The 57671-nt window shown below is 52.1% G+C and carries 53 protein-coding genes (1 of these 53 running past the window's edge); 23 read left to right on the forward strand and 30 right to left on the reverse strand.

What is annotated here, in order from left to right; translation table 11 throughout:
- Positions 1-291 precede the first annotated feature (291 nt).
- Both EA58_RS01690 and EA58_RS01695 read right to left on the reverse strand, forming a co-directional pair.
- On the reverse strand, positions 292-1215 hold the full coding sequence (locus EA58_RS01690; RefSeq protein ID WP_051641844.1) for a TraB/GumN family protein: 924 nt from the start codon (positions 1213-1215) through the stop codon (positions 292-294).
- A 177-nt stretch (positions 1216-1392) separates the two neighbouring features.
- Positions 1393-4179 carry a cation transporter gene (locus tag EA58_RS01695; protein ID WP_235199526.1) on the reverse strand — a complete coding sequence of 929 codons (2787 nt, stop codon included), beginning with the start codon at positions 4177-4179 and terminating at the stop codon, positions 1393-1395.
- 89 nt (positions 4180-4268) lie between these two features.
- Here EA58_RS01695 and cueR point away from each other — a divergent pair, with 89 nt between their 5' ends.
- Complete coding sequence (gene cueR, locus EA58_RS01700) at positions 4269-4670, forward strand: Cu(I)-responsive transcriptional regulator (RefSeq protein WP_036748251.1); 402 nt, start codon at positions 4269-4271, stop codon at positions 4668-4670.
- A gap of 92 nt (positions 4671-4762) precedes the next feature.
- On the opposite strand, the gene EA58_RS01705 is transcribed toward cueR, so the two are convergent.
- The 3 genes from EA58_RS01705 to tesA form a co-directional block, all read right to left on the reverse strand.
- Positions 4763-5617: a co-chaperone YbbN gene (locus tag EA58_RS01705; protein ID WP_036748253.1), complete on the reverse strand. Its 855-nt coding sequence runs from the start codon at positions 5615-5617 to the stop codon at positions 4763-4765.
- Between the two features lie 403 nt (positions 5618-6020).
- Positions 6021-6848, reverse strand: a complete 828-nt coding sequence (locus EA58_RS01710) for an SDR family oxidoreductase (protein ID WP_036748256.1) — start codon at positions 6846-6848, stop codon at positions 6021-6023.
- A 48-nt stretch (positions 6849-6896) separates the two neighbouring features.
- Entirely contained in the window at positions 6897-7496 is a 600-nt protein-coding gene (gene tesA, locus EA58_RS01715) for a multifunctional acyl-CoA thioesterase I/protease I/lysophospholipase L1 (protein ID WP_036748258.1), read from the reverse strand.
- Between tesA and EA58_RS01720 the strand changes: the two genes are divergently transcribed.
- Both EA58_RS01720 and EA58_RS01725 read left to right on the forward strand, forming a co-directional pair.
- Positions 7495-8169 (forward strand): ABC transporter ATP-binding protein, encoded by a 675-nt coding sequence (locus EA58_RS01720; RefSeq protein WP_036748261.1) that lies wholly within the window; start codon positions 7495-7497, stop codon positions 8167-8169. The two genes, tesA and EA58_RS01720, sit on opposite strands and share 2 nt — an antisense overlap.
- The gene (locus tag EA58_RS01725) at positions 8166-10643 is read left to right on the forward strand and encodes an ABC transporter permease (RefSeq protein ID WP_036748264.1); all 2478 of its coding nucleotides are present in this window, start codon (positions 8166-8168) and stop codon (positions 10641-10643) included. The genes EA58_RS01720 and EA58_RS01725 overlap by 4 nt, the downstream gene beginning before the upstream one ends.
- 114 nt (positions 10644-10757) lie before the next feature.
- Here the strand turns inward: EA58_RS01725 and EA58_RS01730 are convergent, their stop codons facing one another.
- The 5 genes from EA58_RS01730 to EA58_RS01750 form a co-directional block, all read right to left on the reverse strand.
- Positions 10758-11681 carry a TIGR01777 family oxidoreductase gene (locus tag EA58_RS01730; RefSeq protein ID WP_036748267.1) on the reverse strand — a complete coding sequence of 308 codons (924 nt, stop codon included), beginning with the start codon at positions 11679-11681 and terminating at the stop codon, positions 10758-10760.
- 135 nt (positions 11682-11816) lie between these two features.
- Positions 11817-12116, reverse strand: coding sequence for an Rdx family protein (locus EA58_RS01735; protein WP_036748270.1), 300 nt, complete (start codon positions 12114-12116; stop codon positions 11817-11819).
- An 11-nt stretch (positions 12117-12127) separates the two neighbouring features.
- Positions 12128-12889, reverse strand: coding sequence for a sulfite exporter TauE/SafE family protein (locus tag EA58_RS01740; RefSeq protein ID WP_036748273.1), 762 nt, complete (start codon positions 12887-12889; stop codon positions 12128-12130).
- 156 nt (positions 12890-13045) lie between these two features.
- Complete coding sequence (gene pta, locus EA58_RS01745; protein ID WP_081819527.1) at positions 13046-15199, reverse strand: phosphate acetyltransferase; 2154 nt, start codon at positions 15197-15199, stop codon at positions 13046-13048.
- Between the two features lie 120 nt (positions 15200-15319).
- Positions 15320-16519, reverse strand: a complete 1200-nt coding sequence (locus EA58_RS01750) for an acetate kinase (protein WP_036748279.1) — start codon at positions 16517-16519, stop codon at positions 15320-15322.
- A gap of 315 nt (positions 16520-16834) precedes the next feature.
- Here EA58_RS01750 and yfbV point away from each other — a divergent pair, with 315 nt between their 5' ends.
- A complete protein-coding gene (gene yfbV / locus EA58_RS01755; RefSeq protein ID WP_036748282.1) occupies positions 16835-17284 on the forward strand; it encodes a terminus macrodomain insulation protein YfbV in 450 nt (149 codons plus the stop codon).
- A 101-nt stretch (positions 17285-17385) separates the two neighbouring features.
- Here the strand turns inward: yfbV and dxs are convergent, their stop codons facing one another.
- From dxs to xseB, 3 genes are read right to left on the reverse strand one after another with little or no spacing between them, the layout of a single operon-like run.
- Positions 17386-19251: a 1-deoxy-D-xylulose-5-phosphate synthase gene (gene dxs / locus EA58_RS01760; RefSeq protein WP_036748285.1), complete on the reverse strand. Its 1866-nt coding sequence runs from the start codon at positions 19249-19251 to the stop codon at positions 17386-17388.
- A 24-nt stretch (positions 19252-19275) separates the two neighbouring features.
- Positions 19276-20172, reverse strand: coding sequence for a (2E,6E)-farnesyl diphosphate synthase (gene ispA, locus EA58_RS01765; RefSeq protein WP_036748286.1), 897 nt, complete (start codon positions 20170-20172; stop codon positions 19276-19278).
- Positions 20165-20407: an exodeoxyribonuclease VII small subunit gene (xseB, locus tag EA58_RS01770; protein WP_036748288.1), complete on the reverse strand. Its 243-nt coding sequence runs from the start codon at positions 20405-20407 to the stop codon at positions 20165-20167. Before xseB ends, ispA begins: the two co-directional genes overlap by 8 nt.
- A gap of 344 nt (positions 20408-20751) precedes the next feature.
- On the opposite strand from xseB, the gene pomA reads away from it, so the two are divergent.
- The 3 genes from pomA (at position 20752) to thiI (ending at position 24101) form a co-directional block, all read left to right on the forward strand.
- Positions 20752-21513, forward strand: coding sequence for a flagellar motor protein PomA (pomA, locus tag EA58_RS01775; protein WP_036748290.1), 762 nt, complete (start codon positions 20752-20754; stop codon positions 21511-21513).
- An 11-nt stretch (positions 21514-21524) separates the two neighbouring features.
- On the forward strand, positions 21525-22466 hold the full coding sequence (locus EA58_RS01780) for a flagellar motor protein MotB (protein WP_036748293.1): 942 nt from the start codon (positions 21525-21527) through the stop codon (positions 22464-22466).
- Between the two features lie 186 nt (positions 22467-22652).
- The gene (thiI, locus tag EA58_RS01785) at positions 22653-24101 is read left to right on the forward strand and encodes a tRNA uracil 4-sulfurtransferase ThiI (protein ID WP_036748295.1); all 1449 of its coding nucleotides are present in this window, start codon (positions 22653-22655) and stop codon (positions 24099-24101) included.
- A 107-nt stretch (positions 24102-24208) separates the two neighbouring features.
- Here thiI and EA58_RS01790 read toward each other — a convergent pair whose 3' ends face one another.
- From EA58_RS01790 to EA58_RS01830, 9 genes are all read right to left on the reverse strand, one after another.
- Entirely contained in the window at positions 24209-24841 is a 633-nt protein-coding gene (locus EA58_RS01790; protein ID WP_036748297.1) for a DJ-1 family glyoxalase III, read from the reverse strand.
- Positions 24834-25733: a 2-dehydropantoate 2-reductase gene (gene panE, locus EA58_RS01795; protein WP_036748299.1), complete on the reverse strand. Its 900-nt coding sequence runs from the start codon at positions 25731-25733 to the stop codon at positions 24834-24836. Before panE ends, EA58_RS01790 begins: the two co-directional genes overlap by 8 nt.
- A 109-nt stretch (positions 25734-25842) precedes the next feature.
- Entirely contained in the window at positions 25843-26655 is an 813-nt protein-coding gene (locus EA58_RS01800) for a nucleoside-specific channel-forming Tsx family protein (protein ID WP_036748302.1), read from the reverse strand.
- A gap of 305 nt (positions 26656-26960) precedes the next feature.
- A complete protein-coding gene (locus EA58_RS01805; protein ID WP_036748848.1) occupies positions 26961-27764 on the reverse strand; it encodes a nucleoside-specific channel-forming Tsx family protein in 804 nt (267 codons plus the stop codon).
- 399 nt (positions 27765-28163) lie between these two features.
- Positions 28164-29528: an AmpG family muropeptide MFS transporter gene (locus tag EA58_RS01810; protein ID WP_036748305.1), complete on the reverse strand. Its 1365-nt coding sequence runs from the start codon at positions 29526-29528 to the stop codon at positions 28164-28166.
- Positions 29529-29698: 170 nt separating this feature from the next.
- A complete protein-coding gene (locus EA58_RS01815; protein WP_036748309.1) occupies positions 29699-30061 on the reverse strand; it encodes a hypothetical protein in 363 nt (120 codons plus the stop codon).
- A 41-nt stretch (positions 30062-30102) separates the two neighbouring features.
- Positions 30103-30657, reverse strand: a complete 555-nt coding sequence (locus EA58_RS01820) for a peptidylprolyl isomerase (RefSeq protein WP_036748312.1) — start codon at positions 30655-30657, stop codon at positions 30103-30105.
- The gene (locus tag EA58_RS01825) at positions 30657-31226 is read right to left on the reverse strand and encodes a YajG family lipoprotein (protein ID WP_036748314.1); all 570 of its coding nucleotides are present in this window, start codon (positions 31224-31226) and stop codon (positions 30657-30659) included. The genes EA58_RS01820 and EA58_RS01825 overlap by 1 nt, the downstream gene beginning before the upstream one ends.
- Positions 31227-31281: 55 nt before the next feature.
- A complete protein-coding gene (locus tag EA58_RS01830) occupies positions 31282-32424 on the reverse strand; it encodes a methyltransferase (protein WP_036748316.1) in 1143 nt (380 codons plus the stop codon).
- 173 nt (positions 32425-32597) lie between these two features.
- Here EA58_RS01830 and bolA point away from each other — a divergent pair, with 173 nt between their 5' ends.
- The 10 genes from bolA to dinB all read left to right on the forward strand — a co-directional run bounded on the left by bolA (position 32598) and on the right by dinB (position 42088).
- Positions 32598-32909: a transcriptional regulator BolA gene (bolA, locus tag EA58_RS01835; RefSeq protein WP_036748318.1), complete on the forward strand. Its 312-nt coding sequence runs from the start codon at positions 32598-32600 to the stop codon at positions 32907-32909.
- A 671-nt stretch (positions 32910-33580) separates the two neighbouring features.
- On the forward strand, positions 33581-34921 hold the full coding sequence (locus tag EA58_RS01840) for a Na(+)-translocating NADH-quinone reductase subunit A (protein ID WP_036748321.1): 1341 nt from the start codon (positions 33581-33583) through the stop codon (positions 34919-34921).
- 3 nt (positions 34922-34924) lie between these two features.
- A complete protein-coding gene (locus tag EA58_RS01845; RefSeq protein WP_036748323.1) occupies positions 34925-36169 on the forward strand; it encodes an NADH:ubiquinone reductase (Na(+)-transporting) subunit B in 1245 nt (414 codons plus the stop codon).
- Positions 36159-36950, forward strand: a complete 792-nt coding sequence (locus EA58_RS01850; protein ID WP_036748325.1) for a Na(+)-translocating NADH-quinone reductase subunit C — start codon at positions 36159-36161, stop codon at positions 36948-36950. Before EA58_RS01845 ends, EA58_RS01850 begins: the two co-directional genes overlap by 11 nt.
- Positions 36943-37575 carry an NADH:ubiquinone reductase (Na(+)-transporting) subunit D gene (locus EA58_RS01855; RefSeq protein WP_036748327.1) on the forward strand — a complete coding sequence of 211 codons (633 nt, stop codon included), beginning with the start codon at positions 36943-36945 and terminating at the stop codon, positions 37573-37575. Before EA58_RS01850 ends, EA58_RS01855 begins: the two co-directional genes overlap by 8 nt.
- A gap of 7 nt (positions 37576-37582) precedes the next feature.
- A complete protein-coding gene (nqrE, locus tag EA58_RS01860; RefSeq protein WP_036748328.1) occupies positions 37583-38179 on the forward strand; it encodes an NADH:ubiquinone reductase (Na(+)-transporting) subunit E in 597 nt (198 codons plus the stop codon).
- Positions 38180-38201: 22 nt separating this feature from the next.
- Positions 38202-39428 (forward strand): NADH:ubiquinone reductase (Na(+)-transporting) subunit F, encoded by a 1227-nt coding sequence (gene nqrF / locus EA58_RS01865; protein WP_036748331.1) that lies wholly within the window; start codon positions 38202-38204, stop codon positions 39426-39428.
- Between the two features lie 186 nt (positions 39429-39614).
- Positions 39615-40637 carry an FAD:protein FMN transferase gene (locus EA58_RS01870; protein ID WP_036748333.1) on the forward strand — a complete coding sequence of 341 codons (1023 nt, stop codon included), beginning with the start codon at positions 39615-39617 and terminating at the stop codon, positions 40635-40637.
- Between the two features lie 14 nt (positions 40638-40651).
- Positions 40652-40873 carry a (Na+)-NQR maturation NqrM gene (gene nqrM, locus EA58_RS01875; RefSeq protein ID WP_036748335.1) on the forward strand — a complete coding sequence of 74 codons (222 nt, stop codon included), beginning with the start codon at positions 40652-40654 and terminating at the stop codon, positions 40871-40873.
- Positions 40874-41005: 132 nt separating this feature from the next.
- Positions 41006-42088 carry a DNA polymerase IV gene (gene dinB, locus EA58_RS01880; protein WP_036748336.1) on the forward strand — a complete coding sequence of 361 codons (1083 nt, stop codon included), beginning with the start codon at positions 41006-41008 and terminating at the stop codon, positions 42086-42088.
- Positions 42089-42173: 85 nt separating this feature from the next.
- Here the strand turns inward: dinB and EA58_RS01885 are convergent, their stop codons facing one another.
- Both EA58_RS01885 and EA58_RS01890 read right to left on the reverse strand, forming a co-directional pair.
- Positions 42174-43631, reverse strand: a complete 1458-nt coding sequence (locus tag EA58_RS01885; RefSeq protein ID WP_036748339.1) for an aminoacyl-histidine dipeptidase — start codon at positions 43629-43631, stop codon at positions 42174-42176.
- A gap of 116 nt (positions 43632-43747) precedes the next feature.
- Positions 43748-45391 carry a methyl-accepting chemotaxis protein gene (locus EA58_RS01890; RefSeq protein WP_036748341.1) on the reverse strand — a complete coding sequence of 548 codons (1644 nt, stop codon included), beginning with the start codon at positions 45389-45391 and terminating at the stop codon, positions 43748-43750.
- 1047 nt (positions 45392-46438) lie between these two features.
- Between EA58_RS01890 and EA58_RS01900 the strand changes: the two genes are divergently transcribed.
- The 6 genes from EA58_RS01900 (at position 46439) to EA58_RS01925 (ending at position 52766) form a co-directional block, all read left to right on the forward strand.
- Positions 46439-47728: an NCS2 family permease gene (locus EA58_RS01900; protein ID WP_036748346.1), complete on the forward strand. Its 1290-nt coding sequence runs from the start codon at positions 46439-46441 to the stop codon at positions 47726-47728.
- A gap of 52 nt (positions 47729-47780) precedes the next feature.
- Positions 47781-48239 carry a xanthine phosphoribosyltransferase gene (gpt, locus tag EA58_RS01905; RefSeq protein ID WP_036748349.1) on the forward strand — a complete coding sequence of 153 codons (459 nt, stop codon included), beginning with the start codon at positions 47781-47783 and terminating at the stop codon, positions 48237-48239.
- A 149-nt stretch (positions 48240-48388) separates the two neighbouring features.
- Entirely contained in the window at positions 48389-49645 is a 1257-nt protein-coding gene (gene frsA, locus EA58_RS01910; protein WP_036748352.1) for an esterase FrsA, read from the forward strand.
- A 142-nt stretch (positions 49646-49787) separates the two neighbouring features.
- On the forward strand, positions 49788-50192 hold the full coding sequence (crl, locus tag EA58_RS01915; protein WP_036748354.1) for a sigma factor-binding protein Crl: 405 nt from the start codon (positions 49788-49790) through the stop codon (positions 50190-50192).
- 91 nt (positions 50193-50283) lie between these two features.
- Positions 50284-51471 (forward strand): glutamate 5-kinase, encoded by a 1188-nt coding sequence (gene proB / locus EA58_RS01920; RefSeq protein WP_412177933.1) that lies wholly within the window; start codon positions 50284-50286, stop codon positions 51469-51471.
- Positions 51468-52766, forward strand: coding sequence for a glutamate-5-semialdehyde dehydrogenase (locus EA58_RS01925; protein ID WP_268748938.1), 1299 nt, complete (start codon positions 51468-51470; stop codon positions 52764-52766). The genes proB and EA58_RS01925 overlap by 4 nt, the downstream gene beginning before the upstream one ends.
- Positions 52767-52811: 45 nt before the next feature.
- Here the strand turns inward: EA58_RS01925 and EA58_RS01930 are convergent, their stop codons facing one another.
- The 6 genes from EA58_RS01930 to narQ form a co-directional block, all read right to left on the reverse strand.
- Positions 52812-53009 (reverse strand): DUF2897 family protein, encoded by a 198-nt coding sequence (locus EA58_RS01930; protein ID WP_036748363.1) that lies wholly within the window; start codon positions 53007-53009, stop codon positions 52812-52814.
- A gap of 1 nt (position 53010) precedes the next feature.
- The gene (locus EA58_RS01935) at positions 53011-53700 is read right to left on the reverse strand and encodes a M15 family metallopeptidase (RefSeq protein WP_036748364.1); all 690 of its coding nucleotides are present in this window, start codon (positions 53698-53700) and stop codon (positions 53011-53013) included.
- Complete coding sequence (dapE, locus tag EA58_RS01940) at positions 53697-54830, reverse strand: succinyl-diaminopimelate desuccinylase (RefSeq protein WP_036748366.1); 1134 nt, start codon at positions 54828-54830, stop codon at positions 53697-53699. The genes EA58_RS01935 and dapE overlap by 4 nt, the downstream gene beginning before the upstream one ends.
- A 50-nt stretch (positions 54831-54880) precedes the next feature.
- Positions 54881-55228 (reverse strand): ArsC family reductase, encoded by a 348-nt coding sequence (locus tag EA58_RS01945; protein ID WP_036748367.1) that lies wholly within the window; start codon positions 55226-55228, stop codon positions 54881-54883.
- 124 nt (positions 55229-55352) lie between these two features.
- Positions 55353-55991: a response regulator gene (locus EA58_RS01950; protein ID WP_235199527.1), complete on the reverse strand. Its 639-nt coding sequence runs from the start codon at positions 55989-55991 to the stop codon at positions 55353-55355.
- Positions 55988-57671: the 3' portion of a nitrate/nitrite two-component system sensor histidine kinase NarQ gene (narQ, locus tag EA58_RS01955; RefSeq protein ID WP_051641846.1), read on the reverse strand. 44 nt of this gene lie beyond the right edge of the window; only the last 1684 of its 1728 coding nucleotides appear in the window; its start codon lies off the right edge, out of view; it ends in the stop codon at positions 55988-55990. Before narQ ends, EA58_RS01950 begins: the two co-directional genes overlap by 4 nt.

Below are 57671 nucleotides of genomic sequence, written 5' to 3' on the forward strand. Positions count from 1 at the left end.
ACATAAACCCTTCGATAAAAACTGATGTTTTTTCATTTAAAATCAACTAATTATCGTCATTCCTGCGCAGGCGGGAATCCACAGAGCACGGGATGAAAGCAATCAACCGGATTCATTTTGTCCCCCATTTTCCGTGCAGTTCTATCTCTAAAGTCACTGGATCCCCGCCTGCGCGGGGATGACAGAAAGGAAGCGTGATGACAGAAGTAAGTGGGATGACAGAAGTGAACGGGAAGTGGTTATCCAACCTTCTCAAGTTTCTTGACCTCTAAGATGTGATCAAGAGACAGTTCATTGAACGGTTTTTTTTGTTCCTGAATTTTCTGAAGTGTTTGCTCGTTGCAGAGATGCTGGTTCACATTGTGCCGGCTGTGAGCCGTTGAGTTGCCGGACGTTGAAACCTTGCTGTTTCAGCAGTGCTGGCAGGCCATCCTCTCCGATCATGTGATAAGCGCCGACAACGACCAGAAATGTCCCCTTTTGATATTGTGGAGAACGGGTCAGCTGGCTGGCCCAGGCCTGATTTCTGCGGGTGAGCAGATGCTGCTCTGTGTCATCAGACAGGGCGATCTGATGGCTCAGCTCCGTCAGTACAGTTCCATTGCCTTGCTGCCACGCTTTCAGCAGGCAACGCAGTTCATCTTCCAGTAAAAGCCATTCATTCAGTGTTGTTTGCAGCAGGTTCAGGCCATGGTCTGGCAGATTGCTCAGTAGCCGGAACTGCGTTTCTATGCCTTCCAGTTCGTAAACAGGAACGTGCTTCTGTTGAGCCTGAGCAAAGACGACCTGATCGATACCTTTTTCCGGAGAAAGGCCGAATGCCAGTGACTGGGCCATTTGAAGTTGCATGGCGGTCAGCCAGGGCGGGTTTTCAAGGAGTGAATAGGGCGACAGCCGGTACTGGTCGGCCAGCGTTCTGAGCGTGCGGATATCTTTCGGGGGAAGCAGATGGCGTGTGGTATTGGCTGCATCAAAGGCAGGCATCTCAAATTTTTTCTGAATATTTGCTTCCAGAATCAGCCCATTTGCTTCCGGCCAGTAGCGAGTAAATGCTGTTGGTAGTGGATAGAGTGCATCATTGCCCAGATGAATCGAGCCCATCAGCACAAACTGCCGTTGGTGATCTGTGGCAAGCCAGACCTGAGGCTCGGCTGAGGCACTGGCACTGAAAAAAGTCAGAAGGATGCTTGCTTTGGTGAGCAGAGATTTGAACATGGTTATTCCATCGATCGGCAGTTGTAAACAGCCTATGGAATTCGTATGAGGCAGGCAAGTTTTACGCTTCAGAAAAAGCGGCTGGCGAGAATGTCCAGCCGCAGCAGGTTTACCGTTTCGGGTGAAGCCAGAACCACCAGATAATAAACCCAATGGCCAGGGCTGCCAGTAAGAGCATCATCTCAGGCCTCCTGATTTCGTTTGAGATGTTTGAACCTGTGAACTGCCCGGACGGAACAGCCGCAGTCGGTTAGCATTACTGACGACCGTGATGGACGACAGCGCCATGGCCGCACCGGCAATGACCGGACTGAGCAGGCTGCCGGTAAACGGATAAAGAATCCCAGCGGCCAGCGGAATCCCCAGCGTGTTATAGACAAATGCACCGAACAGATTCTGCTTCATGTTCCGCAGTGTGGCGGAAGATAGTTCCAGTGCATCTGCGACCCCGTGCAGCGAGTGTCGTACCAGTGTCAGTTGAGCACTTTCAATTGCGACATCACTGCCGCTGCCCATGGCAATCCCGATTTCGGCCTGCGCCAGCGCTGGCGCATCGTTAATGCCATCGCCTACCATGGCGACATGCTTGCCTGATTGTTGTAGTTGGCGGACTTCTTGTGATTTGCCATCCGGTAATACGCCGGCAATGACCTTGTTGATCCCAGCCTGACGGGCAATCGCACTGGCTGTCCGTTCGGTATCACCGGTTAACATGATGACCTCAATGCCTTTTGCCTGAAGTCTGGCCACAGCCGCGGCAGAGTCTGCACGCAGGGGATCACTGATGCCCAGAATGGCGGCAAGTTGTCCGTCAATGGCGACGAAGATGGCGGTGGCACCGTCATCAGACAGGGTGAGTGCATCAGCTTCCTGGCTGGCGGTGTTGATGCCTTCTTTTGTCATCAGGGCACGGTTGCCAAGCAGAATATTGTGTGTCTCAACCTGACCACTGACGCCATAGCCCGGCTGTGCGTGAAACTGGCTGAGCGGTTTCAGGGGCAGAGATTGCGCTTGTGCTGCGGCCACAATCGCCTTCGCAAGTGGGTGCTCAGCCCCTTGTTCCAGGCTGGCGGCCAGTGTCAGCACCTGATCTTCGGTAAAATCGCCATAGAAGTGACTGTGTGTCAGAACCGGTTTCCCTTCGGTCAGGGTTCCGGTTTTATCCAGTACGACGGTATCGATATTGGCTGCCAGCTGCATGGCATCGGCGTGGCGGATCAGGATGCCGTATTCTGCAGCACGGCCCAGCCCGACCGTCACTGACATCGGGGTTGCCAGTCCGAGGGCACAGGGACAGGCGATAATCAGCACGGTCGTCGCAGCCACCAGCATATAAATCGAGACCGGTTCCGGGCCGACGTAATACCAGATGGTGGCGGTGACAATCGCAATAATCATCACTGTCGGTACGAAAATAGCCGAGATACTATCAGCCATCCGGGCCAGTTTCGGTTTACTGCTCTGGGCCTGACGCACCAGCCCGATGATCCGTGCCAGCAGTGTCTGATTCCCAACCTGACGGGCGATAAACAGCAGGCTGCCGCTTTGGTTGATGGTGCCGGCATGGAGCGCATCGCCTGGTTTTTTATGGGCCGGCACCGGCTCACCGGTCAGCATCGACTCATCCAGATAGCTTTCACCGGTTTCAATCACACCATCGACTGGTACTTTTGCACCGGGGCGGAGCCTGAGCTTCATGCCGGGTTTGATTTCAGCGAGTGGTACTTCGCGCTCGCCTTGATCATCCACCAGAATGGCGGTTTGTGGCTGCAGGTCGATTAGTTTCTCAAGGGCTTTTGAAGTCCGTCCTCTGGCTCTGGTTTCCAACGCATGGCCTAAGGTGATCAGACCCAGAATCATCGCTGAGGCTTCAAAATAGACATGACGGGCCTGCGCCGGGAACCATTCGGGTTTCAGGACGACAAACATCGAATAAAACCATGCCGCCCCCGTGCCCAGTGCGACCAGAGTATCCATACTGGCTCTGTGGTGGCGGAAGGCTTTCCAGGCATCCCGGAAATAGTGTCCGCCACTGTACACCAGCAGGGCGAGTGTCAGCAGACCGATGATGCCCCAGCCCCATTGGCTGGTGGTGGAGTCGATCATCATGCTGCCGCCAAAGAGCCCCCAGGCCATCAGGGGGATACCCAGTGCCAGTGCCAGCCCGGCGTTGAGCAGGTGTTGACGGTAGACGGTTTTGTTCTGCGCCTGCTGACGCTCACGACGGGTACGCTCGTCTTCGCTCAATTCTGCCCCGTATCCGGCATCAGAAACGGCGTGGATCACGGACTCAGGATCGATGTCACCCTGAACCAGCGCGGTGCGTTCGGCCAAATTGACACTGACCGCAGTGACCGCATCAACCTGCTGAATGGCTTTTTCGACAGAAGACACACAGCTGGCACAGGTCATGCCGGAAATCAGAAAGTAGTGGCTGTCTGCGTCGGTTTCGAGCGGATTGTCGATTGGGGCGACGGTGGCCGTGTTCTCTGTAAGAGGTGCTGTGGCTGAGCTTGATGAGGATGCTGGAGATGCTTGCTCATCAGTCTGTTCTGACTGCGACGGCACCTGATATCCGGCAGACTGGATCAATGTAGTTAGTGCAGCTACGTCTAATGCGCCCCGCACGACAGCGCGGGTTTTACTGACGTCAAAGCGGGCAATTCGGGGATCCGCTGCGAAGACGGCTTCGAGCTTGGCAACACATTTACCGCAAGACAGCCCCGCCAAAGGCAGGTCATGCTGATAGCCAGCTTCGTATCCAAGACTTTCGATGGTCTCGATGACTTTCGCCAGATCCACCTGACCTGAAAGGCGAGCGTATTGCGTATCGACCGCGACGGTGTCTATGCCATCCAGTGCCTGTAAGGCCTGAGTAATTTTTCCGGCACAATTCATACAGCGGACTTTGCCAAGCGGCAGCGTCATATCCATACGGGCCGGTATGCTTGTTGAAATGGTCATGGGCTTCCTCAACGCCATTGATGTGGTATATGCTGATCATAAAGCTTCCAGTTAATGGAAGGTCAAGTGCGTTTTTTCAGGAGGAGCAGATGAACATCAGTGAAGTGGCTAAACAGACGGGATTAACCAATAAAACCATCCGCTTCTACGAGAGTAAGGGAATGATCAGCGAACCTTTGCGTGGCGAGAATGGTTACCGCCGCTACAGCCAGAAACAGGTGAATGAACTGCTGATGATTAAGCGATCACGGCTGGTGGGATTCAGTCTGGAAGAAAGTCGGGAATTATTGTCATTGTCGCGCGATCCGGAGCGAAAAAGTGCCGATGTAAAAGCAAAAGCCGAGCATAAACTGGCGGAGATTGATCACCAAATCCAGGAATTGCTGGCGATGAAGCAGAGTTTGCAGAGTTTGATCAGTCAGTGCCCGGGAAACAATCAGCCGGGTTGTCCAATCATTGATGCGCTGACCAAAGGGGGGACCGAAGCTTAAGTTCTGGAAGGCTAATGTTCGTCAACCTAAGCTCAGTCAATCATAACTTGTTGTGACCGCAGGCAGTTTGGTTTGCCTGCGGTGGGCATGTATCAGTACAACAGTGCGTAAAGCTGACGACGGTACTGGCTGGCCAGTGCGTTGCCCTGACCCAGCGCCGCCAGAATATCCATCATGGTTTTTTTGGCGTTGCCATCAGCAAAGTTTAGATCTTTGCGCAGCAGACCCATCAGGATCTCCAGGGCTTCCTGCTGACGATTTGCCTGACTGTACTGGATGGCCAGTTCATAGGCGAGTTGCCCATTGTCTGGATCTGCGGCCAGCTTCTCTTCCAGTTGGCGGATTTCCGGGGAATCACTGGCCTGACGATGCAGTTCCAGCTTGGCAACCAAGCGTTTGTAATCGCTATCCTGATCCTGCATCGGAATCTGACCCAGCAAGGTTTCTGCTTCATCAAACTGGGATGTTTCCAGCAGACATTCTGCGGCTGCCAGGAACACCTGACTATTGCCCGGCAGGCTGGTCATCAGTTCACGTAATACAGGCAGCGCTTCGTTATAGGCTTGCTGGTGAATCAGTTCAATGGCCTGGCTCAGTTTGATTTCATCTTCGTTCGGCAGGTGCTTGCTTAGCATCTGACGCAGGCTGTCTTCGTTTTGCGGACCGGCAGCGCCATCGACTGGCTGACCATTGCTGAACAGGGCAACCGTTGGCAGGCTGCGGACACCAAACTGTGCCGCGACCATTTGCTGCGTTTCACAGTTCAGCGTCGCCAGCAAAAATTGTCCCGGAAGCTGGGCAGCCAGCCGTTCCAGAACAGCGTTAACTTCTGCCGTTTCAGGCATGGACGGTGCCCAGAAACTGATCACCACCAGCTGTTGCATGGACTGCTCAATCACCTGATGCAGATTGGATTCGTTCAGTTCAATCGCTAATTTGTCGTTCATACCGGGCTTTCCGTGATCGTTGAATAAGTATGATTCAGATGTTGGGCTGATTGGCAGGAAAATCAAGGGAAAAGGGTGAATAAAGCGGCGTCGGGCGGGTTCAGATGAAAAAAACGGAGAGCCTGGCTCTCCGTTACAGTTGAAAGGTCAGAAGCAGAGCAATTGCGACACAGAGACAGAGCGCATTTATCTGGCGTAATGTCATGCCGATTCCTCCGAAATGTAGCACTGTTTGTTTAGGGGGATCGCTGGATTACCTATCACAACAGGTAAGGACCAACTTACCCAGAATCCTAGATGGCTCAGATGACACATTGATGACATCTGATGAAAAAACAGGCATTCCGGTGCGAGATTTCTCACATTCGGATCAGGATCAAACTTTCATCAGTCTGCGTAGATGTTAATCGCTTTTGATCAAAATCTTGTCCAGCCAGCGGACTGGCAGAAGACGGCGTAAAAATCCGAAAATGTAAGTCGGCTGGGTGACATAATAGCGCGCCGCCGGTGTGTCGCTGTCGAGGATCATTTGCATCGGTTTCAGGACAGCTTCCGGTGTCAGGGTAAACTTGTTGGACGGCGACGGTTTGCCAAGCCGATCCAGCGTATTCTGATAATTCTGGGCATGGCGGGAAGCGGCCATATCAATGTGAGCCTCAAACTGACGTTTGGCATTGGCCCGGAACTGGCTTTCAATCGGACCGGGTTCGATCAGGCTGACCTGTATCGGCGTATTGGCCAGTTCAAGCCGCAGGGTGTCAGTATAGCCCTCGAGTGCGAATTTACTGGCATTGTAGGCACCGCGGTATTTCATGGCGACCAGCCCCAGCACAGAGCTGTTCTGAACAATCTTTCCGTTGCCTTGTCTGAGCATCACCGGGATCACAGCCCGAGTCAGGGAGTGCCAGCCAAACAGGTTGGTTTCGAACTGTTCGCGCAGCGCATCCGTCGGTAAATCTTCCAGTGCGCCCGGCTGGCCGTAGGCCCCGTTATTGAACAGCACATCTAATCGCCCGCCGGTGATTGCCAGCGTTTCGGTGAGTCCCTGTTCGATAGAAGCGTTATCGGCAAGATCCAGTTGAACGCAGTGCAGTCCTTCATTGCGCAGACGGTCCACATCTGCTTGCTGCCGGCAGCTGGCAACGACCAGATAACCAGCTTGATGGAGCGATTGAGCACAGTGGTATCCGATACCGCTGCTGCAACCGGTAATAAGAATGGCGGTTGTCATTTGAGTCCTTATTTAGCATTCGTGAAAGTCAGGGATTGAAAAATCTGCTTACAAAAAAGGGGCAATGGCATTTGTCATGAATTGCGCAATCCAAGGCTGCGCTTCTGCTTTGGGATGCAGGCCATCTTCCATCATCCATCCATCACGCAGGATCACTTGTTCCAGGAAAAAGGGCAGCAACGGGAGATCGTAGTCCTGGCTGAGTTTCGGGTAGATGGCTTCAAATTGACGGGTATAGCGTTTGCCGTAATTCGGAGGAATGCGGATTTGCATCAGCAGCGGTTCAGCCCCGCTATTATAAATAAGATCAATGATTGCCATGAGGTTCTTTTCTACCGTCGCTGGGGGAAAACCTCGTAAGCCGTCATTCGCACCCAGTTCAATAATGACGTAATCTGGTGCATGTTGTTTCAGTAACTTTGGCAGTCGGGCCAGTCCATTTCCTGTGGTATCACCGGAAATACTGGCGTTGACCACTTTCATTTTCTGACCGCTGCCATTGAGCATCGGCTCCATCAGGTGTGGCCAGCTTTGCTCGGCACGCATCTGATACCCGGCGCTCAGGCTGTCTCCAAAGACCATCAGCGTTGCAGCAATACTGCTGACTGGGGTCATCACAAGTAATAAGAGTGCAAGGATCCGCATCATGTCTACATCCGTGATAAAAGCGCAATCAGTTTCCAAACAGGTGACCACAGCCACCACGACTTTGACTATTCTGCAGGATGTTTCGCTGGAGGTCGAGCGGGGCGAAAGTATTGCTTTGGTTGGGGTTTCCGGCGCGGGTAAATCGACCCTGATGACTTTGCTGGCCGGGTTGGATGTTCCCAGCTGTGGTGAGATTGAATTACTGGGGCAAATGTTGTCGGCCATGGATGATGAATCCCGTGCGGCATTGCGCAGTGAGGCCGTGGGATTTGTGTTTCAGAGCTTTCTGCTGATCCCGTCGCTGACGGCTTTGGAGAACGTGACCCTGCCTGCCATTATCAAGGGGGAAAGCGGCGATACGGCGCGTGCTGCCGAGTTGCTGCGTGAGGTTGGCTTACAGGGTCGGGAAACACATTTGCCTTCACAACTGTCTGGGGGCGAGCAACAGCGCGTGGCGTTGGCCCGAGCGTTTATGACTGCGCCTCAGGTGCTGTTTGCGGATGAGCCGACGGGCAATCTGGATCAGCACACAGCGGCCACTGTGATCGATTTACTCTTTGCGCTCAACCGGGATCACGGCACCACATTGGTGCTGGTGACGCATGATCCTCAACTGGCGGAACGCTGTGATCGTGTGGTTCGCATTCATGGCGGACGTGTGGAGGCGGCATGACAGAGATGAGTGAAAGTCAGATTCCGATCAGACAGAAAGGCCAGTCTCTGCTGCTTCGGTGGAGCTGGCGGGAATTATGGCAGGGACAGCTCTGGCCGGTGGCTGTCGCACTGACGTTGATCATCGCCTGTGTCTTTGCACTGGCATCGCTGGTGGTGCGGGTTGAGAAAATCATGATCAGCCAGGGACGCAGTATGATCGCGGCAGATCTGGTACTGCGTTCGGCCAACCCGGTCTCAGAGACGGTTTTGCAAGAAGCCAGGCAACTGGGTCTGACAGTGACGCAACAGACCAGCTTCGGCACCATGGCCTTCAGTGATCAGGCCATGCAGCTGGTCAGCGTGAAGTCGGTCGCCAGTGATTTTCCGCTGCGGGGGGAACTGGTGCTTCGGGGAGGCAGCCAGACTCAGCAACAAGTCAAGCCGGGTGAGCTGTGGCTGTCGGAACGTTTGTTTTCACTGCTTGAGGTGAAAACCGGGGATTCGGTGGCGATAGGGAATGCTGAGCTGACGGTCTCCGGCGCGATCGTTTCGGAACCGGAGCTGTCATTTAACCCCTTCAGTCAGATGCCGGCTGTGCTGATCCATGAATCGGATCTGGCTGCAACGGAAGCCATCCAGCCCGGCAGTCGGGTGCGTTACCGGGCATATTTCAATGGTGATGACGCGCTGCTGAAGCAACTTCAGGCGGATGTGGTTCTGAGTCCGGACCAGCGCTGGATCAGTGAAACGACGCAAGGACGAACCGGCGAGATGATCGAGCGGGTGCAGCAGTATCTGTCACTGACGCTGATTCTGGTGATCCTGATGGCAACAGCCACGCTGGTGCTGACCTGCATGCATTACACGGCCAGCCGGACAGAGACGGTGGCCATGATGAAAAGTCTGGGGGCACGCAAAAGCTTCCTGTGGCGATGGCTGGCGCGGCAGCTCGGGTTACTTTTTGTCATTGCGGCCGTCGCGGGACTCAGTCTGGGCGGGATACTGGAGTGGCTGCTGCGTCTGCCATTACGGGATGTTCTACCTGAGCCGCTGCCGGACATGGGCGTGATGCCTTGGATCGTCAGTCTGCTGGTGGCCGTTTTGGTCGCGATTCCCGGCATGGGGATAACTCTGTGGCGTCTGCTGGATGCCCCGGCACTGGCCGTGATGCAAAAGGGCATGTTGGCGACGACCTCAGCAGCGCGATATCTGTTGGTGTTGATTCCACTCACCGCGCTTTTGCTCTGGGTCGGGGATAACCCGATGATGTGGCTGACGCTGGCTGGGCTGATCGGACTGCTGGGTGTTTTAGCCGGGTTGGGCTTGCTGCTGGTCGCCGGACTGCGGCGTCGTCGCTGGGGGGCTGCCATGACGCTGGCGTTAAGTCGTATTGGCCGCAGCCCGCTGGTGACCGGGGCTCAGTTGGCAGCACTGACCAGCTCGCTGATGCTGCTGGCCGTGATCTGGTTGCTGCGAACTGATTTGCTGGAAGACTGGCAGCAAACCCTGCCGCCGGATGCACCGAATGTTTTCGCCCTCAATATCAGTCCGACCGAGCAGCAGGCGTATCTGGATGTATTGGACAGGAATGGGCTGATGCGTTCAGACAGTTATCCCATTGTGCGGGGGCGTCTGGTGTCGATTAACGGGGTCAACCCGAGAGCGGAAACGACCGCAACAGAGGTTCAGCAGGATGAGCGTCAGGAAGGGGATGAGTCCCTGCGCCGGGAGCTGAATTTTACTTGGCGGGAAACGATACCGGTGCATAACACGCTGGTGGCCGGGGAGTGGCACCTTGCTCCCGGAGGCGTGTCGGTTGAAACCGGTGTGGCGGAACGGTTAGGCATAAAGCTGGGTGACACACTGGGTTTCACTGTAAACAGTCAGCCATTTTCCGCGACAGTGACCAGTCTGCGGGAGGTGGAATGGCGGAATATGCGGCCCAACTTTTTCTTTATTTTCACCCCGGATGTGATGGTCAATCTGCCGGCAACCTGGCTGGTGAGCTTCAGAGTTGCGGCGGATCAGAGTGAGCTGGTGAATCAGCTGGGACGAGACTATCCAACCGTCACCTTGCTGGATCTGAGAACTATGGCGACCCGGATTCAGGCTATTTTACAGCAGGTTTCTCTGTCGCTGTCCGTGCTGGCGATGCTGGGGGTGTGCAGCGGGTTGTTGCTGGTACTGACTTTACTGCGTCTCAGTCTGTCGCAGCGTCAGCAGGAAATTAAGCTCTACCGGACGCTGGGGGCCAGCCGGCAACGGATTCGGGCAACCATCTGGAGCGAATATGGCTTGATGGCTGTGCTGGCAGGGGGGATTGCCGTCTTTGGGGCGGAAGCGCTGGTGGCTGCGTTGATCAAGTGGGGCTTCGAGCTGCCGGTGACCTGGCATCCCGGTTTGTGGTTGGTTTTGCCCCTGTTGTCTGTGCTGCTGATTTTGTTGATCATCAGCAGCATGATGAAGCAGTTACTGCGCCCCTTAGGTCGATAAGTGGTTTAGGTCGATAAGTGGCGGCTGTCAGTCTGTGAGCAGCAACTGGTGCTATTCGCTTGGTGTTACCCGAATGGCGCTCAGCAACTGGGGCAGAGGCACAGATATGCCGGGTTATTCCACCCGAGTGACCCGGCTTTCCGGCTCGTTCAGTGCACTTTTCAGAGCCCGCTCCAGCTCGGGGTAGCAGAAGTGAAAACCATGCGCTTCCAGTTTAGCGGGCAACGCCCGCTGGCTGTCGAGCAGCATTTGGGCCGATTCGCCCATCCCGAATCGGAGCAGCCATTCCGGTGTGCTCATGATGTGCGGACGGTGCAGGACTTTGGCCAGTGTCTGGCTGAATTCTTTATTGGTGACCGGGTTGGGGGCAGTGAGATTAAATGGCCCCTGAGCCGCTTTGTGGTGGATCAGGAACATGATGCCTTTCACCATGTCCTGCAAATGAATCCAGGGGAAATACTGTTCCCCGCTCCCGATGGGGCCACCCAGCCCCATTTTGTAGAGCGGAACCAGTTTTGCCAGTGCACCGCCGCCTTTGCCCAGCACAATGCCGGTACGCAGCAGACAGACACGTGTCTGCTCAGACTGAGCCACTAATGCCGCTTCTTCCCAGGTTCGGCAGACCGTATGGGCGAAATCATCCCGCTGAACGTCGAGGGATTCGTCGAAAGCTTCGTGTTGCTGATTGCCGTAGTAGCCTACAGCAGAGCCGCTGATGAAGGTATGCGGTGGTGTGGTGCCGGCCATCATTTTTCCTGCCAGTTGCTGGGTGAGTTGCCAGCGGCTGTGGCAGATTTCTTCTTTTTGTTTGTCTGTCCAGCGTTTATCGGCAATGGGTTCGCCTGCCAGATTGATGACCACATCAAACTCGTCCAGCGTGTCCAGTTTATCCAGACCGGTGATGACCTTGATATGGTGACCTAAGCGTTGATACGCACGGTTGGGAGATCGACTGAGAACAGTGACCTGATCATGATTCAGATGCGGGAGCAATGCCTTGCCAATAAATCCGGTGCCACCGGTGATCAGTATCTTCATCGACTTTCCCCTGTGCTTTGTGATGATTTATCCTTGTTTTGTGTAAATTATAATCAATAGTTAGCGGGATCTCTGCTTTTCATCTTTATCAGGATTGAAGTCGATCGCGCTTTTTTAAATTCGAGGGTGGTCGGTTTACCGGTCCACATGCCCCAGATCTCGCGTGGGATCTAAGATGTCCCGAACCCGCTGTTTTAAGTGCTTGGCATCCGGAAATCCGCCGTCAGTTTTGCGATCCCAGATACGAACGCCGTTACAAAGAATTTCAAACCGCCCGCCGGTATCCGGATGCAGACTGACCGCTTCGAGTTCTTCACTAAAAGTGTGCAGCAGTTCCTGACACATCCAGCTCGCCCGGAGCATCCAGTTACACTGGCGGCAGTAATAGATATCAATCACGGCTTTGGTAGCCGTCGCTTGTGTGTTGTCAGACATAAATCACCTCATCAAAGACCGAACAAAAGTTTTGCCCCAATCAGGAAGGTCAGGGCTTCAAAGCAGCGTTTAATCAGCCGGTTGCTCTGGCGACCCGCAAGGTGCGCGCCCAGATAACCCCCCAGTAACGAACCGGCAATCAGAATGGGCAGCCAGGGCCAGTAAATGTCCGCCCCGGCAGCATACATAGCAACAGCACCGGTGCCATTCCAGAACAGACCGACACTGATCAGCGTCAGTGCGACAGCCTGCCGGTAGTCATACCCGAACCAGCGGATCAGAAAGAGGGTGACGAACAGGCCGCTGCCAGCGGTCAGAGAGCCGTTGACGATACCGATGGCTGCCAGTCCCAAACTGCCGAGCATCAGTCCTTTGTGATCGCGTCGGCGTGAATTCTCAGCTTTTCCCAGACCGGGCTGGTAAAGAGAATACAGCCCCAGACCGAGGATCAGCAACCCCAGTGCGGCTTCGGCGATGCGACCCGGTACAAAAAGAATGGCATTGGCACCCAGAATCACCCCCAGGGTTCCGGCAATCATGACATAGGCGGTCATCGACCTGTTCAGCTTGCCGGCCCGAATATATTTGATTGCGGCCCCCAGCCCCAGTGCGACACTGGCCACTTTATGGGTTGCTAAGGCAACAGAAAAGGGGAGGCCCAGAAAAATGAGGAGCGGAAACTGAATCAGCCCGGCACCACCGCCGGAAAGCGAAGCCAGTGTATTGGCCAGCAAAGATCCAATGAAAAGCCCGAAAGTATGCAATCCGTCCATGGATGTTGCAGGAATCCTTATTGTTCAAGAGACGACAGCATACGGATTTTGCCTGATGAGGCAAAGGGAAAAGGGAGAAAGGGGGAAAGGAAGTCGCAGATAAAAAAATACCCCGGACAGGCCGGGGTATCTGGATATCTGAGTTCAGATAAAGACTTAAGCGCCTTGATCTTCAGCCTGTTTGGCCTGAATTGCGGTCAGGGCGATGGTGTAGACGATATCGTCAACCAGCGCACCACGAGACAGGTCGTTTACCGGTTTGCGCATGCCTTGCAGCATTGGACCGATTGAAACCAGATCCGCTGAACGCTGAACCGCTTTGTACGTGGTGTTACCTGTGTTCAGATCTGGGAACACGAATACCGTTGCTTTACCTGCGACCGGCGAGTTCGGTGCTTTTGATTTCGCAACGTTTTCCATGATCGCAGCGTCGTACTGCAACGGACCGTCGATCACCAGATCAGGACGTTTTTCCTGAGCGAGGCGGGTTGCTTCGCGAACTTTATCAACGTCTGCACCCTGACCGGAGTTACCGGTTGAGTAAGAGATCATGGCCACGCGAGGCTCAATGCCGAAGGCTTTGGCAGAATCAGCAGACTGAATGGCGATTTCAGCCAGTTGCTCTGCGTTCGGATCCGGGTTGATCGCACAGTCACCGTAAACCAGAACCTGATCCGGCAGCAGCATGAAGAACACGGAAGAAACCAGCGACGCGTTTGGCGCAGTTTTGATCAGCTGCAGCGGCGGACGGATGGTGTTGGCTGTGGTGTGAACTGCACCGGAAACCAGACCGTGGACTTCGTCACGCTCCAGCATCATGGTACCCAGCACCACAGTGTCTTCCAGCTGCTCGCGGGCAACAACTTCAGTCATGCCTTTGTTCTTACGCAGCGCAACCAGACGGTCAACATATTGCTCGCGTACGCTTTCCGGATCGATGATTTCAACACCGGCACCCAGAACCACGCCTTGCTGTTCTGCAACACGTTTGATTTCAGCCGGGTTACCCAGCAGGACACAGTCAGCGATACCGCGCTCAGCACAGATTGCTGCGGCTTTCACGGTACGGGGTTCATCCCCTTCAGGCAATACGATGCGCTTAGCCGCTTTACGAGCCAGCTCAGTCAGCTGGTAACGGAAAGCTGGTGGGCTCAGGCGACGCTCACGGGCAGAACCTTCAGACAGGGATTCGATCCACTGACCGTCGATATGACTGGCCATGTACTCGTTGACCATTTCCACACGCTCTTTATCGTCTGCCGGAACTTCCAGGCTGAAGCTTTGCAGGTTCAGGGAAGTCTGCCAGGTGTTCCCCTGGGCAGTCATGACCGGCAGGCCGGTTTCGAATGCGCGCTTACACAGGGTCTTCACGGCTTCTGGCAGCTCGTAGCCACCGGTCAGCAGCAGGGCACCGATTTCTACACCGTTCATGGCAGCCAGACAAGCAGCAACCACAACATCCGGACGGTCAGCAGACGTCACCAGCAGTGAGCCGGGACGGAAGTGCTGAACCATGTTCGGAATTGAACGGGCACAGAAGGTAATGCTCTTGATGCGACGGCTCTCGATTTCACCTTCGTTGATGATCTCAGCATTCAGGTGATGTGCGATGTCGGTTGCACGGGTCGCGATCAGTTCAGCGTTGAATGGCGCGCAGCCCAGCACACGGATCGGGCTGGAGTTGAAAACCTGCATCACTTCAACGTGTGTTGGCATGATTGCGTCAGAACCGTCGAAGATTTCAGACAGGTCCGGACGGGTGCGGCCTTCTGCATCGACTGGTGCATTCAGCTTGTTCACGATCACGCCAGCGATGTGTTTGTTCTTGATGCCGCCGAAGTTCGAGCAGGCAATCTCAATGCGCTCTTTCAGCTGAGCCGGGTTGTCTGTGCCCGGTGAAACCGCGAACACGATTTCCGCATCCAGGGTTTTGGCAATTTCGAAGTTAATCTGGTTCGCAAACGGGTGCTTGCGGGTTGGGACCAGACCTTCGATCAGGGCAACTTCAGCACCAGCGGTCGCTTCTTTGAAGCGGGCTACGATGTCTTCCAGCAGCACGTCGCTCTGGTCGTTACGAATCAGCGCATCGGCCTGTGCCATAGAAACTGGCTCGGCGATTTGCATGTCGCTGTTCGCACGGATAATGGTGGTGGTCAGGTCCGGCTGATCGCCGCCATGACGTGGCTGAGCGATAGGTTTGAAAAAGGAAACACGAACGCCTTTGCGCTCCATAGCGCGCAGCACACCCAGGCTGACGCTGGTCAGGCCGACTCCGGCACCAACCGGAATTAGCATAATGGTACGTGACACAGTCAATTCCTCAAACTGATGGCAAACGGTAGAAAATGTTGGCAGATGGATTATATGGTCACCCTCTGCTTATCATCTTTCTGGATAGAAAATGGCCGACAGAGTCGGCCATTTGATGTCTTAGATTTCAGCCAGACGCGCTGTATCTTCAGCAATCACCAGCTCTTCATTGGTTGAAATCACCATCGCTGGGATGCGGCTGTTGTCGGTGGTAATCACACCTTCGCCGCCGAAACGTGCTTTCAGGTTCTTCTCGCTGTCTACTTCGATACCGAAGATCTTCAGGCGGTTCAGGACCATTTCGCGGATTGGTGCAGAGTTTTCACCAATACCACCGGTGAACGTGATGGCATCCAGTTTGCCATCCAGTGTTGCCGTGTAGCTGGCAACGTATTTCGCCAGACGGTGACAGAATACGTCCATTGCACGGGTTGCTTCTTCTTTCTGGCCGTAGTTGTCTTCAACAAAACGGCAGTCAGAAGTCACTTCAGTCAGACCTGCCAGGCCAGACTCTTTGGTCAGCATGGTGTTGATCTGATCAACGGTGTAGCCCAGCGTGTCGTGCAGGTGGAAGATGATCGCAGGGTCGATGTCACCACAACGGGTACCCATCACCAGACCTTCCAGCGGTGTCAGACCCATAGAAGTATCTACAGACTGGCCATTTTTGATTGCACAGACAGATGCGCCGTTACCCAGATGGCAGTTGATGATGTTCAGTTCACTCTCTGGCTTGCCCATGCGGCTTGCTGTTTCACGGGTGATGAACAGGTGAGAGGTACCGTGCATGCCGTAGCGACGGATGCCGTGCTCTTTGTACAGCTTGTACGGCAGTGCGTACAGGTAAGCTTCTTCCGGCATGGTCTGGTGGAATGCTGTATCGAACACAGCAACGTTTTTCAGGCTTGGGAACGCTTTCTGAGCGGCTTTGATACCGATGATGTGCGCAGGGTTGTGCAGTGGCGCCAGCGTTGCACAAGACTCAATACCTTTCAGGACAGCGTCATCAATCAGGGCAGACTGAGTGAACTGCTCACCACCGTGTACAACACGGTGACCGATTGCTTTCAGGTTTTCAGCCAGTTCAGGTTTAGAAGCCAGAATTGTTTCTACCATGAAAGCCAGTGCTTCTTCGTGCGCGGCACCATTGCCCAGTTGAGCTTCATGTTTGGCGCCATCAAGTTTCCACTTGATACGAGCTTCCGGGAGGTGCAAACATTCTGCAAGACCTGTCAGATGTTCATCACCTGACACTGCGTCAACGACTGCAAATTTCAGTGAAGAACTACCGCAGTTAAGTACTAGAACCAGCTTAGACATGTGAGTGACTACCTATATAATCTGTCTGAAAGTTGATATTCAATTGAATAAGCGTTACCCATAGAATAGTCGCCGGGTTTTCTGAGGCGGCTAAACCAGGTAAGTGTCGCTTCTGTCCGTAGAAGAGATGTGAACCTGAGGAGTTAGTTATCCTTAATGTTGCGATAACGGGGTTATCGGCCAACAATTACCAAAGGCGTGCATAGGATAGCCCTTGTTGCGCGATATAACAAAAAAATTTTTAAAAATTAATTCGAGTTAGATTGATTGTTGTCTATTTTTAAAGTTTATAAAATTTGTTGAGACTGGAGCGATATGAATCAGACAAAAATCTGGAAGCAGGTCCAACATGGCCAGCACTACATGTCGGTATGGCCCATGCGCAAAGAGCTGGCCGTATTATTTCCTGAACAGCGCTATATCAAAGCCACGAAATTTGCCGTGCGCGTGATGCCTGCTGTTGCGGTGATGAGTGTGCTCAGTCAGATGGCCTTTCACAATACCTCTGGCCTGCCTTTGGCGATGGCCGTTGCGTTATTTGCGTTGAGTATGCCATTGCAAGGACTCTTGTGGCTGGGCAAACGCAGCCGGACAGATTTACCGCCCTCTCTGGCGAACTGGTACAGGGAAATTCACGGGAAGATTCTGAGTGAAGGGTATGCGATGCAGCCGCTGAAAGAGCGCCCTCGCTATCTGGAGTTAGCCATGGTGCTGAACCGGGCGTTCAAACAGTTGGACAAGGCGTCTCTGGAACGCTGGTTCTGAGTCTGAGGCGGTCTCAGCGACAGAAAAAACGGACCGGTTGGTGACCCGGTCCGTTTTTGTTTTCTGTGTGTTGACCATCTGCCATGCAGGCCGGTCAGAGATTATTTGTCCAGATATTGGCGGATTTGTGCTTCGATACCCGGGCCGTCGATCTCCAGCTCGGCATGTAGCTCAGCCTGAGTGCCCTGATGGATAAATTTGTCTGGCAGACCGATTTGCAGGACTGGCTTGAGCAGCTTTTCTTGCATCAGATATTCAATGACACCTGAGCCTGCGCCACCGGCAATCGCATTTTCTTCCACGGTGACCAGCACATCATGACTTTCTGCCAGTTCACGGATCAGTGCTTCATCCAGCGGTTTCACGAAACGCATGTCGGCCACGGTTGCATTCAGTGACTCGGCCGCTTCCAGTGCGTAGCTCAGGGTCGTTCCGAAGTTCAGTATGGCAACGTTCTCGCCCTGACGACGCACAATCCCTTTACCCAGTTCAAGGGCGGTCATGGTTGTTTCAGGGGTGACGCCGGTTGCGCTGCCACGTGGATAACGCACGGCGCTTGGTCCCTGATGCAGATGGCCGGTATAGAGCATCTGACGACATTCGTTTTCATCGCTCGGAGCCATGATCACCATGTTCGGAATACAGCGCAGGTAGCTGAGGTCAAAGGCACCCTGATGGGTCTGACCATCGGCACCGACCAGACCGCCACGGTCAATGGCAAACATGACCGGCAGATCCATAATTGCAACGTCGTGGATCAACTGATCATAACCACGCTGCAGGAAAGTCGAGTAGATGGCAACGACCGGGTGATACCCGCCAATCGCCATCCCGCTTGCCAGCGTCACGGCGTGCTGCTCGGCAATCGCCACATCAAAATACTGATTTGGGTACTCTTTGGAAAAACGAACCATGCCTGAGCCTTCGCGCATGGCCGGCGTAATCGCCATCAGTTTGCTGTCCTGAGCGGCCATATCACAGAGCCAGTCGCCGAAAATGTTCGAAAACGTTGGCTTGCTGCCTTTGGCTTTTGGCAGCGGTTTTTCGCTCAGATCGAACTTCGGCACGGCATGGTAATTGATCGGGTCGGCTTCTGCGGGTGCATAACCTTTACCTTTTTTGGTCATGATGTGGAGGAACTGCGGGCCTTTGAGGTTTCGCATGTTTTTCAGGGTGCGAGCCAGTTCCTGAACATCATGGCCGTCAATCGGGCCGATGTAGTTGAATCCCAGTTCTTCAAACATGGTGCCCGGGACGACCATGCCTTTGAGATGTTCTTCTGCGCGGCGAACCAGTTCTTTAATCGGTGGTGCACCAGAGAGGACTTTCTTCCCGCCTTCACGAATGCTGGCGTAAAAGTTGCCAGACAGCAGACGCGCCAGGTGGTTATTCAGCGCGCCAACATTTTCTGAAATCGACATTTCGTTGTCGTTGAGGATCACCAGCATATCGCTGTGAACATCACCGGCATGATTCATGGCTTCAAACGCCATGCCCGCAGTAATTGCGCCATCGCCAATCACACTGACGACTTTACGGCCTTGTCCTTCCCGCTCGGCGGCAATCGCCATGCCCAGTCCGGCACTGATAGAGGTGGAAGAGTGGCCAACCGACAGCACGTCGTATTCACTTTCTTCACGCCATGGGAATGGATGCAGGCCACCTTTCTGGCGGATGGTGTTCATTTGCTCCCGCCGGCCGGTCAGGATTTTATGCGGATAAGCCTGATGACCGACATCCCAGATCAGATGATCAAAGGGGGTGTTGTATACATAATGTAGGGCAACGGTCAGCTCAACGGCACCGAGTCCAGAGGCAAAATGTCCACTGGACTGGCTCACCGATCTGAGCAGATACGTCCGCAACTCCTCACAGAGTGCAGGCAGACTTTCCACCGGCAGTAAACGGAGTTCGTCCGGTGTGTTGGCTAAAGCCAAATGCGGGTACTTTGAAATATCCAGTGTCATAACATGTCGGCGCTTATACTGTTTTTAGTTGTTGCGCTCGATAACGTATCGGGCAAAAACTTCGAGTGAATCTGTATTGTAGGGGATTGCTTCCAGAGCCTGGAGGGCTTCCTGATACAGCTGCTGTGCTTTTTTCTGTGCACCATCCAGTCCGAGCAGGGCAGGATAAGTGCTTTTCTCCAGTGCTAAATCTGAGCCTTGGGGTTTCCCCAGTGTCTGAGTGTCGCTGATCACGTCCAGAATGTCGTCCTGAACCTGAAAAGCCAGGCCAATCGCATTGGCATATTGATCGAGTTGCGGCAGGATGGCAACGCCTTTTTCTCCGGCTGCCAGTGCGCCCAGACGGATGGCACAGCGGATCAGTGCGCCGGTTTTATGGCGGTGAATGCTTTCCAGTTGGGTTAACCCGACCTGCTTTTTCTCTGCGGCTAAATCCAGTGCCTGTCCGGCACACATCCCAGAGGCGCCGGCCGCCTGAGCCAGTTCGCGAACCATAGCAATGCGCTGGCTGTTGCCCGCATCGCTCAGCTGTCCGCAGGCCAGAATTTCAAACGCCAGGGTTTGCAGGGCGTCTCCGGCCAAAATCGCTGTCGCTTCATCAAAGGCGATATGACAGGTCGGTTGACCGCGTCGCAGGTCATCATCGTCCATGGCCGGTAAGTCGTCATGGATCAGAGAATAGGCATGGATACATTCTACAGCAGCTGCCGGAGCATCCAGATCATTCAGTTCGGCGCCCAGCATTTGTCCGGTGACATAGGTCAGAAAAGGGCGGGCACGTTTGCCGCCCAGCAAAGCCCCATGGCGCATGGCCTGAACCAGTGGCAGTTCGGCAAACGGCTGCCGGGTCAGCCAGTGTTCTAAGTGTTCATTATTACGGGCCGCAAAGCAGGCCAGCTGTTGGGAAAGACTGTTAGTCATCGCTCGGGTCAAAGTCCGTCAGTGGCGCATTGTCATCAGCCTGTAGCAGAATTTCGACACGCTGTTCAGCCTGGGTCAGTTTCTGCTGGCTGTTTCGTGCCAGGGCAATTCCGCGCTCGAATTTTTTCAGCGCGTCTTCTAAAGGGATTTCACCGGATTCCAGCGCGTTGACAATGACATCGAGTTCATTCATGGCTTCTTCGAAGGCCATATTTTCTGGTTTTTTGGTTGTCATATCTGGTCCGTTGATTGGGTTGAGAGCGTTGTCAGATGCACGCTCGGAAAATGAGGGGAAAATAGCGCACAGGTCAGGCCGGGTCAAATTATGGCACAGGGAAGTGTGCGCATTACAGTGTTATTTTTGTGGTTTTCAGTTTGTCGGCTGGAAATGCAGTCCCAGATTTCAAGGGCGGCAGCCCAGGCTCATCGAAGGAATGTGTTTTTTTTCCCAGCAGAGCACAAAACCGAGGTTGAATCCGTGCTAAACCAAAATCCAAAGATGCCGATACAGGGTGAGTAAGTTAGAATGGCGCCAGTGCGAGTTGGCCGGAAAGAAAAAAAATTACATAGGAGTGAGCCGTGGATTTGGCAACCCTCATAGGTTTAATTGGTGCCTTTGCTTTCGTCATCATGGCGATGCTGCTGGGCGGAAGCCTGGATATCTTTTTTAATGTGCCTTCGGTTCTGATTGTATTTTGTGGAACCTTATTTGTTGTTCTGATGAAGTACAGTTTGTCGCAGTTTTTTGGCGCGGCCAAAATTGCGACCAAGGCGTTCATGTTCAAAACGGACGACCCGGAAGATTTGATTGCCAAGATCGTTGAGATGGCTGATGCCGCCCGTAAAGGGGGCTTTCTGGCGCTTGAAGAGATGGAAGTCAATAACAGCTTCCTGCGAAAAGGGATTGATCTGCTGGTGGATGGTCACGATGCAGATGTGGTGCGTTCAACATTGCAGAAAGACATTTCGCTGACCAATGAACGTCATGAGCGTGGCATTGGTATCTTCAGTTCAATGGGGGATGTTGCACCAGCGATGGGGATGATCGGGACACTGATCGGTCTGGTGGCGATGCTGACCAATATGGACGATCCGAAATCGATCGGTCCAGCGATGGCGGTTGCGCTGCTGACGACCTTATATGGTTCTATGCTGGCAAACATGGTGGCGATTCCGATTGCGGATAAGCTGTCGTTGCGCAAAAACGAGGAGCGTCTGAACCGCCGGTTGATTCTTGATGGTGTGCTGGCAATTCAGGATGGTCAGAACCCGCGTGTGATTGATGGCTTCCTGAAAAACTACCTCCATGAAAAACAGCGTCGCATTGACGTTGATGAATAAGGAGGTACCTGATGGAAGAGATCGAGTGCAACTGTAAAAAAGGGGCACCGGCCTGGATGGCAACCTTTGCCGATCTGGCGACCCTGTTGATGTGTTTTTTCGTGCTGTTGCTGTCTTTTTCAGAAATGGACGTCCTGAAGTTTAAACAGATCGCTGGCTCCCTGAAGTTTGCCTTCGGGGTCCAGAATATGGTGGAAGTGAAAGATATTCCGAAAGGAACCAGTGTCATTGCTCAGGAATTTCGCCCGGGCCGACCAGAACCGACTCCGATTGAAGTCATTATGCAGCAGACGATCGATATGACGCAGCGCACACTTGATTTTCATGAGGGGGAGTCTGCAAAGGCCGGTGGTACCAAGCGTGAAGCCGGAACATTGACCGGGGGGCGCTCTGAGCATACGGCGACACAGATGAACCAGAACACGCAGTCGGAAATGACACAGGCTCAGCAGCAGCTGGCCGATATTCTGGAAACCGCAATGGAGCGGGAAATTCAGGAAAATCTGATTGAGGTGGAAAATCTGGGTCAGCAAGTGGTGATTCGCATCCGCGAGAAAGGCGCATTCCCGGAAGGCTCTGCCTTTTTGCAGCCGAAATTCCGTCCGCTGGTACGTCAGGTGGCCGATCTGGTCAAAGATGTGCCGGGAATCATTACGGTCTCTGGTCATAGCGATAACCAGCGTCTGGATTCAGAACTGTATCGTTCTAACTGGGATCTGTCGGCGCAGCGAGCCGTATCGGTTGCGCAGGAAATGGAAAAAGTGACCGGTTTTGACCATAGCCGGATGCGGGTGCAGGGTCTGGCTGATACAGCACCACTGGAAAGTAATGATACTGCGGAAGGGCGCAAGCTGAACCGCAGGGTTGAGATTGCCATCATGCAGGGTAAACCGCATTACTCCAATGAACTGACCAGTGACCCGGCAGGGGAATCTGCCGTCCCATCAAATTAAGCCTACACTCTGAATAAGGAGCCGGAGGCTGTTCAGCTCCGGGCCTCCAGGGACAGTATTTTCAGCCTTTTCAGGGCTGAAAATGACTGTCCTTGCTATGATTCTGATAATCCTTTGTATTTCAGCGACCGCTTGCTTGCTGTATAATCCGCGCCTTTAGTTAGGCCCTGTGAAGCGAAGCATGTTATGAAATTTATTGTAAAGCCCCATCCAGAGATTTTTGTAAAGAGTGAATCGGTGCGAAAGCGCTTTACCAAAATTCTGGAGTGCAATATCCGCATTATCCTTCAGCGCCTGTCCGATCAAGTGGCGGTCTATAATCGTCGCAGCTATATCGATGTTTCTGTAAAGGATGACAGCATTCGCGAGCAGGTTCTGACTGTACTGACACAGACGCCGGGCATTCATCATGTGCTGGAAGTGAAGCAAACCAGCTTCACGGATATGCACGATATCTTTGAGCAGACACTGGCCCATGTGGGCGATCAGCTGAACGGCAAAACGTTCTGTGTTCGCGCCAAACGAACTGGCCAGCACGATTTCACCTCAATTGAACTGGAACGTTATGTCGGCGGTGGACTGAATCAGGCGATTGAAACGGCCAAAGTTCAGCTGAAAAATCCGCAGGTGACGGTGAAGATTGAAGTCGAAGGTGAAAAACTGAATCAGATCCTGGCCCGTCATAAAGGCTTGGGTGGTTTCCCGCTGGGAACTCAGGAAGATGTGCTGAGCCTGATTTCTGGTGGTTTCGACTCGGGTGTGTCGAGTTACCTGCATATCAAGCGCGGCAGTAAGGTTCACTACTGCTTCTTTAATCTTGGTGGCCCGGCGCACGAAATTGGCGTGAAGCAGGTCTCGCACTTCCTGTGGAAGAAATTCGGTTCTTCGGCCAAGGTGAAGTTTATCGCCATCGATTTTGAACCGGTTGTCGCTGAAATTCTGGAAAATATTGACGACGGCCAGATGGGCGTGGTGCTTAAGCGTATGTTCATGCGTGCGGCCGGTCAGGTCGCGGAACGTTTTGGCATTCAGGCACTGGTGACCGGAGAGGCATTGGGGCAGGTGTCCAGCCAGACCCTGACTAACCTGCGTCATATCGATAATGTCACTGATACGCTGATCCTGCGTCCGCTGATCAACTGGGACAAAGAAGACATCATCAATGTCGCGCGTGATATCGGCACAGAAGATTTCGCCAAGACCATGCCTGAATTCTGCGGTGTGATCTCGAAGAGTCCGACTGTGAAAGCCGTGAAAGAAAAACTGGAGGCGGAAGAAGCCAAGTTTGATTTTGCGGTGCTGGATCGTGTGGTGAGCGAGGCCCGGATTCTCGATATCCGTGATATTGAAAAAGAGAGTCAGGCACAGGCGCCGGAAATTGAGCTGGTGGATCAGATTGATGGCAACAGCACGGTGCTGGATATTCGCAGCCCGGATGAAGAAGATGAAAATCCGCTGGAAATTGAAGGTGTGGAAGTGAAACACCTGCCATTCTACAAACTGGCGACTCAGTTTGGTGATCTGCCGCAGGATAAGACGTATCTGCTGTACTGTGCCCGCGGTGTCATGAGCCGTTTGCAGGCGCTGTATCTGAAAGAAAACGGCTTCGAGAACGTGAAGGTCTATCGCCCATAACTGGTTGGGTCGGTGACAGACAACGTACAAAAAAAAAAGCGAGATCTCCGGATCTCGCTTTTTTTGTTTGTCTGACCCGTCCTGGAATCGGTCTGGTGTCTCAGGGATCAGGCTTTACCGCCGATGATGTCAAAGCACATGCTTGGCCACATCACCATGGGTTCAGCGACTTCGGCGGTTTTGGATTTGCCCATCAGCAACGTAATGATTTCCAGTGCAAATTCCTGCGATGTGCCGGGAGCCTGACTGGTCAGCAGATTGTTGTTCACATCATGCATAACACGACGGCCGGCACGGCGGCGGTTTTCCGGAATTTGCTCAACAAAGCCGGGGTGCGCGGTCATCAGGGCTTCCGGATACAGCATATGATGTTCCAGGACCACCACAGGGGCGGCACAGATAGCTGCGACCAGTTTCCCGTCGTATTTATGCTGCTTCACAAATTCAACCACCAGGGTGCTGTCGCGCAGGTATTCTGCACCCGGCAGGCCGCCGGGCAGGACGACACAGTCGAAAGGCTCATCAACAATCTCGACCATCGGACAGTCTGCGGTCAGGGTGATCCCGCGTGAACCTTTCACTGAGAGTGAACCGTCTTCAGCGGCGCTGGCCATTGTAACCTGCATACCGGCACGGATCAGAATATCGGCCGTATTGATCACTTCCATTTCTTCACTGCCGGGGGCGATACAAATCGCGATTTTTGGTGTTTGAACGGCGGATTGGGATGGGTTAGCCATAGTGTTGCTCCAGGTCTTTGATTTGCTGCCACAGTCGGGTGTTGACTGGTGTGGCAATCTGAAAATGGTTTGCCTGCTGGATCAGAAAGCCGGTAATGGCATCAATTTCTGTCGGTCGCTGGTGGGCGACATCCTGCTGCATGGAAGAATAGTTGGTGGCGGTGGCATTGATGACGGTGATCACTTGTTGTCTGAGTGCATCGGTTGTGACCGGATAGCCCGCAGCCGTCATGACGGCGGAGACTTCCTGACAGATGGCGGTCAGTTCATCGGCATAACAAGGGGCAGATAAGTCACCGTTTCGGCATTGATGAATGGCTGTCAGTGGGTTGACGGCACAGTTGATCGCCAGCTTCTGCCATTGCGGGGCGTGAATATCAGTCTGCCAGTGGCAAGGGGGAAGCGCCGCGTGCAGTAATTCAGCGAGCGCAGCACACTCCTGACCAGCTCGGTTTACGCCTCCGAGATACGTTGGGCCATTGCCGGTATGGCGGACACTGTGCGGGTCGGGTCGAAATGCGGCCTGAGCGGTCGTGGCATATATCACAGGGTTATCCGGCAGCAGTGTCAGAACCTCGTCTTCTGTTCCCATACCGTTATGCATGATGACAACCGGTGTTTCTGCGCTGAGCCAGGGCAGCAGGGTTGTGACGGCATCTGTAACCTGAAAGGCTTTCACGGTGATGATGATGATATTACTGTCTGCCAGTTGATGAGGCTGGTTGCAGTCAAAGCTGAATGTTTCTGCTGAGGATAGATGACTGCCTTGCCAGTTCAGTGTGTATGTGCTGCCGGGCTGGCGTCGCCAGAGGTGCAGAGAATGGCCTTGCTTTGCCAGCGCACCGGCCCACAGGCTGCCAATTGCGCCTGCACCCACCAGAGTAATCTTCACGCGAAATCCTGTTCAGAAAGGAATAACTGTTGCTTATTGTAACGGCTGATAAATCTAAGAGGAAAGAGAAAGTCCGGATGCCCTCAGCACCCGGACTGGTTTATGTTGATCAGAACTTGTAGGTGACCGAGAAATAGTGGCTCGGACCCGTGGATTCAAAAGCATCTGAATCTTCAATCAGATAAACGTCATAGAAGAGTTTCAGGCCGTATCCGACAGAGAAACGGTCTGAATGCCAGTAAAGGCCGTTGAACCAGTTCCCGCCATGCGTTGCCTGGGAGTTGCCCTGAAACGTGTCATCTGCGCCGAACTGGTAATCAATGTATCCCTGATATGAGATAAATGAGCCGTTTTCAAAGGTATAGAAGGGCTTGAACCAGTTGGTGGAGACCTGATAGCCGTTCCATGCTTTGGCATTGACGTCATACAGGGCATACAGATTCAGGCCGACTTTACCAAACCAGGGCACCATGACATCAGAACCGATCCCCCAGAAGGAGTTATTGACGTCGTGGGCACCACCACCCCAGTTAAACAGGGTGGCGAAGTAGAGTTCCTGTACCGGACCAAATGAGAGATCTGTTTTGGTGAGGGCGTCCAGAGAAACGCGGGGAGCGAATTTCATGAACATTTTCGGCCGGTCTTTCTTATCACTGGCATCACTTTCCGTCAGGTCGAAGAAATCGACATAGCCATAGAGGTCAAAAATGCCAGAGCGACCACCAAACTCCATTTCCAGATAGTCGTGCCCGGATGGATCATCCGGGGCGCGTGGGTATTCTTCCAGGGCGTACATGATATTGAACTGGAACCATTTATAGTCATTTTTATGGATATCACCATCGGTATAATCTGCGGCGAGGCTGATTCCAGGGACAACAAGTGCAGCTCCAAGAGCCAAAGCTAACGGTGTCTGTTTCATGTTGGCGTTCTCACTTATCGTTTATCGATGCCATTGCTTGGTGCTTGTTGACAGAGACTTGTTTCTAAACAGAAAGACAATGTCTAACTTAAAAGATTAGTGTATTGCGGATGGGATGCCTGCCTGGCAGAACCTGAAAATACTCGCCAGATGCCTGTGTAGCGTAGGGGATGGGAAATTCTGAAGAAAATGAAGCACAAAGCCTGATAAAGCGGCAGAGAAAAGTTGTCTCAGGAATGGGAAAGAAAAAACAAAGGCGCCAGACGGCGCCTTTGCTGTATATGCTCGTGTACTGTGATGCGAACTTAGAACTTGTAAGTCATGCTCACGTAGTGGCCGAAACCGGTAGATTTGAAGCCATCAGTATCTTTGATACCATAAACATCTTTATAAGCTTTCAGGCCGTAACCCACAGCATAGCGGTCGGAATGCCAGTAGATACCGTTGAACATTGCACCGCCGTTGCTGGCTGAAGAGTATTCTTCTTTCATGCCGAACTGGTAATCAATGTAACCCTGGTAAGACACGAAACTGCCGTTGTCGAAGGTGTAGAAAGGTTTGAACCAGTTGGTTGAGATCTGGTAACCGTTCCAGTCTCTTTTGTTTGAATCGTAAGTGCTATACAGGTTCAGGCCGATTTTGCCCAGCCAAGGTACATTGACATCAGAACCCAGACCGATTTTTTGTGTATTCGGGCCAACCTCTCCTTTGCCAGATTTACCACCACTCCACTCCATCAGCGTTGCGATGTACAGCTCCTGCACTGGGCCGAAAGACAGGTCAGTTTGAGTCAGGGCATCCAGAGAGACGCGTGGCGCAAACTTCATGAAGATTTTATCTTTACCCGCTTTATCGCTGTCTGGATCTGTCGTCAGGTCAAAAACATCCACATAACCATACAGGTCGAAGATACCGGAGCGACCGCCGAATTCCATTTCCAGGTAATCGTGGCTGGATTCGCCTGGCAGCTCGTCAAACGCATACATCAGGTTAAATTGAGACCATTTGTAGTCGTTTTTGTGGATATTACCGTCGGTGTAATCAGCAGCTTGGGTCGCAGCCGACAGGGAGGCTGCCAGTACACTCAGTGCAACAAGGGATTTACGCATCGTCAACTCTCGCTCATTGGATTTAAAAGACCGGACTTTTTTAACCAGTCCGTTTTCAATGGCGAGCAGTGTATTGTTTGATGTCACGAATGTGAATGTAACGTTTCACTTCTAATTTTTTGATTGTGAATTGGATCTTGTGTAATGGATTACAAAAAAATACAAAGGTGATTTTGATCGCTTTTTGCCTTTGATTTGATGTAAATACTTCGAACCTAATGAGCTTTTGGTCAATAAGTGTTCATGCCCGAACAGGCAGATTGTTATCTGAAATCAAACAAAGCCAAAAAGTGCTAGGCAGGTGTCAACAAAAACAGAAAAAACGGGGGTGGGGCGAGGGTATGTCTGGCCTGAATTGTTGGAACATTCAGACCAGACAAAGTTCACTTTCCTGAAAAATTAATTCTGATGTGGGGCGTATTTTTCGACAGCTTTGATCAGGAGCAGTACAGGCAGACCAATCAAAGCGGTGCTCAGGAAGAAGATGTTATAGCCGAAATGGTCGACGTAGAGGCCAGAGAAACCGGCCAGAAATTTCGGGAACAGCAACATGATAGAACTGAACAGCGCATATTGCGTCGCCGAGAATGCCACATTGGTCAGGCCCGACATGAAGGCGATAAAGGCTGCTGTCGCAATTCCGGCGCTCAGGTTATCTACCGAGATCACCAGTGTGAGCATAGGCAGGCTATTGCCAATGTATGTGAATGCCATAAATAACAGGTTGGTGAGTGCTGCCAGCACGGCCCCCAGCGCCAGAATGCGTAAGGTGTTGTAACGGGTGATCAATAGACCACCGAGGCCAGCACCGACCAACGTCATGATCACGCCATAGACTTTGGAAACTGTGGCCACTTCACTTTTACTGAAACCCATATCGACATAGAAGGCGTTTGCCATGATCCCCATCACGACGTCTGAAATCCGGTAACAACCGATCAGGGCCAGCAACAGCATGCCGGCTTTGCCATAGCGCTTGAAAAAGTCCAGGAATGGCATGATGGCTGAGGTATACGACCAGGCCATCGCTCTGGCCAGCGGGTAGGGCACATTGGCATCCTGAAGGCGCAGACGCATTTCTGTCTCAAGTTTGTCGATGGCTTTGCCATTCGATTGAGGTTCATGAATGCACAATGCAGTGATAAAGCCCACCGACATCAAGCCCGCCATGATGAAGTATGCCGTTTTCCAGCCAATGGGATCGTAGCTGGTGTCTGAGCCAAACAGCGCTGCAATAGCCAGCACACCCGCACCCGCCATAATCATGGCCAGTCGGTAGCCTGTCATATATGCGGCGGCCAGAGCAGCCTGCAAACGCTCCGTGGCCAGTTCAATCCGGTAAGCATCGATCACGATGTCCTGCGATGCCGAGGCAATGGCGACAATCACCGCAAAGATGGCTAACTGGGAGAGGTCTGCTTGTGGATTACTGATCGCCATGCCGCAGAGCGAAGCAATAATCAGTAATTGGGAAAAGACCATCCAGCCTCGTCGCCGTCCTAAAAGTTTTGAAAACAGCGGCACGGGAAAGCGATCAATGAGCGGAGACCAGGCCCATTTAAATCCATAGGCCAGAGCCACCCAACTGAAGTAGCCAATATCGGTCCGGCTGACTTCCGCTTCCCGTAACCAGAAAGACAGGGTTCCAAAAACCAGTAGAATTGGCAGGCCAGACGAGAAGCCCAGTGCCAGCATGATCAGGACTTTCTTTTCTAGATAAACACGCCAGCCAGTGCCGGGACGGTCGTCAACAGCTTGCTCCATCGGAATGGACCCTCTTCTGCATAAAAATAAAACACGCGTTGTCCAGTCTGACGTGGTGCGGTACAGATTGCACCTTCAGACCGGACAAAGATATAAAGGTATCAGCATGTCGGGGGGAGAAAAACCATCAAAACGTCAAAATTGTGGCGTCGTTGGGGAGAAATGTGTGTTTAAGGGCGAATTCCCTGCATTTTCTCTGGCGCTTCGCCGATCCCCAGCAGGTATTTGGCACCGGCAGTGACCCGAAACTGAATAAAGCAGTTGCCCAGGAGCTGGTGTTCTTCCAGGGATTCCATCAGATGGAGTAAATACCAGTAAACGGATTCATATGGGGTGTCTGGCGTGCCGCTGGCAACACAGAGTTGCCACCAGTCATGGAGTTGCTCTGTGCAGGTTTGCCTTAAGGCGTCGTAACTGGTTTCCCCATTGATGGTGCCCAGCATCGACAGCGCTAATGCAGGCGCGTGGTCAGCAATGTGACGGGCGATTTGCTCCGTTGGCACATCCGGCTGTGAGGAAACGAGTCTAAGCATGGGGATCACCTGGCCGCAGACTCACGGCCAGGGACGTCAGTCTACTTTTTGATAATGTTGATGGCTTTAATAACTATAGGCTGCTGAGGTACATCTTTCATACCTATTGAGCGGACTGTTGTTGTAGGAATTGCGGCCATTTTTTCAATAACTGAGAACCCTTTCACAACTTTGCCGAATACCGCATAGCCCGGACGGTTCGCCTGACCATCCAAAAAGGTGTTGTTCTGGTAGTTAATATAAAACTGACGGGTTGCAGAATCAGCCACCTGAGTCCGGGCCATGGCGATCGTCGCTCGTTGGTTGCTCAGGCCATTGTCCGATTCGTTCTTGATGGGATCGTAGCTCGGACGACGGTTTAACTCAGCATCAAAGCCACCTCCCTGAGCCATGAAACCAGGAATCACGCGGTGGAAAATGGTGCCGACGTAGCTGCCATCTTCGACGTAGCGCAGGAAGTTCTTGGTGGTGACCGGTGCTTTTTCTTCGTTCAGCTCAACCACAAATTCTCCCAGACTGGTTTCTACGGCAACTTGTGTAGCGGCTGCAGCAGAAAACGACAGGGTTAGCAGGGCAGCAGTTAAAATTCGGCGCATTACAGGTTCTCCTCCATGTAGCTGTTCAGTTCAGTATCGGTTTGGATATCACGCAGGACGGCATCCATCAGGCCGTTCATAGCCAGTTCCATTGACGCCGCAGAGGCGGTCATGGCACCTTCCCGGGATGACTTGCCTGCATAACGCTTGATAAATTTGCCGTTGGGCGTGGTCAGAACCAGCTGGAGCTGCAGTTTACTGCTCAGGGTGTGGCTGAGTGTGCTTTGCTTGACGTTGACCAAGGCTTCCAGAATGTCCAGACGCAGTGTGCTCTGGCTGTCGTGGTCAATTTGAATGCCCTGAGATTCTAACTGACGGGATAGCGCATTTTGCAGGGTTTGACGCAGGTTTTCCCGGGCATGCAGCGGGTGAACATTCTTGTCGCCGTTATCGATCACGGCAACAAATTGTGCTGTGCGAAGGTCACGGCTTTCCAGGTTCAGGTGCAAACCCTGTACACTTGGCTGAGCGGCCAGTGTCGGGGTTGGCTGAAGGGAAAGCTGCGTATCCGTTGGCGCAGTACAGGCCGTTAAAGCCAGTAGTGAGACAGCAAAAACAAGCGGTTTCATCCAGGTGTTCCTTATTTAACAGGCTGTTGGCCAGCCAAAATGTTCAAAAACGGGTTTATTTTTCAGCTTGATAAACCACAAATTTATTGTTTTGAGCGATTGGGTGTACTTTAGCAAACAGGCGCTTGAGTTTTCCATCATAGCCCAGATGGCGGTTGCCGATCACAATGAGCCGGCCATGACGGCGCAGGCAACGTTTTGCATCGCAGAACATCTGCCAGGCGATATGGTCTGTAATGGTGTTTTGTTGGTGAAATGGCGGATTACACAGCACCAGATCAGCGTCCTCATTTATCATACTTTCCAGACAGTTATCTACTTTAGCGGTCAACTGATTCCGGTTCGTCAGGTTCAGGTCAGCATTTTCGCGACAGGAAGCTACAGCCATATAGCTTTCATCAACACAGGTAATCCTGGCTTCCGGGTTGAGCCGTGCGGCATGCAAACCAATCACCCCGTTTCCGCAGCCCAAATCAATGATGGTTTTGAGTTTTGGATCCTGAGGAATGTGTTCCAGCAGCAGCCGGGCACCAATATCCAGACTTTCACCGGAAAACACATTGGCATGATTGGTCAGCGTCAGGTTGTATTCCGGGACATCCCAGCGCTGAATGTCCGGCATGGCGGTTGCGAGTGTTTTGTCTGGCTTGCAGAAAATCAACCGGGCTTTTTTGACGGCCAGTGATGTGCTGGTTGGCCCCAAATGTTTCTCGAACAGTTTCAGGGTCGAGGTGTGAATATCCTTGGCTTTGGCTGCGGCAATCACAGTGCAGTCGTCTGGTAAGGCAGCACACAGTTGTGCCAGTTGCCAGATCAGCAAACGGTTGTTCTTCGGCAGCTTGATTAAAACCAGTTGCGGATTCTCGGGCAACGGCGCGAGGCAATCGGTAAACGTCACCGCAGACAGATTGTTGTCCGCCAGATTCGCTTCACTGGCTTTGCGTGCAATGTAGGAATCGCCTGATGAAACGACGTTCGCCTGTGCAGCGAACCAGCAGGCCAGTGCACCAAAACCGTCGTTGAGGATCACGATGGGGCGCTCGGGCGTCAGGGCCGGTTGCTTTGCCTCTTTCATCGCTTCGACCTGATTGATCAGGTATTCATCGGCTGCATCCCAGGCTTGCAGGGTTTCTCGGTTCCGGACGGGATAACGTTGCAGCCGCAGGCTGCGGCCATGCAGGGTGAGCTCAGGTTTCATTCAGGCTATCTTTAGGGTATGTTGTCGGGTTGAATATTTTCGCAGATGCTGGCGATGCTGCAAAGACTAACCTGATCACTGTGGCCGATTGTTGTGTTTTTCCACAAAATGCCGCTGTATTTTTCACCATGACGGTTTTTCGGGCAGTGGGCAGCGCCGTATCAGGAGGACATATGATCCAGGAACGCATCGAACAAAAACTGCAGCAATCTTTATCTCCGGTTCACCTGGAAGTGGTGAATGAAAGCTATATGCACAATGTGCCAAAAGGGGCTGAAAGTCACTTTAAGGTCATTGTTGTCAGCCACGAATTTGAAGGTCAGCGCCTGATTGGTCGCCATAGAGCGGTAAATACGGTTTTGGCCGACGAACTGGCAAATCATATCCATGCGTTGGCGATTCACACCTACACACCGGAGGAGTGGCAGACCCAACAAGCGGCACCGGCTTCACCGGCTTGTTTGGGTGGCAGTAAGTTCGGGTAAGTTAAGCTATACCGATTGACAGAACGAACAGATAAAAACCGCAGCTTTGCGGTTTTTTACAGCCTGAAGTTTGAAGTCGGTAAGTGAGTGAAGTTGGAATGATGGCGTAAGATGCGTGTCGTTCGTTTTTTATTCGCATTGGGCGTATGTAAATCACTTTGACTTCTGCTGGGGCGTCTATACTGACTCCCGAATATCTCTAAGGTGGTTTCCTGGTGTGAGAGATTGAAAACATATGTTGCAGAAACGATGCAAAATTGCATGGAATTTTGCTGCTTTATAGACATCGAATGCGTGAGTTTAACCGACGGTCCTGTGGTGTTGAGAAATTGATACTGGATTGTAAAGAGCAGAAAAACACAATGATCGTAGCAAGTGCCGGATGATTCACCGCAAGTGTGCGTTGGGTCAAATTTATCTATCACAGTGATTCTTAGCACATCAGCTATCGCTGAATTTCAGTCCGATTAGCGAGCTTTGCCATAGTAAAAAGCAGTTGATTAATGCTAAAATCCGGCCCTCGAAAATACTCGTCATCCCATTGTGTGATGAAAGAGTAAATAGGATGTTGCGGTGCTGGTGGTTTCTGATACCGGCTTCGGACCAAGGAAAGTCGTGTCTAAATTGCGCAATAACAAGTTCTTTTTCCCGTTAATGTAGTGCAAGTGCGTATGATTACAATAAAGAAGGGTCTGGATATCCCAATTGCTGGGACTCCTACCCAGGCGATAAATGATGGCAAAGCCATCACTCGAGTCGCCTTGCTTGGCGAAGAATACGTCGGTATGCGTCCAACGATGCATGTCCGCGTAGGGGATGTAGTAAAAAAAGGTCAGGTGCTCTTCGAAGATAAGAAGAACCCGGGCGTGAAATTTACTGCTCCAGCCAGCGGCAAGGTTGTGGAAGTCAATCGTGGTGCTAAGCGTGTTCTCCAGTCTGTCGTCATCGATATCGAAGGCGATGAGCAGATCACCTTTAACCGTTACGACAAAGCGCAGCTATCACAGCTGGACCGCGCTGCTATTGTAGAGCAGTTAGTCGAGTCTGGTCTGTGGACAGCATTGCGTACACGTCCGTTCAGCAAGGTTCCTGCAATCGATGCTGAAACGCAGGCGATCTTTGTCAATGCAATGGATTCCAACCCATTGGCAGCCAATCCGGAAGTGATCATCAACGAACAAGGCGAAGCCTTCGTTGCTGGTCTGGCCCTTCTGTCTCGTCTGACAAGTGGCAAAGTTTATGTGTGTAAGTCTGGTGCAAGCCTGCCACGCAGTAACGAAGCCAATGTTGAAGAGCATGTATTCAACGGTCCGCATCCAGCGGGTCTGGTGGGTACACATATCCACACTCTGTTCGGCGCCGACATGAACAATGTTGCGTGGCACCTGAACTATCAGGATGTGATTGCCTTTGGTCAATTGTTCCTGACGGGTGAACTGCATGCTGAGCGTGTGGTTTCTCTGGCAGGTCCGGCTGTGAATGAACCGCGTCTGATCCGTACCCTGATTGGTGCTTCGATTGATCAGCTGACGGACGGCGAGCTGCTGACCGGTGAACTGCGTGTGCTGTCTGGTTCAGTGCTGAATGGTATTCATGCAACTGGTCCTCATGCTTATCTGGGTCGTTACCATCTGCAGGTTTCTGCACTGCGTGAAGGCCGTGAGAAAGAGTTCATGGGCTGGATCACGCCTGGTAAGAACAAATTCTCTGTCACACGCGCTTTCTTTAGCCAATTTTTCCCAGGCCAACTGTACAACATGACCACCACCACCAATGGTAGTGAGCGTTCTATGGTGCCAATCGGTAACTATGAGCGTGTCATGCCACTGGACATTGAGCCAACACTGCTGTTGCGTGATCTGTGTGCCGGTGATAGCGATAGTGCCCAACTGCTGGGTGTGCTGGAACTGGACGAAGAAGATCTGGCGCTGTGTACCTTCGTGTGCCCAGGTAAGTATGAGTACGGTCCAATGCTACGTGCATGCCTGGACAAGATTGAGAAGGAAGGGTAATTCATGAGCCTCAAGAATTTCCTCGAGCAGATCGAACACCACTTTGAGCCAGGTGGTAAGCATGAGAAGTGGTTTGCACTGTACGAAGCAGTTGCAACCGTGCTGTATACCCCAGGTATGGTCACCCGTACTGGCTCTCACGTACGTGACAGTATCGACCTGAAACGTATCATGATCATGGTCTGGTTGGCCGTATTCCCAGCAATGTTCTGGGGTATGTACAACGTGGGCCATCAGGCTGTTGCTGGTCTGAACCACTTGTATGCCGGTGCAGAACTGGTGAAAGTGATTCAGGGCGACTGGCATTACTGGCTGACCGAAGCGCTGGGCGGCACCTTAGGTGCTGATGCAGGCTGGGGCAGTAAAATGCTGTTGGGTGCAACCTACTTCCTGCCAATCTACGCGACTGTGTTTATCGTCGGTGGTTTCTGGGAAGTGCTGTTCTGTATGATCCGTAAACACGAAGTGAACGAAGGTTTCTTTGTGACTTCGATTCTGTTTGCGCTGATCGTTCCGCCAACACTGCCATTATGGCAGGCGGCACTGGGGATTACCTTCGGTGTTGTTGTGGCGAAAGAAGTCTTCGGTGGTACTGGCCGTAACTTCCTGAACCCTGCGCTGGCTGGCCGTGCCTTCCTGTTCTTCGCCTATCCTGCTCAGATCTCTGGTGATCTGGTGTGGACTGCTGCCGATGGTTTCTCTGGTGCAACGGCACTGAGCCAGTGGGCGACCGGTGGTCAGGCTGCCGTAGTGAACACGATGACTGGCGAAGCGATTAGCTGGATGGATGCGTTCATTGGCCGTATTCCAGGTTCGATTGGTGAAGTCTCAACGCTGTTCATTTTCATTGGCGGTGCCTTCATTGTGTATCTGGGAATTGCGTCCTGGCGTATCATTGCCGGTACGATGATCGGTATGGTTGCGGCTGCAACCCTGTTCAACATCATTGGTTCTCAAACGAATGCAATGTTCAGCATGCCATGGCACTGGCACCTGGTTCTGGGTGGCTTTGCGTTCGGTATGATGTTCATGGCCACTGACCCTGTTTCTGCTGCTTTCACCAATAAAGGAAAGTGGTGGTATGGTGCACTGATCGGTGTGATGGCTGTTCTGATTCGTGTGGTTAACCCTGCGTATCCGGAAGGCATGATGCTGGCGATTCTGTTCGCTAACCTGTTTGCCCCGCTGTTTGACCATGCAGTGATTCAAGGCAACATCAAACGGAGACTGGCTCGTCATGTCAAGTAAGAACGATAGCATCAAGAAAACGCTGACCGTTGTTGTTGCCCTGAGTCTGGTGTGCTCGATTGTGGTTTCAACTGCGGCAGTTATGCTGCGTCCGATGCAGCAAGTGAACGCGAAGCTGGATGTACAGCGCAACATTCTGTCCGTGGCAGGTCTGCTGCAAGAGGGTGTGAAAGTTGGTGAAACGTACAACCAGTACATTGAACCAAAACTGGTTGATCTGAAAACCGGCAACTTCGTTGATTCTGTTGATGGAAAATCACCAGCAGACTATGACCAGCGTGACGCAACGAAAAATCCGGCTCTGTCTGAGAAACTGGATCCAGCCACTGACCCAGCGAAGCTGATTCGTCTGGCAAACGTTGCCAAGATTTATCTGGTGAAAGATGACAACAATCAGATCCAGAAGCTGATCCTGCCTGTGAATGGTAAAGGTCTGTGGTCGATGATGTACGCATTCGTTGCGGTTGAAACCGACGGTAACACAGTTTCTGGCATCACTTACTACGAGCAGGGTGAAACCCCTGGACTGGGTGGTGAAGTTGAAAACCCGAAATGGCGTGCTCAGTGGGAAGGCAAAAAACTGTTTGATGACAGTTTCAAACCTGCAATCCATGTCGTGAAAGGTGGCGCACCTGAAGGTGATGCTCACGGTATCGACGGCCTGTCAGGTGCAACACTGACAAGCAACGGCGTGCAGAATACCTTCCAGTTCTGGTTGGGTGAAAACGGCTTTGGTCCGTTCCTGACTAAAGTGCGTAACGGAGGCCTGAACAATGGCTGATACGAAAGAAATGAAAAAAGTTCTGCTGGGGCCGCTGGTTAGCAATAACCCGATCGCTCTGCAGGTACTGGGTGTGTGTTCAGCCCTGGCTGTAACCACGAAACTGGAAACTGCGTTTGTGATGACGCTGGCGGTAACTTTTGTTACGGCATTTTCCAACTTCTTTGTTTCTCTGGTACGCAACCATATCCCGAGCAGTGTCCGTATTATCGCGCAGATGGCGATCATTGCGTCTCTGGTTATCGTGGTTGACCAGATCCTGAAGGCATATGTTTACGACATCTCCAAGCAGCTGTCTGTATTCGTTGGTCTGATCATCACCAACTGTATCGTGATGGGTCGTGCAGAAGCTTATGCCATGAAGTCTGCACCATTGCCATCTCTGCTGGATGGTGTGGGTAACGGTCTGGGCTACGGCTTCGTCCTGATTACTGTTGGTTTCTTCCGTGAGCTGCTGGGCTCAGGCAAAATCTTCGGTATGCAGGTACTACCGCTGATCTCTGAAGGTGGCTGGTATCAGCCAAACGGTATCATGCTGCTGGCACCGTCTGCCTTCTTCCTGATTGGCTTCCTGATCTGGACGATTCGTACTTTCCGTCCGGAACAAGTTGAAGCGAAGGAGTAAGGGAAACATGGAACATTATATTGGCTTACTGGTTCGTTCGATTTTCATCGAGAACATGGCACTGTCTTTCTTCCTGGGAATGTGTACATTCCTGGCGGTTTCAAAGAAAGTCAAAACGTCTTTTGGTCTGGGTGTTGCGGTTACCGTTGTCCTGACCATTGCTGTGCCTGTGAACAATCTGGTTTATAACCTGCTGTTGAAAGATGGTGCAATTGCTGAAGGCGTGGACCTGACGTTCCTGAACTTCATCACCTTCATCGGTGTGATTGCGGCACTGGTACAGATTCTGGAAATGATTCTGGACCGTTTCTTCCCGCCGCTGTACAACGCGCTGGGTATTTTCCTGCCGCTGATCACCGTGAACTGTGCGATCTTCGGTGGCGTATCCTTCATGGTACAGCGTGACTACAACTTTGCTGAGTCTGTTGTGTACGGTTTTGGCTCTGGTGTGGGCTGGATGCTGGCAATCGTTGCTCTGGCGGGTATCCGCGAGAAGCTGAAATATGCTGACGTACCAGCGGGCCTGCGTGGTCTGGGTATCACCTTTATCACCGTTGGTCTTATGGCGTTGGGCTTTATGTCCTTCTCCGGTGTACAGCTGTAATCAGGATAATAAGGAATAATTCATGAATGTTATTATTCTTGGCGTAGTTATGTTCACCTTGATTATCCTGGCTCTGGTTTTAGTGATCCTGTTCGCTAAATCCAAGCTGGTACCATCAGGTGACATTACTATCCTAATCAACAACGACCCTGAAAAAGCGATTACGACCCCTGCGGGTGGTAAGCTTCTGGGTGCTCTGGCGAGCAGCGGTATCTTTGTATCCTCTGCTTGTGGCGGTGGTGGTTCTTGTGGCCAATGCCGTGTGAAAGTGAAATCAGGTGGTGGTGATATTCTGCCAACTGAGTTGGATCACATTACAAAAGGTGAAGCCCGTGAAGGTGAGCGTCTGTCCTGCCAGGTCAACGTGAAAGCCGACATGGACATCGAGCTGCCAGAAGAAATCTTTGGTGTGAAAAAGTGGGACTGTACAGTTATCTCTAACGATAACAAGGCAACCTTCATCAAAGAACTGAAGCTGGGGATTCCAGACGGTGAGTCTGTACCATTCCGTGCGGGTGGTTATATCCAGATCGAAGCGCCTGCTCACCATGTGAAGTATGCAGATTACGACATTCCTGAAGAATATCGTGAGGACTGGGATAAATTTAACCTGTTCCGTTACGAGTCGAAAGTGAATGAGCACACAATCCGTGCATACTCGATGGCGAACTATCCGGAAGAGGAAGGCATCATCATGCTGAACGTGCGTATTGCCACGCCGCCACCTCGTAACCCGGATGTCCCACCAGGCATCATGTCATCTTACATCTGGTCACTGAAGGCCGGTGATAAAGTGACGATTTCTGGTCCGTTCGGTGAGTTCTTCGCAAAAGACACAGATGCAGAAATGGTCTTCATCGGTGGTGGTGCGGGTATGGCACCAATGCGTTCTCACATCTTCGACCAGCTGAAGCGTCTGCACTCTAAGCGTAAGATGAGCTTCTGGTATGGTGCTCGTTCTAAGCGTGAAATGTTCTATGTTGAAGATTTCGATATGCTGCAAGACGAGAACGATAACTTTGAGTGGTTCTGTGCCCTGTCTGATCCGATGCCTGAGGACAACTGGGACGGTTACACTGGCTTCATCCACAATGTGCTTTATGAAAACTACCTGAAAGATCATGAAGCACCGGAAGACTGCGAATACTACATGTGTGGTCCACCGATGATGAACGCCGCTGTGATCAGCATGCTGAAAGATCTGGGTGTTGAAGATGAAAACATCCTGCTGGATGACTTCGGTGGCTAAGACTGCCTGAAGCATCACTTAAGAATGGCTGACCTTCTGGGTCAGCCATTTTTCGTCAACCAATCCCTGATTTGTCCTTGAAGAACCCGAAGCACTCACATGACCTCACACCAATGACCTGACTGAATGACATGAATGTCTGAGGCTGTCTGAGTGGCTATTTGCTGTATTTTGGAGACCCCTTGCATGAAAAGACTGTTCACCCAAGCAATCATGTTGCTGGTGATGGCACTGATAATCAGTGGCTGTAGTGAGCAACGTCAGTTGATTCACCTGACTGGCTCCACGATGGGGACATACTATTCAATTAAGTTGATTAAGCAGGAAGGCTTACCGAGTGACGCTGAACTTCAGAAAGAAGTCGATCGGCGTCTTGAACTGGTGAATGATCAGATGTCGACCTATCGTAAGCTGTCCGAGCTCAGTCAATTTAACCAGCACACCAGCCGTGAGCCGTTTGAGGTTTCGGCGGATACCGCGAAAGTTGTGAAGGAGGCGATTCGCCTGTCTGAACTGACAGACGGTGCGCTGGATGTCACGGTTGGTCCATTGGTCAACCTGTGGAGCTTTGGCCCGGAAGCGCGTCCTGAAGTGATTCCAACGGAAGCGGATCTGGAAGCACGTCGCCAGGAGGTCGGGATTTCGCATCTGAAAGTCGAAGGAAACACTTTAATCAAAGATTTGCCTGGACTCTATGTCGATTTATCGTCCATTGCGAAAGGGTACGGGGTTGATGTGGTTGCAGATTATATTGCCTCGCTAGGTGTCCAGGATTATCTGGTTGAAATTGGTGGTGAAATTCGCCTGAAAGGCAAAAACCAGGAAGGCGTTCCTTGGCGTATCGCAGTTGAAAAGCCGACACAGGATGGTAGCCGTGCGATTCAGGAAGTGATTGAACCGGGTGAAATGGCGATCGCGACATCCGGAGATTATCGTAACTATTTTGAAGAAAATGGTGTACGCTACTCGCATCTGATTAACCCGAAAACGGGGAAGCCAATCACAAACCGTGTTGTGTCTGTGACTGTTTTGCATCCGGCATGTATGACTGCAGATGCCCTGGCCACTGCGTTTTCTGTGATGGGTGAAGAAAAGGCAATTGCACTGGCAAATCAGGAAAACCTGCCGGTGCTGCTGATTGTGAGTACAGACGAAGGCTTTCAAGAATATACTTCCGAGGCCTTTGCCCCTTACATGCAGAAAAAGTAATCTGAGAGCATAGTATGTTGGTATATGTAGCAACTTTTGGTGTATTTCTGTTGGTCATTGTCGCGATGGCTGTGGGTTATATTTTCCAGCGCAAAACAGTTTCCGGAAGCTGTGGTGGCCTGGGAGCTGTTGGCATTGAGAAAGAATGCGACTGCCCGGAACCGTGCGATAAGCGGTTGAAACGTGAAGCGCGCGCGGCCAAACAGGCTGAGTGGAAAAAGAATCAGATTATCTGATTGACTCAGTGCCACAAAAAACCATTCCAAAGCCCGTGATCTTCACGGGCTTTTTGCTCCTCGCTATCTGACGGTTCGGCGCTTATAATACTGTACATAAAAACAGTTTTATCGATGTGAAGCACATCCGTCATGGCAGAGAACGAATCTGAACAGTCCACGCAAAGAAAAATTATCCATGTTGATATGGACTGCTTTTTTGCGGCGGTTGAAATGCGTGACAATCCGGCACTTCAACAGGTGCCGATTGCGATCGGTGGCCGTTCTGAACAGCGTGGTGTGATCAGCACCTGTAATTACATTGCCAGAAAATTTGGGGTGCGTTCTGCAATGCCGACGGCACAAGCCATGAAGCTCTGTCCGGATCTGGTTCTGATCCCCGGTCGAATGGCTGTGTATAAAGAAGTCTCGCAGCAGATACGTGCAATTTTTCAGCGTTATACCTCCCTCATTGAGCCTCTGTCCCTGGATGAGGCGTATCTTGATGTCACGCATTGCACTTTGCATCGGGGATCAGCAACCCTGATCGCACAGGATATTCGTCAGGCGATCCGCGAAGAGTTGCACCTTACGGCATCTGCTGGGATTGCGCCGGTGAAGTTTATCGCCAAAATTGCCTCAGATATGAACAAACCTGACGGACAGTATGTGGTGACTCCGGCAGAGGTACCAGCCTTTGTTGCCGATTTGGCACTGGAGAAGATTCCCGGGGTTGGCAAAGTGACGATTCAGAAATTGCACGAACATGGCCTTTATCTTGGAAAAGATGTTCAGCGCTATGACAGAACGAAGCTGTTGCAGCAATTTGGTAAATTTGGCCAATCACTCTGGTCGCGTGCGCATGGTATCGATGAAAGGGAAGTGGTGGTTTCACGGGAGCGAAAGTCCGTGGGGGTGGAGCGAACCTTTTCTCAGAATATCCGTGAGTATGATGAGTGCTGGCAGGTCATAGAGCGATTGTATCCGGAACTGGAATCAAGGCTGAAAAGAGTCCGTCCGGATCTCCGGATTGCCCGACAGGGCATTAAGATCAAATTTGCTGATTTTCAACAAACCACAGTCGAACACAGTCAGCCAGTTCTGGAAAAGCGTCAGTTTGCAGCTTTGTTGACCGAGGCACTGACCAGACAAAAAGGCCGGGAAATTCGTTTGATCGGGATGAGTGTGGGGCTGGAACTGGGAACCAAGGCTCAACAGTTGTCGTTCGAATGGTAACCTTACTTAAGACGGGACATATGGTAGAAAAAGGGGAGCTGTGGCTCCCCTTGGATATCAAAGATGTTCGTGAAACCCGAGAAGATCACTTCACCGGAATTTGCTTCAGAATCGCAACCATTTGCTCCCAGAACAGCCCAACGGTCTCAATATTCACTTTCTCGTCAGGTGAATGCGGGAACTTAATGGTTGGGCCAAAAGAAATCATATCCATGTTCGGATACGGTTCTTTGAACAGTCCGCATTCCAGACCTGCGTGGATCACCATGATATTCGGCGTATTTCCGTAGATATCTTTATAGGTTTCGCGGAACAGGTGCATGACTTCAGAGCTTGGATCTGGTTTCCAGCCAGGGTAAGCACCAGAAAATTCACACTGTGCGCCTGCCAGTTGTGTCAGTGCCAGTAGCGTGTGTTCCACATCAATGCGTCCGGAATCAATCAGGGAGCGGATCAGGCAAAGCAGGGTGATGTGATCGGAATCTGTGGTGATGACGCCCAGGTTCAGCGAGGTTTCCACGACTCCCGGGATGTCGTCACTCATCCGCACGACGCCATTCGGGCAGGCGTTGATGAGTGCCATCAGGCGTTGCTGGCTGTTGACAGCCAATACATCAGACGGCATCTCAGCACTGTCGACAGACAGCTGGATACTGGTTTCAACTTTGCCCAGCTCTTCATGCAGGGTTTGCTGGAATGTGGCAAAACAGGTATGTAGCGCATCTGCTTTTTCAGCCGGTAGTGTGGCAATCGCAAATGCTTCTCGCGGAATTGCGTTACGCAGTGTGCCGCCGGTCAGGCTGCTGACACGCAGGCCGAGTGCTTCAGCATGAGCGAACAGGAATCGGCCCAGCAGCTTGTTTGCATTCGCGCGGCCAGTATGGATATCACAACCGGAGTGACCGCCTTTCAGGCCCTTAATTACCAGTTTGACGGCAGTATGACCCGCAGGAACTGCTTCACGGTCAATCGACAAAGTCAGCTCGGCGTCGACACCACCGGCACACCCCATGTAAATCTCACCTTCCTGCTCGGAATCGGTGTTCAGCAGAATGTCGCCTTCCAGCCAGCCTTCTTCCAGACCAAATGCGCCTGTCATACCAGCTTCTTCATCAATGGTCAGCAAGACTTCAAGTGGGCCATGCTCAATCTCTTTTGAAGCCAGGACGGCCAGGCAGGTTGCCATCCCAATCCCATTATCTGCACCCAGGGTGGTGCCTTTCGCGGTGACCCACTCTCCATCAACGTAAGGTTGGATTGGATCAATGGCGAAATCATGATCGGTGTCTTCATTTTTCTGTGGCACCATGTCTATGTGTGCCTGCAACACAACACCTTTCCGGTTTTCCATGCCCGGTGTAGCCGGTTTTTTAATGAAGACGTTCCCTGTCGCATCACGACGAACTGCCAGACCTTCGCTTTCAGCAAAACGAATGATGTGCTGGGCCAGCGCTTCTTCATGCTTGGATGGATGGGGGATGGCGCAGATTTGATCAAAGAATTGCCACACGTTTTGTGGCGAAAGTTGGCTGATTTCAGACACGGAACTCTCCCTAATAAACTGTCATTCATGCTGCCTGTTCTGGGCTATCCTTCGGTTTATTTCCAGAACAGGCAGTTGAATATCTTACAACAGCTGAAGGGGGCTTGCCATTTTTCCTAAATTTTGAACTGAGAGATCTGTTCGTTCAGATGGCGGCCACTGGAGAGTAACTGCTCACTAGATGCGGCAATTTGTTCTCCCTGAGCGACATGGTTATGGCTGTGTTCACTCAAATCAGCCAGGCTCACATTGATCGCTTCGGTGGCATTGGTCTGTTGTTGACTGGCATCTGCAATATGCTGGTTTAAATCGCGGATGGTGTTGATTTGCTGACTGATGGCTGCCAGTGCCTGAGCGACTTCTTCTGAATGTTCGACAGTACTGATGGACTGTTCCCGGGTCTGAATGAGTGCCTGACTGACATTTGCAGAGCGGTTTTGCAACCGGGTGATAATCGTTTCAATCTCATTGGTACTGCTTTGGGTTCGGGTCGCCAGGGTGCGGACTTCGTCGGCAACCACGGCAAACCCTCGGCCCTGTTCACCCGCCCTTGCTGCTTCAATTGCGGCGTTCAGGGCCAGTAAGTTCGTTTGCTCGGCAATATTGCGGATGACATCCAGTACCGCGCCAATGGTTTCAGAATCTTCAGCCAGTGCTTTGGCGCTGTCATTGGTTTCGTCCAGCAGTGCCAGCAGGGCACGCATTTCATCACTGGATCGTGAGACCACGTTCAGCCCCTGATCGCTGTGTGTTTGTGCTTCCATGGCGGCGTCAGCGGCATTCGTTGCAGCGCGGGCGACTTCCTCGTTACTTGAATGCAGCTCAGTCATAGCGGATGCAACGGAATCGACGCCTTGATGCGCCTGACCGGCACTTTCTGCCGTGGTACTGGCGACGACATTGAGTTGGCTGGCAGCTGCACTGATGTGTTCACTGACGGGCGCGATGGCTCTCAGCATTTCACTGATCTTATCGGCAAACTGGTTATAGGCTGTGGCAATGTGACTCAATTCATCGTTTCCCTGAACGGGCAGGCGGCGGGTCAGATCCCCCTCACCCCGGGAGATATCCTGCATAGCTCTCAGGGTCGATTCGCAGGGGGCCGTAATGGTCCGACCGATGGCTCTGGCCAGAATGAGCATCAGGATCAAAGATCCGCCAATAATCAGGCCAAGGCGCTTCAGCTCTGCATAAAACTGAGCTTCGACATCATCGACGTAAATCCCCGAGCCGATGATCCATCCCCAGGGGCTGAAACCTTTCACGAAAGAAATTTTGTCGACGGGTTGGGCATGGCCGGGTTTTTCCCATTGATAGTCAACAAAGCCTTCTCCCTGGCGCTGAACAATTTCAGCCATATTGACGAAGAGTTTGTTACCAATCGGATCCTGAAACTGAGACAGATCTTGACCATCGAGCTCCGGTTTAAAGGGGTGCATGATCATGCGGGGATGGCTGTCGTTGATCCAGAAGTAGTCATTCTTTTCATATCGCAGGCTGGCGATCGCCTGTCTGGCGAGTTGCTGCGCTGCTTCACGGTTCAGCTTCCCAGTATTTTCCTGCTGATAGTAGAAGGTCAGCAGGCTATGCGCACTTTCGACCAGGTTCCGTGTCTTATCTCGCTTTTGCTCTAAAAGTGAATCCTGATAACCGGAAACAAACGTCATCAGCGGAAAAAGTGTGAGGAGTGTGATGATCAAGCCAAGTAAGTACAGTCGGCTGCTGATTGATAAAGAGCGTAGGTGATGGAGTATTGTCATAGCGCTACCTTCCTTGTTTGCACTCATGGCAAATGTTCATGAGCTATGTTGTATTCTTATTCGGCGACTATATATGCAACTTTAGTCTCATTTCTTTATTTTTTGCATTGATGAGCACTTTTCCTGTAAGAAACATACTTTCAATAAAATGAGTTTTGCGGCCTTGATCCAGAAAAAGTGTGATCTAGTTAAAATTAATATTGTAATTAAATTACCTTTTGGTTATCCTGTGACCAAGTTGCAAGAACGATAGTCAGCACAGGGAAAGGTATGTGCGTGGACTCCAGGGAACCGAGATCAATCAGCTCTGCTTCGTTTGCAACCTCGAAGCAGCATAAGTAATTGAGGAAGTCGTTGTCATGAAAGTATATGAATCCACAGCTAAATTTTGGAACAAGAAAGGCATTTTCGGTGGTTCTTTCAACTACCCAAGTGCTTTTGGTTACTAAGTAACCGACTGCCAGATGATATTTGTATTTGGCATTTAACCTCATTCACTCACAGCGCTGCGGCGATGTGAGATGATATTCACCCCCTAACTTTCAAGACTGAATACAGCGGTTTGGTAGCAATGGTCATTGTTCCGCTCGCCAGTGAGATTAGTTTTGGCGCCACCCAGGCATGGGTGGCGTTTTTTTATGTCTGCGTTTTATTCATTGCGTTTCATGAACTCAGTCATCTTCTGATATTTAGGGAAAAAGGGATGTATACGATTACATCTGTCTCAGCTTGCCAAAGCTGACACTCTTTTTTCTGATTGAAGCGTTTGCCTTCAAAGTTAAACATTATTTCGCTCAAACTTTGAACATGCCGATGCTGCTACAATGTTATGATTTTAAAGGTATTTTTATTCTTGTGATTTGTTGGTGAGGAATTTTCACGCATTATTTGCTGTCAGACGTCTATTCTTCATGAGTGTGGTAATTTATTACTGATAAGCCTATAATCGCCCCCCAAAAATGACTGTGACGCAAACGTTTCCCTTTGTGGTATCAAATTTGTGCGTTTCAGTACTCACAGACACATTTCTCCAAGGACCAGAGAACAATGCTTGAGAAACTGTTTAAGTTAGAAGAAAACGGTACAAATGTTCGTACTGAAGTGCTGGCAGGGGTAACGACCTTTCTGACCATGGCATACATCATTTTTGTCAACCCTTCGATGTTGTCTGCAACGGGGATGGATAAAGGTGCTGTGTTTGTGGCGACCTGTCTGGCGGCGATGATCGGCTGTTTTATGATGGGGCTGGTCGCCAATTATCCGGTCGCTCAGGCGCCTGGAATGGGTTTGAATGCTTTCTTTACTTATTCTGTCGTTCTTGGCATGGGGCACACCTGGCAGGTTGCTTTGGCCGCAGTGTTCTTCTCCGGTTTATGTTTTATCGCCTTGAGCCTGTTGAAAGTTCGGGAGTGGTTAATCCATGCGATTCCCCTGTCCTTGAGAACAGGGATCACCGCAGGGATCGGATTATTTCTGGCATTTATTGCGCTGCAAAGCGCAGGGATTGTGGTGGATAACCCGGCAACCTTAGTGCATGTTGGGGATTTAACCAGTTTTCCGGCGGCGATGGCTGCGCTGGGCTTTATGCTGACGATTGCGCTGGTTCACCGTGGGATGAAAGGGGCCGTGCTGGTGGCGATCCTGATCATTACGGGTTTGGGCATTCTCTTTGGTGATGTTCAGTACAATGGGATTGTGTCTGCGCCCCCAAGTATTGCACCAACATTTATGCAATTAGATATTAGCGGCGCGATGGATGTTGGGCTGCTCTCGATTGTATTTGCGTTCCTGTTTGTTGATCTGTTTGACACGGCTGGAACTCTGGTGGGCGCAACAACGAAAGCGGGCATGGTTGATAAAGATGGCAGAATGCCTCGCCTGGGCCGAGCCTTGCTGGCTGACAGCACAGCCACTTCTGTTGGTGCGCTGCTGGGAACGTCTAATACGACGTCTTATGTTGAAAGCGTGGCCGGAGTGGCTGCGGGGGGCCGTACCGGTCTGACTGCGGTGACTGTGGGGATCATGTTCCTGCTGGCGCTGTTTTTTGCGCCTCTGGCAGGCATGGTGCCGGCTTATGCGACCGCTGGTGCGCTGTTCTATGTTGCGATTTTGATGGTGTCTGGTCTGGCGGGGATCGACTGGCGTGACTTAACAGAAGCTGCACCTGTAGTTGTGGTTTGCCTGCTCATGCCGTTAACATACTCCATTGCGGAAGGGATTGCGCTGGGCTTTATTACTTATGCGGCCGTGAAATTGCTCAGTGGTAAAGGCCGCGATGTGAATATCAGTGTTTGGGTGATCGCCGCACTGTTCACCGCTAAAATTGTCTTTTTATAATTTGTTTTACTGACCAGCGGTATTGATTCGCTGATTTAGAGGTTCATCGGATATGGCTAAAAAGTTCGTCATCACATGGGATAACATGCAAAGCTACACACGCCAACTGGCAGAAAAACTGCTGCCGGCGGATCAGTGGCAGGGGATTATTGCTGTGAGCCGTGGTGGCCTGGTGCCAGCTGCGATTCTTGCCCGTGAACTGGGCATTCGTTATGTCGATACCGTTTGTATTTCCAGCTACGATCATGATCACCAGCGTGACATGAAGGTGTTGAAGAAAGTCGATGGTGATGGTGAAGGGTTTATCATTGTTGATGATTTGGTTGATACGGGCGGTACCGCGGAAATGATTCGTGCGATGTACCCGAAAGCAAAATTTGTGACCGTTTGTGCCAAACCAGCCGGTAAACATCTGGTTGATGACTATGTCGTTGATATCGAGCAAGATACCTGGATTGAACAGCCATGGGATATGGGTGTTGCTTTTGTTGAGCCGATTTCAAAGCGTTGATCATTCAGCCCAGTTGGAAAAATACCAAAAGGAGCCTTCAGGCTCCTTTTTTGTGTGTCGTGTTTGGGGTAATTATCCCGAAAACATATACAATGAAGCCTGATTGAATGTTAAACGGGTTATGAACCTTCTACACGCAGGAGTCAATTGTGTCTGAGCCTTCCAAGGTGAACCTGTCAGAAAAACTGTTTGCACCGCGTCAAACGACCAGGGAAACTTCCAGCCTGGTCCGGTTGGCCCATGCCTCAGCATCCGAAGTCCATAATGCGCTTGATGGCGATACGGTGACCGGATGGTATCGGGTATTGCGTCGTCCACTCTGGATTTGGCAAGGGGTCGATCCCATTGAGATGGAAGGGATATTTTCCCGAATTGCCGGTGCGAAAGCGAAGCGGACCAATGATGAACTGTTAGACACCGTCATCGGATACAAGCCTGGAAACTGGGTCTACGAGTGGTCACAACTGGGCAGCCAATATCAGCGGGCCAGCCGCGAACATCTGGAGCGTGGCGACAGAGAAAAAGCGGCCGAGATCATGCTGAAAGCCAGTACGCACTACAGTATCGCAGCTTACCCACATCTGAAAGGGGATGAACTCGCTGCACAGGCGGAGCTACAGGCAACCATCACTTATAAAGATGCCATGGAGCTGATGCCGCATCAGGTCAAAACAATTGATGTGGCGTATCAGGGCAAAAAATTCCAGGCCTTTATTCACTTACCACGGACGGATCAACTGTTACCCACCGTCATTGTCAGTGGTGGGCTGGATACACTCCAGACGGAACTCTGGCCGCTGTACCAGCAATATCTGGGACCGGCGGGCTATGCCATGATTACGCTGGATATGCCATCGGTGGGTCATAGCGCTGCATGGTCGCTGACAGAGGACACCAGCCAGCTCCATCAGGCATTGTTGCAACAGGTCAGGGATGTGCCCTGGGTTGATCACCATCGGGTGGCGATGCTCGGGATTCGTTTCGGCGGGAATGCGGCAATCCGGCTTGGATTTATTGAGCCGTCCCGGCTGAAAACCTGCATCAGCCTTGGCGGTATTATCCATAGTTTTCTGTCTCAGCCGAAGTTACTGAACAGTATGCCACGCATGTATCTGGATATGTTTGCTTCACGGTTGGGGAAAAATGGCGTGTCGAAAGCGAGTCTGGTCGCTCATATGACAGCTTGGTCGCTGAAGCAACAGGGCCTGCTCGGGCGCAGGAAAGTTGATATTCCTATGCTGGGTGTGAACCTGAAAGATGACCCGGTGAGTCCTGAGCTTGATAATCAGTTGATTGCCGTATCCAGCCGGGGCGGCAAAGCAGTCAGTTTGCCGGCAGCACCGCTTCACGATGGTTATCACAGAGCCATGACGCAAGTTGTCGAGTGGTTGAAGGACAAGCTGTAATGGCTCGATGATCTGGTCTGACAATGTAAATAAAATGTTGCCATTTCTCTGTCGCTGTGTGTTAAATGGAAGCGCAAGGGGAAACAAAAGGGTCGTCAGACCCTTGGCGCTTTTTGTTGAATACCAGACTAAGGATGGACCTATGCCAACACAAGTCACTTTTCCTTCCCATGGCCGTTTGATGACGAAACTGACCGCACTTGGCCCTTACCTGCGTCAGCAACAATCATCGGATGGGCATTTTTTCTTTGATTGCCTCGCCAGTTGTATTAATGCCAAAAAAGAACCGGAAGAGCGGGAATTTTGGGGATGGTGGCTGGAACTGACCCAAAGTGAGGGTGGGTTTCAGTATCATTACTATTTCGGCCGCTATGATATTCACGGGGACTGGCTGGAAGATAAAGTCCCTGCGAAACATCTGGAGCCGGTCCAGCAAACGCTGGAAGATTTTTATCAGAAGCTCAGTACTTTACTGGAGCAGGAATACGCCCTTCCAATTCATCCCGCCCCGGATTTGTCAGCACCAACTTTATCTGTTTCAGCCTGATTTCCAGATGAAATCCTGAAAAAATAGAAAATGCGTCGACTTAGACGCATTTTTCTTGTGCTTTAGAGGCGGGGTTGATAAAACAAATGCCATTCTTCCGCATCCTTTAGTTTTCTTCATGGCAGACAATCACAAAATACAAACAAGTGAGCACAAGGCTCATCATGCAGCGGAAGCTGCAACACAGACGATCGTTGTGAAGTTGGGAACCAGTGTACTGACTGGGGGAACACTGAGACTGGACCGTGCGCATATGGTTGAACTGGTCCGACAGTGTGCTCATCTTCGCCGTCAGGGTCATCAGGTGGTGATTGTGACCTCCGGTGCCATTGCCGCAGGTCGCGAGCATTTAGGTTACCCGGAATTGCCGAAAACCATGGCCAGTAAACAATTACTGGCAGCCGTGGGTCAGAGTCGTCTGATTCAGGAGTGGGAAAAACTGTTTAGTATTTATGGGCTGCATGTTGGCCAGATGCTGCTGACCCGTGCTGATCTGAACGACAGAGAACGTTATCTGAATGCCCGCGATATGCTGTTGGCATTGATTGAGAACGACATCATTCCGGTGGTGAATGAAAATGATGCGGTCGCCACGACAGAAATTAAAGTCGGCGACAATGACAACCTTTCTGCGCTGGTGGGGATTCTGGCGGGGGCCGATAAGCTGCTGTTGCTGACGGACCAACCCGGGCTGTTTACCGCGGATCCACGCAGTAACCCAGATGCAGAGCTAATCAGGGAAGTGCATACCATCGATGAAACCCTGCGTAAGCTGGCGGGTGGCAGTGTCGGTGGTCTGGGAACTGGTGGGATGGCGACAAAGCTGCAGGCGGCAGATGTGGCTCGCCGCGCTGGAATTGAGGTGATTATTGCTGCGGGCAGTCGTCCTGAAGTCATTGCCGGGATTGTGAATGGTGAGCAGGTCGGCACTCGCTTCCTGCCGCTGGAATCACCACTGGAGAGCCGGAAACGCTGGATCCTCGCTGGGCCGCCACCTGCTGGCGATATCATTGTGGATGCCGGTGCCGCGACGGCGGTGACGCAGCGTGGCAGCAGTTTGCTGGCGAAAGGGATTACCGAAGTTAAAGGGACCTTTGAACGTGGTGAGGTGGCCCGGATTTACAGTGCCGATGGTATCTTACTGGCCCGTGGGATCAGCCGTTATTCCAGTCAGGATATCGCGAAGATTGCCGGGAAACACAGTCAGGATATCCATAAAGTGCTGGGCTATGAGTATGGTCCGGTTGCTGTTCATCGGGACGATCTGGTACTCATATAACACATCAGCAGAATAATACTGACCGAGAGGGAAACAGGGTGGAATTGCAAGCAATGGGACAAGCAGCGAAGCAGGCTGCTTTTACACTGGCGACAACGGCGACAGCACAGAAAAATCAGGCACTGGCTTTTATCGCCGATGAACTGGAAGCCCGTCAGGCTGAGATCCTGGCTGCCAATGAAAAAGATCTGGCGGCCGCGCGGGAAGGCGGAATGTCTGAAGCTTTACTGGATCGCCTGATGCTGAATGAGTCGCGTCTGGCGGCGATTGCCGGCGATGTTCGGAACGTGATTGGATTGCCAGATCCTGTGGGTGCTGAGCTGGACTCCCGGGTGCTGGAAAATGGCATGCGGCTGAGCCGCCGCCGGGTTCCGCTGGGGGTTGTCGGGGTGATCTATGAAGCACGTCCGAATGTGACCATTGATATTGCAGCGCTTTGTCTGAAAACCGGGAACGCCAGTATTTTGCGAGGCGGTCGTGAAACCTTTCACTCCAACATGGCGCTGGTGAGCGTCATTCAACAGGCACTGGAAAAGGCCGGCTTACCGGCAGCGGCGGTGCAGTACATTGCCAAGCCTGATCGTGAACTGGTGTCTGAGCTGCTCACGATGGATCAATATGTCGATATGATCATACCGCGTGGTGGTGCAGGTCTGCACAAGATGTGTAAAGAAAAGAGCACGATTCCCGTCATTATCGGTGGCTTTGGGATCAGCCATGCCTTTGTGGATCAATCAGCGGATTTAGCACGCGCACTGGACGTGGTGGAAAACGCAAAAGTTCAGCGCCCGTCAGCCTGTAATGCACTGGACACTTTGCTGGTTCATGAGGCGGTTGCTGCTCAGTTCCTGCCAATGCTGGCCGCACGGATGAATCAGAACAAAGTTACGTTGGTTGCCGAAGCGCAGGCACTGGGATTGCTGAAAGGTCAGGCCGACCAGTTACGTGCCGCGCAGGAAGGTGACTTTGATACTGAATGGCTGAGTTATACGCTTGGGGTGAAACTCGTCCCGGATGTCGATGCGGCTATTCAGCATATGCAGGCGCACAACGCCAGCCATTCAGATGCAATTCTGACCAATGATCTGATGTCTGCGGAGCGTTTCATCAATGCGGCAGGTTCGGCTGCGGTCTACGTGAATGCATCCACGCGCTTTACCGATGGTGCACAGTTTGGTCTGGGCGCTGAAGTTGCGGTTTCAACACAGAAATTGCACGCCCGTGGCCCGATGGGGCTGGAAGAGCTGACCAGTTACAAGTGGGTGGGTCAGGCAGATTATCTGTGCCGCCGCTAAAGATTGCGCGATAAAAACAGAAATAGCCGGTTTCTTTTGAGCCGGCTATTTTTTTTCTTCTGTTTCCGCGTGGCGATCTTTGCGGGTCAGATTTTCCACTTCCTGTTGCTTTTTCAGGAGTTCACTGGTTTTGTCATGCGGGCCAAATTTCATATGAGCCGTATATTTAATGGCGGCAATATTACTGACCACAACACTCACGATGATGATGGTAATGACCCAGGGGTTAAGAAGCCAGTCCATATCACACCTCACAGATGTTGTTGATGTACTTACTATAAAGCGTATCAAGGTTTACCAGAATATGCGATTTTCCTGCAACAGGTTGATCGGTAATCACTGTGGCAAGCTGGCTTGGCGTTAACAGATTTCTGAAGGACTGGCTGAGCGGAAAATAGCTGATGTGCCAGGGCTCAATGGCGACCCCGCCTAAATCAGTGGCATAAGGGCGGTAAAACCCGAAACGGCCCATATGTTGGGTCAGCCAGTCGTTGAATCTGGCCTGATGTCCATCGCCCTGATATTCCCAGGGTTCCAGTTGAAGGGATTCTCCCGGGGGGAGGCAGTTGGCGGCGTAGACATCCAGATCGGTGCCCCAGTGATGCCGGCTTGCACCGGGCAGAGCAGACCAGCGCAAGATGGCATGGATTTTCTCCAGTTCTGACAGACCGGCCGGATCAAGCGGCTGGCTGTTGCTGTCCAGAATCGGGCGCAGGCCATTGAATTTGTTGTTCCAGATCAGCAACTGGCGGTCAAAAGAGCGAAAGGCACTGGCCAGCGTCAGGTCAAACCCTGCCTGAGCGGCTGCCTCTTGCAAGGCAGCCAGCGCATTGACAACATCATGATGGATCAGGCGTCCCTGATACTCGCAAAGATGACTTTCATCTAAACCAGTGAGTTGTGTCAGCGTTAATCGGGTCGGCTTGAGACTCATACCAGGATGTTTTCCAGTACTTTCTGATACATATCGGTCAGTTTCTCCAGATCGGCAATTTTGACGCACTCGTTGACCTTGTGAATCGTTGCATTCACTGGCCCCAGTTCAACCACCTGAGCGCCGGTGCGGGCAATGAAGCGGCCATCGGAAGTCCCACCGGTGGTCAGCAATTCAGGCGGCTGGTGGTTCACTTCTTCAATGGCGCTGACGACGGCTTTGAGCAGGGTGCCTTTATCTGTCAGGAACGGCTGGCCATTGAAAGTCCAGGCCAGATCGTATTCCAGACCATGAGCATCCAGCACGGAATGCACTTTGCGCTGAATATCTTCGTTGGTCAGCTCGGTGCTGAAACGCAGGTTGAACTGGACTTTGAGTTCTCCGGGAATGACATTCGATGCACCGGTTCCTGCAGCCATATTGGCAATCTGGAAACTGGTCGGTGGGAAATAGTCGTTGCCGTGATCCCAGACGGTACTTGCCAGCTCTGCCAGCGCAGGCATGGCTTTGTGAACTGGGTTATCGGCCAGATGCGGGTAGGCAACATGCCCCTGAACCCCTTTCACAACCAGATCGCCGGTGATTGAACCACGACGGCCATTTTTCACCACATCCCCCACTTCATGGGTACTGGAGGGCTCACCGACAATACACATGTCGATTTTTTCGTTTCGGGCTTCGAGGGTATCGACGACACGAGTGGTGCCGTTGATAAATGGCCCTTCTTCGTCAGAAGTGATCAGCAGGGCAATGGAGCCTTGATGGTCCGGGTGCTCGGCCAGAAAACGTTCAATGGACACGATCATACAGGCCAGAGAGCCTTTCATATCTGCGGCACCACGGCCGTGCAAATAGCCATCAATGATGGTGGGTTCGAAAGGTGGCGTATGCCATTGCTCTGCCGGGCCGGCTGGAACGACATCGGTATGACCGGCAAAAACAAACAGTGGCGCTTCAGTACCCCGGCGAGCCCAGAGGTTGGTGGTGTCTTCAAACACCATGGTTTCAATCTGAAAGCCCAGCTTTTCCAGTCGGGCAATCATGACATCCTGACACCCCTCGTCTTCCGGGGTGACTGATGCTCGGCTGATAAGATCTTTGGTCAGGGCGATCACTGGGCTGTCTGACATCCGTGTTTCCTTCTTCATTCTGCAGGTGTGGGAAAAGTAAATATGGGCAATCAGGCAAAAATGGTCTGATATTGTTCAGGTTTGAAGCCCAGATGATAGGTGTTGTTGTGGACCAGTAGCGGGCGTTTGATCATGGCCGGGTATTCCAGCATCAGGCTCAGTGCATGCTCACGGTCGAGATTGTTTTTCTGTTCATCGCTCAGCTGGCGGAACGTGGTCCCGCGTTTGTTGAGCATGGCTTCCCAGCCCAGCTCGGTTTCAAATGATTCGAGGAGACTACGATCCAGGCCGTCGACACGGTAGTCGTGGAAGCGGTAATCAATCCCTTGGGCATCGAGCCACTTCTTCATTTTTTTGATGGTGTCGCAGTTTTTGATTCCGTAGGCAATGGTGCTCATAATCTAACCTGTTTTGTGCATGGCAGTTCTTTTCAAATAAGCCCCTTTTATAACGGGAATGGGGGAACGACGCAATGGTAAAGCCAGTCTCCCCCCAAGCACCGGAGATTGTTTGGGAAGTGGTTTATTTGTCCTGGGTTTGTAGATAAATCACAGTGGCTGCAGTTCGGGATCCCACATTCAGCTTTTTGAGCAAGCTTTTGATGTGCACTTTCACGGTCGCTTCCGAGATGAAAAGCAGCACAGCAATGTCTTTGTTTCGCTTGCCCTGCGCAACCAGATGAAGGATTTCTCTTTCTCTGCTGGTCAGGTCCTGAAGGGGATCGTTTTCCTGAGCACTGTCTGCCAGATATTGCCTGACCTGCTCACTAAACACCTGTTGCCCGGTCAGCGCCTCTTGCAGCAGCACCAGCAGTTGCTCCGGCTCGGTGTCTTTCAGGAGGTAACCATCCGCGCCGGCTTTGATCAGAGTCCGGATGTCGTTCGGGTTATCGGAAACCGTGAGAATAACGACGATGGCCTGACAGCCTTGTTCGCGCAGCGCGCGTAGGGTGTCGAGACCGGACAGCCCTTTCATGTTGAGATCCAGCAAAATCAGGTCCGGCGCTTGCTCAAGAGCAATATCCAGCGCCTGATAGCCGTTGCTGGCTTCCCCAACCAGCTCGAAGTCTGGTTCCAGTTCCAGCAATTGACTGAGGCCACGTCGCATCAGGGGGTGATCGTCCACAATGACGATTCGGTGGGCTGGAGGGTTATGCATCATGGTGTTCCTGTATTTTGTAAGGCAAATTTCAGTTGAACGCGGCAGCCCTGACCGGCGGCGCTGAGAATGGTCAGTTTTCCGCCCAGACTTTCGGCCCGCTCGTTCATGATTGACATCCCATAGTGGGAGGTCTTGCTCTGATCCGGGTCGAACCCCTGGCCATCATCACTTATCTCGACCAGAACATGATTGCCCTGAGGGATGCAGTCAACTGTAATTGTCGTTGCACTGGCATGCTTGATGGCATTGAGCACGGCCTCTCGGGTGAGCTGAATCAGGTGGATGTGCTGTGGCGCGGTCAGTTGCAGCGAGGGCAACTGATTATGCAGCAGAATGGTGGCTGTAGTCTGATTGCGCAGCGGGATCAGCATGTCGTTCAGAGCATCGCTGAGCTTGCCGGGTTTGATGGACAGACGAAAGGTGTTCAGCAGCTCACGGAGCTGACGGTAAGCCTGAGACAGGCCCTGTTCGAGGTCGTCGACAATGCCATTGGCGGTGTCCGGGGATGTCGCCAATTGGCGTTTGAGCAGTGTCAGCTGTATTTTCAGATAGGACAGCGCCTGTGCCAGTGAGTCATGTAATTCACGGGCAATGGTGGCCCTTTCTTCCATCAGCAGTAACTGGTCATTCTGAGTCTGGGTCTGATGGGCATACAATGCCCGGCTGAGCAGATGACCGACACTGATGATCAGGGCTGGGTCCGGACAGGGCAGGGTGTGTTGCCACCAGAGGGTTCCCAAGTGCTGATCTTCCTGTTTGAGCGCATGTTGATGCCAGCTTTGGTTGTCGTCCGGTATACCCGCCTGAAATTCAGTGCGGATCCCGTGGCCTTCTTCAACCACCAGCCGGATGACGGCAAACCCTTCGAGCTGGATCAGTCTGTCAAGAATCTGACTGAAATGACGGGCCTGAATTCGGTTCACCGACAGGAGCTGTGCGCAGTCATACAGGGTTTTCAGCGCATTGTTGGCTTCTTTCAGGCGATGGGTTTTTTCCTCGACGGTGGTTTCCAGTGCCCGGTAACTCTGGCCCAGCTCCTGCGCCATATGATTAAAAGCCCGTGCCAGGGTTCCCAGCTCATTCTGGCTGTTTTCATCGACCCGGACCGAGAAATGACGGGCTTGCACTTGCTGGCTGGCAGCAAGCAGGCTCTGTAATGGCGGCACAATACGGCGGCGGCTGTAATGAATGGCAAAGAGAGCCAGCATCAGAATGAGTCCCAGTCCCAGACCTGAAATCATCGCCATGATGTGTAGCTTTTGCTGAGAAAAAGCCTGGATTTCATAGACGAAGTGATCAATGCGATCGACAAATTCAGGCACCTGATGGATGAAATAGCCCGGGTTTGTCTCCGTGAGCTGGGGACTGATCCGCCGCCAGTCATCCAGCAGGTTCTGATAGCTTTGCAGCAGTTCCTCGGGTGTCGTCAGACTTCTCAGAGAGGCCATGGCCGGGGCGTTCAGGGTCTGGCTGAAATGGGCAATATCGGCTTTGCTGGCGTTGCCGTTTTGGGCCAGCTGAAAAGCAAGCCGGTAACTCTGCATTCGGAGTGACCCGGCCAGATTGACCATTTCTGCATCATAACGGCTGGCATTGACGGCCAGCATAGTGGCACCCGTTGTCAGAAGTGACAGGAGCACAATCGCGAGCATCACCCGGGCAATGACCCCGGTAACGCTG

The sequence above is a fragment of the Photobacterium galatheae genome, assembly GCF_000695255.1.
Lineage (GTDB): Bacteria > Pseudomonadota > Gammaproteobacteria > Enterobacterales > Vibrionaceae > Photobacterium > Photobacterium galatheae.

Coding starts and splice junctions, on each gene's coding strand:
- EA58_RS01690 (WP_051641844.1), bottom strand. CDS start 1,215: ATGTTCAAATCTCTGCTCACCAAAGCAAGCATCCTTCTGACTTTTTTC.
- EA58_RS01695 (WP_235199526.1), bottom strand. CDS start 4,179: ATGACCATTTCAACAAGCATACCGGCCCGTATGGATATGACGCTGCCG.
- cueR (WP_036748251.1), top strand. CDS start 4,269: ATGAACATCAGTGAAGTGGCTAAACAGACGGGATTAACCAATAAAACC.
- EA58_RS01705 (WP_036748253.1), bottom strand. CDS start 5,617: ATGAACGACAAATTAGCGATTGAACTGAACGAATCCAATCTGCATCAG.
- EA58_RS01710 (WP_036748256.1), bottom strand. CDS start 6,848: ATGACAACCGCCATTCTTATTACCGGTTGCAGCAGCGGTATCGGATAC.
- EA58_RS01720 (WP_036748261.1), top strand. CDS start 7,495: ATGTCTACATCCGTGATAAAAGCGCAATCAGTTTCCAAACAGGTGACC.
- tesA (WP_036748258.1), bottom strand. CDS start 7,496: ATGATGCGGATCCTTGCACTCTTATTACTTGTGATGACCCCAGTCAGC.
- EA58_RS01725 (WP_036748264.1), top strand. CDS start 8,166: ATGACAGAGATGAGTGAAAGTCAGATTCCGATCAGACAGAAAGGCCAG.
- EA58_RS01730 (WP_036748267.1), bottom strand. CDS start 11,681: ATGAAGATACTGATCACCGGTGGCACCGGATTTATTGGCAAGGCATTG.
- EA58_RS01735 (WP_036748270.1), bottom strand. CDS start 12,116: ATGTCTGACAACACACAAGCGACGGCTACCAAAGCCGTGATTGATATC.
- EA58_RS01740 (WP_036748273.1), bottom strand. CDS start 12,889: ATGGACGGATTGCATACTTTCGGGCTTTTCATTGGATCTTTGCTGGCC.
- EA58_RS01750 (WP_036748279.1), bottom strand. CDS start 16,519: ATGTCTAAGCTGGTTCTAGTACTTAACTGCGGTAGTTCTTCACTGAAA.
- yfbV (WP_036748282.1), top strand. CDS start 16,835: ATGAATCAGACAAAAATCTGGAAGCAGGTCCAACATGGCCAGCACTAC.
- dxs (WP_036748285.1), bottom strand. CDS start 19,251: ATGACACTGGATATTTCAAAGTACCCGCATTTGGCTTTAGCCAACACA.
- ispA (WP_036748286.1), bottom strand. CDS start 20,172: ATGACTAACAGTCTTTCCCAACAGCTGGCCTGCTTTGCGGCCCGTAAT.
- xseB (WP_036748288.1), bottom strand. CDS start 20,407: ATGACAACCAAAAAACCAGAAAATATGGCCTTCGAAGAAGCCATGAAT.
- EA58_RS01780 (WP_036748293.1), top strand. CDS start 21,525: ATGGAAGAGATCGAGTGCAACTGTAAAAAAGGGGCACCGGCCTGGATG.
- thiI (WP_036748295.1), top strand. CDS start 22,653: ATGAAATTTATTGTAAAGCCCCATCCAGAGATTTTTGTAAAGAGTGAA.
- EA58_RS01790 (WP_036748297.1), bottom strand. CDS start 24,841: ATGGCTAACCCATCCCAATCCGCCGTTCAAACACCAAAAATCGCGATT.
- EA58_RS01800 (WP_036748302.1), bottom strand. CDS start 26,655: ATGAAACAGACACCGTTAGCTTTGGCTCTTGGAGCTGCACTTGTTGTC.
- EA58_RS01805 (WP_036748848.1), bottom strand. CDS start 27,764: ATGCGTAAATCCCTTGTTGCACTGAGTGTACTGGCAGCCTCCCTGTCG.
- EA58_RS01810 (WP_036748305.1), bottom strand. CDS start 29,528: ATGGAGCAAGCTGTTGACGACCGTCCCGGCACTGGCTGGCGTGTTTAT.
- EA58_RS01815 (WP_036748309.1), bottom strand. CDS start 30,061: ATGCTTAGACTCGTTTCCTCACAGCCGGATGTGCCAACGGAGCAAATC.
- EA58_RS01820 (WP_036748312.1), bottom strand. CDS start 30,657: ATGCGCCGAATTTTAACTGCTGCCCTGCTAACCCTGTCGTTTTCTGCT.
- EA58_RS01825 (WP_036748314.1), bottom strand. CDS start 31,226: ATGAAACCGCTTGTTTTTGCTGTCTCACTACTGGCTTTAACGGCCTGT.
- EA58_RS01830 (WP_036748316.1), bottom strand. CDS start 32,424: ATGAAACCTGAGCTCACCCTGCATGGCCGCAGCCTGCGGCTGCAACGT.
- bolA (WP_036748318.1), top strand. CDS start 32,598: ATGATCCAGGAACGCATCGAACAAAAACTGCAGCAATCTTTATCTCCG.
- EA58_RS01840 (WP_036748321.1), top strand. CDS start 33,581: ATGATTACAATAAAGAAGGGTCTGGATATCCCAATTGCTGGGACTCCT.
- EA58_RS01845 (WP_036748323.1), top strand. CDS start 34,925: ATGAGCCTCAAGAATTTCCTCGAGCAGATCGAACACCACTTTGAGCCA.
- EA58_RS01850 (WP_036748325.1), top strand. CDS start 36,159: ATGTCAAGTAAGAACGATAGCATCAAGAAAACGCTGACCGTTGTTGTT.
- EA58_RS01855 (WP_036748327.1), top strand. CDS start 36,943: ATGGCTGATACGAAAGAAATGAAAAAAGTTCTGCTGGGGCCGCTGGTT.
- nqrE (WP_036748328.1), top strand. CDS start 37,583: ATGGAACATTATATTGGCTTACTGGTTCGTTCGATTTTCATCGAGAAC.
- nqrF (WP_036748331.1), top strand. CDS start 38,202: ATGAATGTTATTATTCTTGGCGTAGTTATGTTCACCTTGATTATCCTG.
- EA58_RS01870 (WP_036748333.1), top strand. CDS start 39,615: ATGAAAAGACTGTTCACCCAAGCAATCATGTTGCTGGTGATGGCACTG.
- nqrM (WP_036748335.1), top strand. CDS start 40,652: ATGTTGGTATATGTAGCAACTTTTGGTGTATTTCTGTTGGTCATTGTC.
- dinB (WP_036748336.1), top strand. CDS start 41,006: ATGGCAGAGAACGAATCTGAACAGTCCACGCAAAGAAAAATTATCCAT.
- EA58_RS01890 (WP_036748341.1), bottom strand. CDS start 45,391: ATGACAATACTCCATCACCTACGCTCTTTATCAATCAGCAGCCGACTG.
- EA58_RS01900 (WP_036748346.1), top strand. CDS start 46,439: ATGCTTGAGAAACTGTTTAAGTTAGAAGAAAACGGTACAAATGTTCGT.
- gpt (WP_036748349.1), top strand. CDS start 47,781: ATGGCTAAAAAGTTCGTCATCACATGGGATAACATGCAAAGCTACACA.
- crl (WP_036748354.1), top strand. CDS start 49,788: ATGCCAACACAAGTCACTTTTCCTTCCCATGGCCGTTTGATGACGAAA.
- EA58_RS01930 (WP_036748363.1), bottom strand. CDS start 53,009: ATGGACTGGCTTCTTAACCCCTGGGTCATTACCATCATCATCGTGAGT.
- EA58_RS01935 (WP_036748364.1), bottom strand. CDS start 53,700: ATGAGTCTCAAGCCGACCCGATTAACGCTGACACAACTCACTGGTTTA.
- dapE (WP_036748366.1), bottom strand. CDS start 54,830: ATGTCAGACAGCCCAGTGATCGCCCTGACCAAAGATCTTATCAGCCGA.
- EA58_RS01945 (WP_036748367.1), bottom strand. CDS start 55,228: ATGAGCACCATTGCCTACGGAATCAAAAACTGCGACACCATCAAAAAA.
- EA58_RS01950 (WP_235199527.1), bottom strand. CDS start 55,991: ATGATGCATAACCCTCCAGCCCACCGAATCGTCATTGTGGACGATCAC.